The sequence below is a fragment of the Lactococcus sp. bn62 genome, from assembly GCF_029492705.2.
GTDB classification, from domain to species: Bacteria; Bacillota; Bacilli; order Lactobacillales; family Streptococcaceae; genus Lactococcus; species Lactococcus petauri.
The window spans coordinates 630924-688594 of sequence record NZ_CP120417.1 but is presented as its reverse complement, the minus strand read 5'-3'; the positions used below and the strand labels follow the sequence as shown (position 1 = coordinate 688594).

Sequence of the window (57671 nt, the reverse complement as noted above, 5' to 3'; positions counted from 1 at the left end):
GTGGATTACAACTTTTATCTCTCGGTATCATTGGAAAATATCTTTCTAAGGTCTTCCTCGAAACCAAACAACGTCCAAATTACTTTGTGAAAGAGGATAATATTGATAAATAAAAAAAACAGAAAGTTCCCACTTTCTGTTTTTTGTACTTTCTCGATGAAAAATGGATTTAGGGTTGCTGATGAAGGATAGGAGTTTGCTCTCAAATTTTACTAAGTCTTTGTGAGTATTGTAAGCCATTTATGGCCTATTTTAGTTGGTTTTCGTGTGATATAATAATGAAAGCAGAAGTTTATGGACGGTAGCCCAACTGGGAGGTGATACTTATGAAAAATTGTAGGTGATAACCTCACAATGCAGAAAGGCGACAATTTTTCTTGTCAACTTATGAAACCTTGACACTCATGATTGCATTTGCATTATTAGTGCTCAAAGTTTATGATAAAGACAATAAAAAATAACGTCCAACTTTAGCCCGTTGACGTTATTTATAACAAAAAATCGGCTACCGTTCTTAATACGGCTACTTGGGACTTGTTAGCGCAAGTCCTTTTTATTTACTCTTATTATAACATCGCACCAAGGTAATAGCAAGAGCCTTAAAACTGCGAGACATGTATTCCCTAGCAGTCAACATAACCTTACAAGGATAGAAAAACTTGATGATTTACTCATCAAGTTACTTCATGCTTTTATTTTTCCAAATACTCCGGCAAAAATGTATTGGCTAAAAAGCTAGTATCATAATCCCCGGCAATAACATTATCATCTGAAATTAATTCCAGCTGGAAGTCAATATTGGTTGTTAAACCTTCCACATCGAATTCCATCAAAGCACGCTGCATTTTCATCAAGGCTTCAAAACGATTTTCGCCATGAACGATGACTTTTGCAATCATTGAATCATAATAAGGTGGAATAGTATATCCCGTATACATAGCGGAATCCACACGTAGGCCTACACCACCACTTGGTAGAAACAGATTGGTGATTTTACCTGGGCTTGGGGCAAAGTTAAATTTTGGATTTTCTGCATTGATACGGCACTCAATAGCATGTCCTTTGAACGCAATATCTTCTTGTTTCACAGACAGTTCTTGACCATCTGCAATTCGAATTTGTTCCTTAACAATATCCACACCTGAAACAAACTCGGTTACGGGATGTTCAACTTGTACACGTGTATTCATTTCCATGAAGAAGAAATCGCCTGAAGCTTCGTCCAAGAGAAACTCAATTGTTCCTGCGTTTTCATAGTTCACATGCGCTGCTGCTTTGACAGCTGCTTGGCAGATACGTTCGCGTAAAGTATGTCCAATCGCGACAGATGGGCTTTCTTCAAGAACTTTCTGGTTATTACGTTGGAGGGAACAATCACGTTCTCCTAAGTGAATAACATTACCATGTTGGTCTGCTAAGATTTGGACCTCAATATGACGTGCAGGGAAAATCATTCGTTCGATAAACATTGCACCATTGCCAAAAGCTGCTTTGGCTTCAGCGGTAGCTGCTTCGAAAGCGGGGACGAGTTCTTCAGCATTGCTGACTTTACGGATACCTTTTCCGCCACCACCGGCTGATGCTTTCAGCATGACAGGATAACCAATCTTATTGGCTAAATCCAGTGCTTCTTCACTCGTATACACTTCACCTTCAGAACCTGGCGTAACAGGAACGCCTGCTTTGACCATTTCTGCACGCGCGTTAATTTTATCTCCCATCATATCCATGACCTGAGCTGAGGGACCGATAAATTTGATATTCATTTCTTCACAAAGACGTGCAAACTTTGAATTTTCACTCAAAAAACCAAAACCTGGATGAATGGCTTGGGCTCCAGTAGCAACAGCGGCTTCTAGAATATTATTCATATTCAGATAAGACTCTGTTGCACGGGCTGGGCCAATACAAATAGCTTCATCTGCCAGTGCTACATGTAATGCATCACGGTCAGCTTCTGAATATACGGCAACAGTAGCGACACCGAGTTCGCGTGCCGCACGAATAATACGTACAGCAATTTCACCACGATTGGCGATTAAAATTTTATTAAACATAGATTGATAACTCCTACCAATTTCTCTTTTATCCTCTGTTTCTGGTATAAAAGAGTGTCACCAGGCCTTGAGCTCGGTGCATTATTTGGGATTATAGTGGCAAAAGCCACGATCAGTAAACTCAAAGCTTTTAAACTTCAAAGTATACTTACTTTTAAAAGTTGCCACAGACTAACTGTGGCATTGATTATTTTTTTATTTTCCTAAAGCAAAAGTTAGTGTGCCTTTTGCAGCTAATTTACCATCAACCTTAGCTTCCGCTTCAACAACAGCAATTGGACCACGACGCTTGATAAACTTTGCATGCAAGATCAATTGATCGCCAGGTACAACTTGTTTTTTATACTTTACATTGTCCATTCCTGCATAAAATACGAGTTTTCCTTTGTTTTCAGGTTTTGAAAGTTCCAAAACACCTGCAGCTTGCGCCAAGGCTTCCATAATCAAAACACCCGGCATTACTGGATATTGGGGAAAATGCCCTTGGAAAAATTCCTCGTTAATCGTCACATTCTTAATGGCGGTAATTTCATCATCCGCGATATCAATAACACGATCCACTAAAAGGAAAGGATAACGGTGAGGCAATGCCTCCATAATTTTTGTGACGTCAATATTTACTTCTGCCATTTTTACCGCTCCTTTACTTAATGCGTACTAATTCTTGACCGAATTCAACTACATCTTCAGCATTAACCATGATTTCAGTGATAACACCGTCTTTAGGTGCTGGAATTTCGTTCATAACTTTCATTGCTTCAATGATGAGTAAGGTTTGACCTTTTTTAACTGAATCTCCTACACTAACGAACTCAGGTTTACCTGGAGCTGGTTGCAAGTAAGCTACACCAACTAAAGGACTTGTTACTGCTTCACCTTCTACTGTAGCAACTTCTTCTACAAGTTCTGTTTCTACTGCAAGTTCTGTAGAGCTTTCGCTTACAGGCATTGGTGCACTTACTTTTGTTTCTGGAAGTGCTGTTCCTGTGGGCGCTGCAAGAATTTTATTTTCGTTTTTTGAGAAAGACAGTTCTCCTTCTGCTGTGCGCCAAGAAAATTCACGCAAGCTCGAACCGTCAAACTGTGTCATCAAATCTTTTACTTCATTAATATTCATTTTTATATCCCGCTCGCTTTCTTTTCCACAATCTAAGTTAAAGTGCACTTAGATTGTGGAAAAGAAAGCAGAGTGCTTATCTTTCTTTTAAACTAATCTGTGAATTTTTTAAAGGCCAATACGGCATTGTGTCCACCAAACCCAAAGTCTTGTGACAATGCATAATTGATTTCAGCATCTTGACCTTGGCCAAGAACGACATTAATTGTCATGCCTTCGTCCAATTCTTTTGTTCCAGCGTTAACTGGTGCAAACTGATTTAAAATGGCTTGTACAGTTGCTACTGCTTCGATAGCTCCTGTCGCTCCGAGAGCATGCCCGTGCAAAGCTTTTGTTGATGAAACCAGAGCTTTATCCCCAATAACATTGTGGATAGCTTTTGCTTCCGTCTCTTCATTAGCATGTGTTGATGTACCATGTGCATTGATATAATCAACATCTGCTCCAGAAATCCCTGCTTCTTCTAAAGCAAGCTTCATCGCATTTTCAGCACCAACACCTGATGGAGTTGTCATATGGTAAGCATCGTTTGTGTTACCATAACCAACAATTTCAGCTAAGATATTTGCACCACGTGCTTGAGCATGTTCAAGACTTTCCAAAATCAAGACACCTGCACCTTCACCCATCACAAAGCCCGAACGGTCTTTATCGAATGGACGACAAGCAATTGAAGGATCTGCCTCTTTTGTCAAAGCAGTCAAGTTGGCAAACCCAGCAATACCAAGTTCACAAATTGCAGCTTCAGCACCACCAGCGATAATAGCATCTGCATAACCGTGTTTGATTTCACGGAAAGCTGAACCAATAGAATTTGCACCTGCTGCACATGCTGTTACTTCAGCACGCGATACACCACGAGCACCTGTGCGCAAGGCAACATTACCTGTCGCCATGTTGGCAATTGCCAGTGGTACATAAAGTGGTGTTACTTTACGTGGACCTTTAAGAAGTGCTTGTGAGTTCTTTTGTGTTTGCTCCAAGCCACCGATACCTGAAGCCATGATACAACCTAAGCGATCGTAATTTGTGTTCTCTGGAGTTATGCCTGACATTTCCATAGCTTCAAGAGCCGCATAAACAGCATAAAGTGAGAAAGTATCCATACGACGGGCATCTTTTTTCTCGAAATGCTTCTCAAATGGAAAATCTTTAACTTCAGCTGCTACACTGATTCCTGTCGCTTCAGCATCAAAGCGCGTAATTGGACCGATACCTGTTTGACCAGATTTTAGGCCATTCCAAAATTCTTCTGGTGTATTACCGATAGCACTGGTTACACCGTAACCTGTAATGACTACACGATTCATATTTTTTCTCCTTTGGAGTTTGTTACAAACTTCTTTTTAGTCTAATCTGATATAAGGCTACATTGCCATACCACCGTCAATAGACAACACTTGCCCTGTCATGTATTCTTGCTCTGCAAGGAATTTCACAACTGTGGCAACTTCTTCTGGTTGACCAAATCGTTTCATTGGGATTTGACCCTTCATTGTATCCTTGACTTTATCCGAAAGAACTTCAGTCATGTCAGAATCAATAAAGCCGGGAGCAACAGCGTTGACGCGGACATTGCGCCCAGCAACTTCACGTGCAATTGATTTTGTCAAACCAATCAATCCCGCTTTGGAAGCTGCATAATTAGCTTGGCCGGCATTCCCAATTAAACCGACAACAGAAGTAATATTAATAATTGCCCCTTCTCTCGCACGCGTCATTGGTTTTAGAACTGCCTGTGTCATATTGAAGGCACCTGTGAGATTTATTTTTAAAACAGCTTCGAAATCTTCTTCGCTCATTTTCAATGATAAACCATCACGAGTTATTCCCGCATTATTAACCAAAACATCAACCGACCCCAAAGCATCTACTGCCTCAGCAACCATACGTTTAGCATCTTCCGACTGGGAAATATCACCAGATACGCCAACAGCCTTAACACCAAAAGAAGTGAACTCTGACAAAAGTTCTTCAGAAATGGCAGAACGTCCATTGATAACTACGTTTGCCCCAGCTTGAGCAAACTGTAAAGCAATCGCCTTACCAATACCACGTGTTGAGCCCGTCACAAAGACATTTTTATTTTTAATTTCCATTATTTTTTCCTGTTCTTATGATTTTTAATTGCTCTCAAACCAAGTTCTACAGTGACAACTTTTACTCATTGAATAAGTTTAAGCTTCTTCTGTCACCAAAGCCTTGAATGAAGTAAGATCTTCAACATTCGTAAAGCTTGCTTCTTTGTCGATTTTTTTTATAAAACCAGAAAGAACTTTACCAGGTCCAACTTCAATAAAGCGCTGTACACCAAGTGCTTTCATTGTTTCAATGGATTCGTAGAAACGTACTGGCTCCATAACTTGACGCGTGAGGAGTTCTTTTACTTCTGAGTCTTTCATAACTTTCGCTGTCGTATTTGAAATCAGCTCCAACTTAAAGCTATTAAAATTAACCTGTTCAAGTTCTTTGGCTAACTTTTCGCTCGCGGGTTTTAAGATGGCTGTATGGAAAGGACCAGATACTTTCAGCTCAATCAGACGTTTTACGCCAGCTTCTTTTAGAAGTTCAACGGCGTAATCAACGGCTTCAGCTTGACCACCAATAACAATTTGAGCCGGAGTATTATAGTTTGCTGGGCTTACAATTCCACGTTCCGCTGCTTGTTCACAAATTTCTTCGATCAAAGCAGCTTCTGTATTCATCACAGCAACCATTTTACCTGATCCTGTTGGTGCAGCTTCAGTCATGTATTGACCACGTTTTGCTACTAAAGCAACAGCTTCCGCAAAATCAAGTGCACCACTGGCTACCAATGCAGAGTACTCGCCTAAAGAAAGTCCAGCCACAAGATCTGGCTTAATACCTTGTTCTGAAAGCAAACGAAGGATTGCTACAGATGTTGTTAAAATAGCTGGTTGTGTATATTGTGTCTCGTTGAGTTTTGTTTCATCATTATCGATTAACTCCCGAAGATTATAACCCAAGACTTGACTTGCTTGATCAAAAGTTTCTCTGACAATGTCAAATTCATCATAAAGGTCTTTAGCCATACCCAATTTTTGAGCGCCTTGACCAGAAAAAAGAAATGCTGTTTTCATATTTTTAAGATTTCACAAAATTTAGATTTTTGTGACACTTTCCTAATTTTCAAAATTTATTATAAGTGAAAAACGGGGCTTTCACCCCATTAATTCTCTTATTGTTGAGCTTCAACATATTTAACGAGATCAGAAACAGTTTTCATGTCCGCTTCTGTATCTACTTCAACATCGAATTCGTCTTCGATATCGTTAATGATTTGGAAAAGGTCAAGTGAGTCAGCATCGAGTTCTTCAAATGAAGTTTCGAGTGTTACTTCTTCTTTTTCTTTGCCGAGTTCGTCAGCGATGATGTCTTGTACTTTTTCAAATACTGCCATGTTATTTCTCCTTTAATGTGTAGAAAGTATATATATTATAGCGTGATAAATCACTCATATAACCAAATTTAAATGTTATCAATCTTATCAAAGATTAATAATGAGCGTACCCCATGTGAGGCCGCCACCGAAACCTGTCTGGACAATTTTATAATTTTCGTCCAAAGAAAGTTTACCATTTTTTATCGATTCTGACAAGAGAATAGGTATCGAAGCTGCACTTGTATTGCCATATTCTTGCATATTTTGCAGGAATTTACTGCGTACAGCACCTAATTTCTTGGCCATTTTATCAAGTATTCGAGAATTTGCTTGATGCAATAAAAAATAGTCAATATCTTCAGGTTTCAGATTTGCTTTTTCCAAGGTTTCTTGGATATTTTTTGGAACGTCACGTGTCGCAAAGTCAAAGACCGCCCGTCCGTCCATTTTTATGAACTCTGTAACATGGTTAACTTGACCACTAAGTTCAGGATTAAGTGCCAAATAATTTGAGGTAAGGGAATCGCCTCGAGAGCCATCTGTTCTTAGATTTTCTGCGATAATCAAAGGTTGTGTACCTGTGTCTTCCAAAAGAACACCACCTGCACCATCTCCAAAAAGAACAGCGGTAGAACGATCCGACCAATCCAAAGATTTAGACAAAACTTCTGCACCAATAACCATACCACGTTTGTAGCCACCGGCAATCAGCTTCTCAGCCGTTGATAAAGCGAAAACAAAACCAGAACAAGCAGCTGTTAAATCATAAGCAAAGGCACGATGTGCGCCAATTTTTGCTTGGACCAAGGCTGCCGTACTTGGCATACTGCTATCAGGTGAGATAGTCGCCACGATAATAAAATCAATCTGGTCTGCTGACAAATCAGCTTGAGCTAAGAGTTGTTCACCAACCTTAGCAGCCAGATCACTGGTATTTTCGTCAACTGTAATGTGTCGCTGCTTAATACCCGTCCGTGAATAAATCCACTCGTCACTCGTATCCATGATTTTTGCCAAATCATCGTTTGACACAATATTTTCGGGCACATAGTGTGCCACCTGGGTAATTTTAGCGAAAGGCATTATTTCATATTCTCCAATGACTTATGTAATTCTTCAAGTTCGCCTGCAAGTTTGTTTTCGGTAGTCCCGTAAACACTTAACATAAGTTTTTCTGAAATGCTACGGAAAAATTCGCTGTGCGATGCACAGAGAGCCATACCTTTTTCAGTCAATACGATATAAGCCACACGACGGTCACGATCTGATCGTTCGCGCTTGATATATCCCTTAGTTTCCAAGCGATTGAGTGTAATGGTGATTGTTGAAAGGGCTAATTTTTGATTCCTTGCAATGTCTGTAGCGCGGCAAGTTCCCAAAGTATGGATAAGTGTCATTTGTTGAAGTTCTTTCACAGTTACATCTGGGTAATCAGAATCCTTCAAGAACTGTTCTTCTAAGTTCATGCAGTCGTGGAAAAGTTGAATCAACCATTCATTAATTTTGTCAAAATCTGTTTTCATTTGTACTTCCTGATATTTTGATGATACAAACCATTTACAATACAAAATTGTACCATAATAAAAATAATTTGCAAGTGCTAAGTAGATTTGAAAAATGCCTCTGATGGCTTGGATAACCTCTTTATCCTGCTTCATAAAGAAAATTTCCAAATGTAGTCGACAGCAAAAAGATGAAATCATGGTATTTCATCTTTTTTTTATGAAAAAATTCCTTTTTAAAAAGGATCGCAAAATCCTTTTTATTTTTAACATTTGAGACTTTAACACATCTACTATATGCTTATTTTCATTATAGCAAAATAAAAGTCTAAAATTTTCTGTTTTTCTTGTTTTCTTGTGAATTTGGCTCAAAAAAGGAGTTTTAAATAACACTATCCCCCTTTTTGTCTAAAAAAACTCTCGAAAAAGCTTCCAAGAGTTTATGTATCCAAATTTTTATTTCGTTTGTTTTAATAGTGCATCTGTATAATCAGTCAACTGCGCCATTGAAGCTGTGGGACCGCCAAAGAAATAGACCTTCTCATAATCCATTGTGATGACATGCCCTTCTTTAACTGCCTTGAAATTTTTCCACACAGGATTTTTTTGAAGTGCTTCATATTGTGCTTTATCTGCATTTTTAAAATCGATAAAAATATAGTCTGCATCAAAATCTTTGAGGCTTTCAGCGTTGACTTCTGCATATCCTGTTCCTTTGGATAATTCCGACATTTTTGGCGATTCTTGGAATCCGAGACCACGCGTAAGTGCTTGACCACCGCGCGCAAAGTTATCGCCATAAGCGTAAATTTTATCGCCTTGGAGCTCTAGCAAGGAAATGCTTGATTGTGCAGTATCTATGCCTTGAGCTTTTAGCTTTGTTTTTTGCTCTTCAGCTTTTTTGTCAAAAGTTTTGAGAAACTCTTTCTTTTCATCTTCACGATTCAACAATTTGGCAAAGAAATCCAAAGATTTATCCATATCATTCAAATCTTGATAGTTAACAAGTACAGTAGGTGCTACTTTTTCATAATCAGAAACTTGAGTTTTATCCACTGTCACAATCAAATCAGGCTTTTGACCAATAAGTTTTTCAATATTAAAGCTTGGCGAACCAAGATCAACCATATTTTCCTTTTGTTTATCTGACAAATAAGGATTAGGAAAAGCCCAAGAATCCGTCCCAATTACATTTCCACCTAAGGTTGCAACATCATCCGGATAATTCTGTACTGCAATACGTTCCGGATGCGCAGGAACTTCTACTTCACCATTTAAGGCAGTGAAGGTTACTTTTTCCTCTTTTTGGGATTGTGATACATCTGAGTTTGAACATGCAGAAAGACCCAAAAGGCCAACTGCTGCTAAAGCTATAGAATATAATTTAAGGTGTTTCATGAAATCCTCTTTCAAATTTTTTGTATTAAGTATATATAGTAAGGCGCACCTATAAGAGCAACCATAAAACCAAGCGGTAAGCTTGACGGTGCAATAATAATTTGCGATAAACTATCTGCTAAAAGTAAAATAATCATTGAGACCAAAGCAGTCATCAAAGCTCGTTTTTTACTTTCAAATCCCACCAGTTCGCGGGCTATGTGTGGTGCAATCAAGCCAATAAAGGCAAGACCGCCAACTAATAAAACGCCAATTGATGCAAAAAGTAGTGCCAATATATAAAATTGCATTTTACTCTGTTTCACATTTAATCCAAGGCTTGTTGCCATTTCTTGACCCAAACTTAGTAAGTCTAACTCTTTTCGGAAAAAAATGAAAATAACCAGACCAATTATCAACAGGACCAGATTCACACTAATAAAGGTTTTATCTGTTTGCCAGATGTCTCCGGATAACCAAACCGCTACTTGCTGAAAATCAAACCGATTAATGGAAAGTTGAGCTAAGGTAATCAAGGCCTGAAATAGAGCGGTAATTCCTAACCCAATCAGAAGGACTTGGATATTACTTACATTTTTCTTTAGCGCAAGATGATAGAGCAAGGTAAAGGAAAAAAGTCCTCCCAACAAGGCAAATAAAGGATACATAAAGATCCAAGAGCCCGAAAGTTTCAACCACTGACTAAGAAAAAGGAACAGTACCGCACCTGCACTGGCCCCACTTGTAATTCCAAGTGTACCCGCATCTGCTAAAGGATTATCCACTACAGTCTGAATAATATAGCCGGCCATAGCCAAAGCAGTTCCTGCAATAAGTACCACAAGTGTCCTTGGCATTCTAAACTGAGGAATCAATATGGATAGTAAATCCCAATCTGTCGAAAAGTGTGTCAAGTCGATAATAATAAAGGCAACCAAGAGGAATATTAAAAATAAAAATTTCTTTTTCATTTTTCCTCCTTACTCATCATATAAATGAAGAAAATTGCGCCAAATAAAAGAGTTAAGCTGCCTGCTGGGAATTCATAAGGCTTGAACAAATTACGGGCCAACACATCTGCTACAAGTAATAGCATCACGCCTAATAAATTGCTCATAAAGAACCTTTTTAAAAAATGTCCTCCTACCAGTCGCCTTGCCAAATGTGGCGCCATGAGTCCGACAAAACTAATCACACCGACACTCGAAACTGTCACCCCACTTGCCAGAGCCACCATAGCCATAATCAACAATCTGAGACGATTTACAGAAATACCTAGACTGGTTGCCATCTCTTCACCAAAGGACAAAACTTTTATCTGATTTGCAAATAAGAGAACCATTGATACAAACAGTACAGTCACAACCATTAAAATTTCCAATTTTAGTGGAGTGATTCCGGAAAAGGAACCCACAATCCATAAAAAATAAGACTGCATATTTTTACTATAAAAGGTCAAAATACTTGCAAGACTTGTTGCAAAAAGGCCAACAGAAGTTCCCACAAGAACAACTTTCATCGGTTGAAATTTACTTTTCACGGTAAGGACAGCTACAGTAACGAGAGCAATAAATGCTCCTAAGCTTGCTACAGCAGTGCCCAACCATCCACCTGTGGAAAGATTGAACACTAAAAGCAAAGCAAGTGCAAAACTTGCACCACCTGATATCCCCAATGTGGATATCTCGGCAATAGGATTACCTGTCATACTTTGAACCAGAAGTCCGCTACTGGAGAGGAGAATTCCTACAAACATTAAGGCCAATAAGCGCGGTAAACGCAAGTGCAAGACGACACTCTCGTGCCAAATCTGGCTGAAACTATAGTTTTGATCACCGAGCATGAGATATAGGAAAGACAAGACCATAATCGTCACCAAAGCCAGTGCAACTTGATAAGAAAACTTCCTAATCTTCATTTTTAACCCCTGTAATCATAAGAGTTTGGCAGAAAAGATCACGACCTAATCGAACATGTAATCCAAAGCTCTCATGAATAATTTCCTCTGTAAATAATTCTTCCACCGGGCCTGAAGCAAAGATTTCACCCTCTTTTACAATAACTAAATTATCCGCAAAACGCGCAGCATGGTTTAAATCGTGGATGACATAAACTACTGTTTTGTTCATCTTTTTCGCAAAAGTTTTTAACAGTTTTAAAATATCAAGTTGGTGCAAAAGATCGAGATACGTTGTCGGCTCATCCAAAAGAATAATTTCACTGTCTTGCGCTAAAATCATCGTGATAAAAGCACGCTGACGCTGTCCACCAGAAAGTTGGGCAACTCTTTGGTTACGTAGCTCCCAAATCTCAGTTTCCTTCATGACTTGCTCCACAAAGTGCTTGTCTGCTTCAGATAAGTTCTGTTGAGTAAGCTTTTGATGTGGAAAGCGGCCAAGACTGACCAGCTCATACACAGTTATATCACTCGGGGCTTGCATGGCTTGTGGGAGCAAGGTCAATATTTTAGCGATTTCTAGATTTTTACGATTAGAAAGACGTTCATCTTTATAGATAACTTCCCCTTCATACTTGATTAAACGTCCCAGGGCTTTGAGTAATGTCGACTTCCCTGAGCCATTTATTCCGATAATCGCTGTCGTTTTGCCCTGCTCAATTTCCAAAGATACATCTCTTAGAACCTGCTTTTTACCGTAATATACATTTAAATTTTTTGCCCCAAAATACATGAGTTCTTCCTTTTTAGCTCTAGTCACTCGAAGATGCCAATAATGTCAAATACTTTTTACATATTTAATTAAAGCATACTTTATAAAAGTTAACAAGTACTTTCTAAATTATTTTAAGTCAGATATTTTCCCTATCTTAACCTTTTATCATTTTACTTATAATGTAAGAATTACAAGAGTAAAACCCCCAAGCCCAATGACTTGAAGGTTGTCCTGTTTACTTATTTTAATTATGGATTTATTTAAATCTGTCTTGGAAATTCATCCTCACCTATGATTATAACAAATTTTTCAAGATTTCTTCTTTTTGTCCTCAGGTGTCTCGTAATTTCTTCGCAGGGAAAACTTATCAGGTACCAAGTCATAACCTGGTTTACAAAATGGATGACATCGTAAAAGCCTTGAGGTTCCCATTGCAATTCCCTTGGTCGCTCCATGCTTCTCAATAGCTTGAATCATATAATTCGAACAAGTTGGATAATAACGACAAGCCGGCGGTAACAGAGGGGAAATAAATCTCTGATAACCATGTACAGTTTTGACTAAAACTTTTTTCATTTTTTCCTTTTATTTTAGGGCTTCTAGAATATCTGCAATCATCAGTTCTGGCGTCAAATGATAACGATCATAAAGTTCATCCACAGCAACAGAGTCATTAAACTCCTTATCTGCACCATAATTCAATATTTTCACACCAAATTGTCCAAGATAACCAGCAACTTTTTGACCAAAACCGCCATCTAGAATACCATCCTCGATGGTCACAAAGACTTTATGGTCCCCAGTCAATTCTTTCAAGGTTTTCTTATCAAGTTCTGCAACGAACATTGGATTAACTAGTGTAGCATTGATCTGTAATTTCTCCAGTTCTTCTGCTACTTTTTGACCGTGACTAAAAAGACCGCCCAAGGCCAGAATGGCAACTTCTTCACCTTTACGCACAATTCCATACTGTGCTTTACTGAAATCAGTCAACACGGTTGAACGATTTTCCACACCATGCTCAGGAATTTGTAGTACCACTGGATGGTCTTTTTGTGTCAGTGCCCAATCCAACATTGCTACAAGCTCTTCTTCACTCGTTGGCGCCAAGTAGACCAAATCAGGAATGTTAGAGAGCATACCTATTGCAAAGCTCCCTTGGTGAGTTTTATCCGAACCAGAGATGGAGGCTGATTTTACAATAACGACCGCTGGTTCCTTGTTGATTGCCAAGTCATGTAAAAATTGATCATAAGCACGTTGCATGAAGGTCGAATTGTGAAAAATCATTGCACGTGCCCCACCTGCTGCAACCGCTCCGCCAAAGGTCGTCACATATTGTTCAGCAATCCCAGCATCAACATAGTTTTCTGGGTGCTTTTCAGCAAATTCCTTTAGGTTATTCACCATTGGAATTCCACCATTGACTGCGACTAAAGGCATACCCTCAGCAACTTTTTCTTCCATATAATCAAGAATAATACGGGTATAATTTTTCGCTGAACTTATATTTTTCAAAGAACCGTCTGCTAAATTGAAGGGAGAGCGCCAGTGGAAGGCTTCCTTCATGTCAACAGCAGGTTGATAACCATGTCCTTTTTCGGTATTGACATGTAAAACAATCGGATGGTCAATATCCTTTACTTCTTCAAAAAAAGAAATGAGCGCCTCGAGATTATTACCATCTGCTAAATACTTATAATCTAATCCAAATGCTTTAAACAGATTATTTGGTGATTGACCATCTGTTGCGCGTAATTCAGCTAATCCTTTATAAATCCCACCATGATTTTCAGCGATTGACATTTGGTTATCATTGAGAATCAGGATGAAATTTTTATCATAAGCACCAGCATTGCTGATTGCCTCCAATGCTAAGCCACCAGAAAGTGAACCATCACCTAAAATAGCAATAATATTACCTTTTTGCGCTGTTAAATCACGTGCTTTAGCCAGTCCCATCGCATTTACAACAGACGTTGAGGTGTGTCCAACAGTGAAAAAATCATGTTCTGATTCATGTTGACTTGTATAACCCGTGATGTCATGAAAATGCCCATCTTGAAAACCGTGTTTACGTCCTGTTAGAATTTTATGTGGATAAGTTTGGTGGCTAACATCCCAAACGAATTTATCCACAGGCGATTGAAAGACTTTGTGCAAGGCAATGGTTAATTCTACGACACCCAGATTTGGTCCTGTATGTCCCCCAATCTGACTGACTTTATTGAGCACTGCTCCTCGAACATCTTGAGCAAGTTCGGTTAATTCAGCAGCGCTTAGCTTTTTTAAATCTGCTGGCGCATTTACTTTATCTAAAATAGTCATCTTTGCCTCTTTCCACTCATTTTTCACTTTTATTCATAGTGCATAAGTTTACAATCTATTCTATTACTTTTTGTTCACTTTTGCTGATTTGGGAGATGGACTTGTCCGTAAACGGACAGTAAATTTTGTACCACGCGGTTGATTATCTTCAACCGTGATTCGGCCATTATGTGCCTCAGCTATTTGCTGTGCAAGGGATAAGCCAAGACCTAAGCCACCTTTTTGTCGTGTTCTTGCTTTATCCACACGGTAAAATCGGTCAAATATTTTTTTCTTATCAGCTGCTGTAATTCCTTCTCCATTATCAGACACACTCAGTAGAAGGGTTGCTCCATTTTTTTGAACATCAACTTGAATTTCACCATCTTCGCCTGTATATTTCATGGCATTATCAAACAAAATCGTTAAAAGTTGCTTCACTAAGCTTTGATCTAAACTTAAAGCTCCTTCAAATTTTAAGGTAGTTTTTAAAGACTTATCAGAACTTTCTGCCAAGAGCTGGTAATTGCTAAAGATGGCTTCAAAGAATTCCTTATCTGTTGGCTCAGGATTTGTTTTAATGTTATTGTCCTGTCGCGCCATGTTCAACAGATTAGTCGTCAAAAGTCGCATATTACGTACTTCCGAAAGACTCTCTGAGATATTTTCAGATTCTTCAATTATTGTTGCATTCGGATTTTGGAAAAGTAATTCTAAGCGATTTTGTAAAATAGCGAGAGGCGTTCTTAGCTCATGGCTTGCATTTTCAACAAAAGCTTTCTGCTTTTCATAGGCAACCATAACAGGACGCAGCGTCCAGTTGGCAAGATACAAGCTAATAATCACGGAAATAAACCAGAACATAACCATTGTTGTAATGATAATAAAATTACTCCGACTCAAGCTATCTTGAAGTTGATCCACGTTACTAAAAACTTGAATATAAGCAATGTTGCTTGCACCATAGGTTGTGTCCAGGTTTGATTGTGGCATCGCCAAGGTAACATATCGATAATGCCAATCAGGACCATAAGGATTCCGAATAGAAATCGACTTGATTTGTCCAAGGGCGTCCTTGTCTAACTTGGCTGTCTTCTCAAGTTGATAACGTACGAGGTCGACACGTATGATTTGTTGCTGACTGCTGCTTCCTGGTTTCGTTGTTGCATCAACACTGCCTGTTGGTCCTAAGACATTGCCCTTTTCATCGTACATGACGATACTGTTTGTTGGACTGTAATTGCCTTGATTAATTTCAAATGTCCCTTGATTGACTCCCGCCTGATCAAGTGCCAGCGCTCTTAAAATATCTGGATTAGCTGCTAAATCTCGTAAATTTTGGTCAGTAGACTTATAGACCCCGCTTGTGAGCACTTGCAAAATAATTACTGTGAGTGCAAAGAAGATGATCGTGAAATCTAGAAAAAAATGAAGGAAATTTTTCCCATCATTTTTCACAATTGGCATCGATTTTATTTTTTCAATTATCTTTTTCATAAAACTTACCGTAAAATATAGCCGACATTACGCAATGTAGCTAGATTTTGGGCAAAGTCTGTATCTTTAAGTTTTTTACGGATTTTACTCATATAAACTTCAACTACAGTTACTGTCGTGTCACTGTCAAAGCCCCAAATGCGGTCAAAGATTTGTTCTTTAGGCAAGATGACATTTTGGTTTTGCATCAAATAAACTACAAGATCAAACTCTTTACCGATTAATTCCACTGGTGTGTCATTCACAAATGCTGACTTATTGGTCAAATTCAAGCGCACATTGCCATAAGAAAGACCGTTAGCATCTTCCAGTTTTCCTGTACGTTTTAAGAGCGCCTGAATACGCGCTTTCAACTCATCAAGATAGAAAGGTTTCGTCAAATAATCATCTGCTCCAACATCAAAACCGTGCATCTTATCATCTAAAGACTCTTTTGCAGTCATAATTAAAACTGGTGTATCAATATTCTGATCACGTAATTCTTTGAGTACTTCGAATCCGTTTTTCTCAGGCAACATTAAGTCTAAGAGGATTAAATCATAAATCCCCATTTCTGCTTCATAAAGTCCTTCTTCACCATCAAAAACTTGCTTTACCTCAGCAAAAGATTTCAAGAAATCGTAAACTGATTTTGACAAAGAGAGGTCATCTTCAACTAATAATATTTTAATCATCGCATCCATCTTTCTTACACTAACGGGAAAATTTACACGAGAAATTTACCCATCCTTCCCTTTATTTTACACTATTATGACCTTTTTTTCTTATTTAAAGCTAAAAGAAGGTGAAAGCTAATCTTTTTTGAAATTTACTCATTACAAAACAGTGAAGGGATTTCTTCACTGTTTTTCTTTACTCTTTTTCTTTACTCTTTTTCTTTACTCTTTTTCTTTAGGCGCTGTCGTTTCTCTTAGGATAAGCTCAAAAGGAATAATTGTTTTATCATGGAAGGCTTCCTTATTTTGCGTCAGCCCAAGAAACTTCTCGACTGTTGCTGCTCCAAGACGTACGATATTGATGTCAAAGGTTGTCAGATAAGGGTGAACAAGTGTTGAAAAGGCAGAGTTGTTGTAAGTAATCACGCTAACATCTTCTGGTACTTTCACACCTTGCTCTGACAAGCGAGAGATTACTTTCAAAGCTAAGACTTCATCCATAACAACAAGGCCTGTTTCATCTTTCAAGGTCATATTTTCTTCAAAAACGAGTAAATTCGGCTTACCTTGTTTTTTCAGCATTTCATCTTGATAGCCTTGATAGCGTTCCTCAAAGACTTCACCATCTTTCGTATCGGTCACAAAAGAAATCTCCGAATGCCCCAAATCCATCAAATATCTGGTCGCCTCATGCCCCATCAAGACATTGTCATTATCCACATGTGTAATTTCATTTTGCTTTTCTGTTGGCGTGCCTAAAAGGACGAAAGGAATCTTGTTATCAAAAAGGTAATTGCGTACACTGTCTGCTTTCCCAGCATAAAGGATAATAAAACCGTCCACGCGCTTCTCGGAATACATCAACTCAACTTGTTGTTTCAGCTCGCTCTCTTGATAACCAGTCACAACAGCAATTGAAACATCGTATTTGCGTGCTGTTTCATTAATCGAAGTCAAAACTTTCATATAAAAAGGTTGGTTTGATTTGTCTTCGACAGGAGGAAAGACGACTCCAATCGTATTAGATTTCCCTGATGCTAGAATCTGAGCCGCCACATTGCGCGTGTAGCCGAGTTCTTGCATTGCTTTTCTTACTTTAACTTTTGTCTTCTCACTGATTTCCGAACTGTCTTTGAGAACACGGCTAACTGTTGAAGCATTCACACCCGCTTTTTTTGCTACATCTTTTATCGTAACGGCCATATACTATCTCCTGATTCTACTCTCTTCTACTTATTTTCCCAAACTTTTGTTAATAATTCAAGAGACAAACTGTTTGTATTTGAAACTAAAGCAATATCCGTTCCTAAGTCTTCAGCAGAACCCACACCTATAGGTAATGCGCCTGCTGCTTTTATCGCTGCAATACCAGCCTGGGCGTCTTCAATTCCTATACATGAAGTAATAGGAACATCAACACCGGCTGCAGCAGCCAAAAAGATATCTGGTGCAGGTTTTGAAGCTGCAACTTTTGCCGGATCAGCAATGGCATCAAAATACGTACTCAACTTCATCGCTTCAAGAAGGAATGGACCGTTTTTTGAGGCAGAAGCCAAAGCAATCTTGATATTTTGGGCGCGTAAATCTTTCAGCAAATCTAATATGCCAGGATAAATATCCTCTGTTCCTACCTTTTGAATCATTTGGACATAGTTATCATTTTTTTGCTTAGCAAGCTGAGCAAAACTTTCGGCATCATATGTTTCACTCTTTCCACCAAGCTCCAATATTTTTTTCAAAGAATCTTCGCGGGATACACCTTTGAGCTGTTCATTAAAAGTTCTATCTACTCCAGCTATTCCTAATTCTTCAGCCAAAGCTTTCCAGGCTTGAAAATGATACTCTGCGGTATCGGTAATTACTCCGTCAAGATCAAATAATACTGCTTTAAACATGCTTCACCTCTGCTTCATAAGTACCTTCCAATTGGACTGATTCACCATAAACTTCTAAGGCAATCGGTTCACCTTTGAGCAATTTTATCTGAAGCTTTTCTCCTACACTGACTTTGAGCAGACGCCCACGATAATTAATACGGAAGCTATAAGCATCCCAAGCATTTGGAATGAAAGGCGCAAAACTTAACTGACCGTTCCACGTTTTCATTTGTGCAAAACCTTGCACAATCGCCAACCAAGAACCTGTCATTGAGGTAATATGTAAACCGTCTTCTGTATCATTATTGTAGTTGTCAAGGTCCAAACGTGCAGTCCGTTCATACATTTCAACTGCTTTATCTTCCATTCCAAGTTCGGCAGCTAAAATTGCGTGAATGGATGGAGAAAGTGAACTTTCATGAACAGTTAATGGCTCATAAAAGTTAAAGTTACGACGTTTTTCTTCCAAGCTATATTGGTTGCCAAAGAAATAAATCCCTTGCAAAACATCTGCCTGCTTAATATATGGTGAGCGCAAAATACGATCCCATGACCAGTTTTGATTCAAAGGCAAGTGCTTGGGATCTAAATCCGCAACTGGCGTCAAATCCTTGTCTAAAAAGCCATCATGCTGGACAAAAATCCCTAACTCTTCATCTGTCGGATAATACATATGGGTAGTGATATCAGTCCACTGCGATAATTCTTCTGTCGAAACCTGTAAATCTGGCCGAGGGTATTTTTTCAAACCTTCCATTGTATAATTCAAAACCCAAGTTGCCAATGTGTTGGTATACCAGTTATTATTGATATTATTTTCATATTCATTTGGTCCTGTAACCCCATGAATCATGTAAGCTTTTTGTCTCTCCGAATAGTGAACACGGTCTGCCCAGAAGCGTGAAATTTCTACAAGTACTTCAAGACCTTCCTGAGCCAAATGGGTTTCATCGCCAGTATAATTGCTGTAATTATAAATAGCATAAGCTATAGCACCGTTACGATGAATTTCCTCAAAAGTGATTTCCCATTCATTATGGCACTCAATACCTGTAAAAGTCACCATTGGATAAAGTGCTCCAGCCAAACCTTGCTGTCTTGCATTGTGTTGTGCTTGGGGCAATTGTTTATGACGGTAGCGTAATAAGTTTTGCGTCACTTGCTGATCTGCTAAAGAAAGATAAAGCGGAACTGCATAGGCTTCAGTATCCCAATAAGTTGCTCCGCCATATTTCTCCCCTGTAAAGCCTTTAGGACCAATATTGAGGCGCTCGTCTTCACCATAATAAGTTGCAAAAAGTTGGAAGAGATTGAAACGAATACCTTGTTGTGCTTGATCAGAACCTTTAATTTCCACATCCGCAAGTTCCCAACGTTCGCCCCAAGCTTCTGCATGCTCTTGTAAAAGTTGTGTATAAGATTTCACTTGAATTACTTCTTCTAGGCTTGCTAAGGCTTCATGCATTGCAGCTAAATTACTATAATCACGACTCGTCAGAACAATCACACGTTTTTCAAAATGTAGTGTTTCCTGTTCCACAGTTGCTTCATGGTAATTAATAACTTTTTCTTCTTGAGTTTCTTGCCCTTGAGCTTGAAAATCTCCCTTAAAACTTTGCCCTGCCAGTACGGTAAATTGCTCTACGCCAAAGGGGTTAGCAATCGTTTGATTGGCAATGTAAGTTCCTTCTTTGTCGCCTCCTTTATCTAAAACAGTCCAGAATTTTTCTTCATAATTGGAATCTTCATTGTGCACATCAGCATCAATAAATGAAGCAGTACGTACTTTGTGCGATTGACCATCCACACTAGAGAATTTGAAGGAGAAGACAGCTAATTCTGGATGAACGATCGACATAAAACGCTCAACGGAAACAGCAACGCCAGCTTTTTCATAAGAATAAGAGAGAACTGCTTTTTGCATATCTAAGGAAAGGTGGAAATTAGTGATACTATCAGTATAAAGGTCAACTTCTTCATCATCGATAAAAAGTGAAACTCCTGAGAAGTTCAAAGCATTGATTGCCTTACCAAAATATTCTGGGTAACCATTTTTCCACCACCCCACACGCGTTTTATCTGGAAACCAGACACCTGCAATATATGTACCTTGATGGTGATCGCCTGAGTATTTTTCTGAAAAATTACCGCGCATTCCCATGTAACCATTCCCGATTGAGGTTAAAGATTCCTGAAGACGGCGTTCTTCCTTTTCTAATTTACTGGATTGGATATGCCAAGGATCAATTTCCATAATTCTGCTGATTTTTTTCATCTTTTTTCCTATCTTTTTCTTTTCTTACTTTTTCTTAAACACTTGATATTCCCAAGGAAAGAAAGTCATCTTCTTTTCCAACTTTCTTGGGCGGCTTCCTAAAATATGCTGGTAATCTTCTATTTCTACTTGGTTAAAGTCCAGATGTGCTTTTTTAGTACCTAAATTCGTAATAATCAAAAATGAGTCACGTTCGTAAACAAAGGCTGTCAGATGTTGCTCAAACCAAAACTTTATTGACCCACGCGCAATGTCTTCTTCCTCATGGCGAAGATGAATTAAGACTTTATAAAGATCGATAAGCTCCTGTGATTTTTCTGTGTTTACTTCCTTATAATCTGGATGAATAGGCATCCAAGGTTTGCCACTGGTAAATCCTGCGTTTGGGCTCGTGTCCCATTGCATCGGTGTACGAGAGTGATCTCTGCTGTTTGCCATCACTGTATCCAAAGCTTCACTTTTAGTCATCCCCTGAAAAATTAACGCTTCATAAACCTGCTTGATTTCAGTTGCATCTGTCTGGGTGATATCTGTAAAAGGAAAATTACTCATTCCAATTTCTTGTCCCTGATAGATAAATGGAGTCCCTCGAAGAAGCATATAAGATACGGCTAAAGCTTTAGCCGACGCGATGCTGCCATCACCAAAACAACTGATTGCTCGTGGTTGGTCATGATTTTCTAAATAAAGTGCATTCCAACCTCGTGCAAGCATATCCTTTTGCCAACGAATAATTGTCTTTTTGTAACCATACATCCAGCCACGTCCTGCGTAATTCTTCTGACGTACATTGTGTTCCAATTCAAAAATCATCTTAAGGTAGCCAGACCTTGCATCCGTCCAATCAGGCGCCTCAGTTGAAGTCACACCTGAAGCTTCCCCAACTGTTAAAGCATCAGATTGGTCAAATATTTCTTTTAAATCAGCCATATAATTTTCAATACCTGACACATTCATAAAAGGCTGCCAAGGGTCATTTCCTCTTAGAGACTTGATATTAAAAGACCAGTCTTCCTTTTGAATATGAGAAATCGCATCCAAACGAAAACCATCTATACCTAATTCCAACCACCATTTAATCATCGTATAGATTTCCTGACGCACTTGGGGATTCTTCCAGTTCAAGTCAGGTTGTTCTTTCGCAAAGACATGAAAATAAGCTTGTTGCGTCTGCTCATCATAAGTCCAAGTAGAGCCGCCAAAGAAAGATTGCCAATCATTCGGCATTTTTTCGGGTGTTGCATCTGCCCAGTGATAGTAATCTCGATAGGGATTATCCTTTGATTTTTGACTTTCAATAAACCAAGGATGCTGATCGGAAGTATGATTCACAACCAAATCCATAATCACTTTCAAGCCGTTATCATGCGCTTTTTGCAGAAGTTCTTTTAAATCTTCCAAGCTACCAAAGCGAGCATCAATACTATAAAAATCAGCTATATCGTAGCCGCCATCGACTTGTGGACTTGTGTAAATGGGGTTAAGCCAAATAAAATCTATCCCCAAATCTTTCAAGTAAGGCAGCTTTTCGATAATTCCCTGTAAATCCCCCATACCATCACCATTACTGTCTTTAAAAGACTTAGGATAAATCTGGTAACCTGTCCAATTCGCAAAATCGTCTTTTTTCATTTTTTTCCTTTTGATTATATCTCTTGAAATTAAAGCTAGTCCTTCGCAAACAATAAATAGAGTCAGAAAGACATTTGTCTATAATTCTGCTTAAATATTTTACTCTAGGTGTTTCCCTGCACCCACTCACTCAAAACCGAGGGGCTTTTTCTCTATTATGTCAAAATTTTTCCATATAAGAAGCAATATCTGGGCAGAGTTATCTTTTAGAAGAATGAGCTAACGTTTCATCTCTATCTCTTGTTTAATTTCTACTATTTATAGATTATAAATCCGTTTTTCTGAACATAATTGTCTTCAGCCAAATGGGCCAAGACTATTTCTCCCTCTTCAACACTAACTGGCTGTTCACCTTTGTTAAAGACTGCCTTAAGTGCGCCACGTTCCAGTTTCACCACTCCTTGAGTATCATCAACACACTGCCAGTCTAAATCTGTTTGGCTTAGTGTCTCCGCGTATTCTCTACGGAAAGCTACTAAGTCTTTGAAGAAAGCAAACATTTCTAAATCTTGATGTTCTTCGGTCCAAGGCATACATTTACGGCAATCTGGATCAGCGCCACCATCTAGCCCATATTCGTCACCATAATAGATACAAGGGACACCTGGTTGGAGATACATGAAAGCTTGGACTTGTTTGACCAAGTCCTTACTTCCTTTAGCTTGTGTTAAAAGACGAGGTGTGTCGTGGGAATCTAAGATGTTAAACATAACTTGATTCGTCTGTTTACGATAAAGCATAAGTTGAGCATTAATCGCTGAAACCATTTGTTCTAAGCTTAACTCTTCTTTCACAAAAGTATCAATAATCGCATTTGTATAAGCATAGTTCATCACTGCCGAAAATTCATCACCAACAAGCCAAGGTTGTGCTGAATGCCAAACTTCTCCTAATATGTAGAAATCATCCTTCGCTGCATCACATGTAGTACGGAATTTTTTCCAGAAAGCATGATCGACTTCGTCTGCCACATCTAAACGCCATGCATCAATATCGCACTCCTTGATCCAGTATTCTGCAATATTAAGCAAATACTCTTGAACTTCTGGATTGGCAGTATTTAATTTTGGCATATGCGGTGTAAAGGCAAATGTATCGTAAGTTGCTGCTTCAGAAACCTCAAAATCTTCGGTTGGCGTGTAAGTTGCGGGCCATTGATTAACATGGAACCAATCCGCATATTTTGAATTTTCTTGATGCTTGAGAACGTCTTGCCACTGCGGGCTTGTATCCCCAATATGATTAAAGACCGCATCAAGCATTACTTTAATCCCTCGTTGGTGTGCCTCTTTCACTAATGTTTTGAAAACTTCTAAATCACCAAAATACTGATCAATTTTCAAATAATCTTCCGTATCATACTTATGGTTAGAATAGGCTTGGAAAACAGGAGTAAAGTAAATGCCATTTACGCCTAAGTCTGTCAGATGATCTAAATGATCAATTACTCCTTGGAGATCGCCGCCATACAAGTCTTGACGATTGGGAGATTCAGTTGGATCCCATTCTTTCACTCCAACTGGATTAATGGCTGGATTTCCATTAGCAAAGCGTTCTGGGAATATTTGATACCAAACTGTATTTTTAACCCATTCAGGAGCCTTAAAACGATCAACCTCATGGAAGAATGGCATACGAAATGCTGCATATTTTTTTGTGAGTAATTTTACTTGGTAAGGAAGAATACCAGAGTCGCTATAGACAACCTTTTCCCCATCGTAATCCGTAATCACGAACAAGTAGTCCATACGCTTATGCGGAACGCCGACCTCTGTCACATAGAAATCACTTTCTGCTGTGGATAAACCATGTTTCATTTCTACTTCTTGATAATCCCAAACCATTTCTGATTCATCATCGCGTTTTACAAACATATAAGGGTCACCATAGATCAATGCAACACTTTGAATGTCGTCACGTGCAACACGTAAACGGATATGAATTGTTTCCTCTGTATAGAGATAAGCAAATTCTGATTCTGGACGGTGATAAATGGCTGCTTTATTCATGAATAAATACCTCTTTTTTTCTTGTTTTTTTCATTTTAGCATAAGCTCATCTTTTGCGCAACCGTTTGCAGTATATTTTTTTATCGAAAATAAAAACTATTGTAAAACTTTCTATTATATGCAGCCATAACATGTATATACCAACATATACAGTAATCAAATTGTAATAAGTTTGCACTTGACAAAACGGAAGCGTTTGCATAAAATAGAATTACAAATTAGAATAATTATTTTCATTAGGAGGAAATATTTTATGAACACATGGAAAAAAATCGCTCTGAGTAGCGTTTCTCTGATTGCTCTTGCTAGCCTCGCTGCTTGTGGGAATAGTAAGGGTAGTGAAAGCACAACTTCTTCATCTTCAGATGCTAAAGACCATAAAGGAGCCGTTACTCTCTGGGTCGATCCAGCAAATGTTGCTTCTTATAAAGATTTAATTAAAAACTTCAACAAAGAATATCCAAACATTAAAGTTACAGTCACACAGTCTCCAAATGGTTCTGCAAATGCAAAACAAGATGTGAGTAAAGACCCCGGACAAGCCGCAGATGTCTTTAAAGTACCCAACGACCAGTTGGGGGCCATGGCTGAAGCGGGCTACATCAATCCTCTTTCACCATCAGCAACAGATTGGGTGAAATCAAATGATATTTCTATCGCTGTTGATGCTGTCTCTTGGAAAGGTAAACTCTACGCTTATCCACAAGATGAACAGTCAAATATTGTTTACTACAACAAGGCAAAATTTAGTGAAGCTCCAAAAGATTGGGCAGATTTTACAGCAGAAACACCAATTGGAACAGATTTTACAAACTCCTACAACTGGTATCCTGTATTCCTAGCTAATGGAACACAGCTCTTCGGTAAAGATGGCGAAACGGTTGATGGTACAGATGCAAATACTAAAGCTGGCGTTCAAGCTATGACTTGGTTTGCGCAACAAAAAGCAAATCCTGGTGTTAAACAGTCGGGTACAGCCCTTCTGGCCGACCTCAAATCTGGTAAAACACAAGCAATCCTCGATGGCCCATGGGACGGTAGCACAGTGAAGGAAATCCTTGGCGACAACTTTGGTGCAACAACCTTACCAACTGCTGATTTTGGATCAGGATCTAAACAAATGCAAGCCTTCTCCGGTGTCGGTACACTGGCTGTGAATTCACAATCAGAAGATCCTGTTGCTGCTTCTGCTTTAGCTCAGTATCTATCAAATACTGAATCACAATTAGCACTCTATAAAGCTAATAATGCAATTCCAGTTTCAAAAGAAGCCCAAAAAGATTCTGAAGTTGCAAAAGATCCCGTAGCTCTTGCAGTTATCAAACAAGTAGAAAACGATACATTGATGCCTAAGATGCCACAAATGGCAACATTCTGGAACTTGGCTGCCCCACTTATCGAGAATGCCTACACAGGTAAGACTCCGGCTACACAATACCAAGTACAACTTGATAATTTCGTAAAATCAATCTCATCAGCTACTGAATAATTTTTGATTAACTTAAGGGGATTGGGCTCATCCTAATCCTCTTATTTTTTATATACAAAAGGGTAAAATATATGTTTAAAAAGAAAATTAAACCATCTCCTGAAGCAACATACAAAGAGGTGTGGCATGAAGGTGATATTTTCACAAAACTCAGCTTCTTTATCATGGGTTTAGCGCAACTAAAAAATAAACAATGGCTCAAGGGCTTTAGCTTCCTCATCATCGAAATTGTCTTCCTTTTCTGGCTCATCTTCAATGGCATTAGCTCAATCAGTCTTCTGAGTAGCCTTGGACATGTCAAGACTAAGCAAGTCGTTTTTGATGAAGCACGACAAATTTATGTCACTCAACAACCTGACAACTCCATGCTCATCCTCCTTTTTGGTGTCATGTCCTTAGTGCTCATTGCAATGGTTGCGGTCATCTATATCACAAGCCTTCGTTCCACACGTCATCTCTATGTCTTGAATCGTGACGGAGAACATATCCCTACGACTATGGAGGATTTGGCTACACTTTTAGACAGTCGCCTCCATTACACACTAATGGCGATTCCCTTACTCGGCATTTTAGTTTTCACGATTGCTCCTTTGCTTTTCATGATTACCATTGCTTTTACCAATTTTAATCAAGATCATCCTATTGGATTTTCTTGGACGGGGTTCGCTTCATTTGGTGAGATTCTGACCGGTAACATCGCTGGAACTTTCTTCCCTGTCTTAGGCTGGACTCTCGTTTGGGCTGTGGCTGCAACAGCGACAACTTTCTTCTTTGGTGTTTTACTTGCTCTTTTGATTGAATCATCTGGAATTAAATTTAAAGCTTTCTGGCGGACACTCTTTGTTATCGTTATGGCTGTTCCTTCTTTTGTTTCACTCTTAATGATGAATATGTTCCTAGACAACAATGGGCCGCTCAACAGTTGGCTCCAAAGTATCGGTCTTATTGATCATCCTATTCCATTTTTAATGGATCCTTTGTTAGCGAAGTTTTCTGTTATCGGCGTTAATATGTGGATTGGTATTCCTGTCTCTATGTTAATTTCAACAGCGATTATCCAAAACTTGCCATCAGATCAGATTGAAGCAGCAAAAATTGATGGTGCCAACAGTTTTGATATTTTCCGCTCTATTACTTTCCCTCAAATTTTGTTTGTTATGACACCTGCTTTAATCCAACAATTTATCGGAAACATCAATAACTTCAATGTTATTTTCCTCTTGACTGGTGGTGGACCACTGAACGCCGAATACTTCCAAGCGGGTTCCACTGACTTATTAATTACCTGGCTTTACAGCTTAACCATGAAGTCGATTCCAAGTTATAACATAGCTTCAGCTATTGGTATCGTTATCTTTATCATCTCAGCTACAGCTTCATTGTTTGCTTACCGCCGTACAAATGCTTTTAAGGAGGGCTAAAATGAAATCATATAAACGCCAACGTCAAGCTTCATTAGTACTCAGATACTTGCTCTTGACCTTACTTGCAATCATCTGGATTTTCCCAATTGTATGGATTATCCTTACCAGCTTTTCTAAAAATAACACTGGTTTTGTTTCGACATTCATTCCCCAGCAGTGGACCCTGGATAATTTTACTGGTATTTTCAATAACCCGGTTTATCCTTACGGACATTGGCTCCTTAATACTTTTGTCATCGCTGTTATCTGTGCAGTTGTTAACACGCTGATTACTACTGTTATGTCTTATGTATTGTCACGTTTACGCTTCAAATTGCGCAAACCATTCTTACAGTTAGCACTTATCATTGGAATGTTCCCAGGTATCATGGCGATGATTGCTCTTTATTACATCCTCAAATCATTCAATATGACCAACTTAGTGGGACTGACTTTGATTTATATAGGTGGCTCTGGTTTAGGCTTCTATATCTTTAAAGGTTTCCTTGATACAATCCCTGCATCAATTGATGAAGCCGCTGTGATTGACGGTGCAACCAAATGGCAAATTTTCACCAAAATTACCTTGCCTTTGTCAAAACCAATGATTGTTTACACATCACTCACTGCTTTTATTGCACCTTGGCTTGATTTCCTCTTTGCGAGTGTCATCTTAGGTGGTGGCGATCCTAAATCAAGGACCATTGCCTATGGCTTGCAAAACATGATGACCAACTCCAGAGGTTCCTCTGCAACAAACTTTACCCAATTTGTTGCAGGATGTGTGATTATCGCCATTCCTATCACTATTCTCTTCATTGTTATGCAAAAATTCTATGTTAAAGGAATCACTGCTGGTGCAGATAAAGGATAACAAACTAAAAAAGCACTCAACTTATAGTTGAATGCTTTTTTTATTGTCCTAAAAGTTCTTGTGCTTTTGCACTATACTTGTCCATATCAATGAGGATACCTGAACCTCCGTACATATCATAGGCAGATTGCCAATCATTGTCGGATGGGATGGTTGTGTTTTCTATACCGCCAAACATTGCCGGTAAAGCTTTTGTGATCAGGAATGTGTTAGAAAGATTAGTCATTGTAACAGCTCGAGCTGTACCCAAGGCACTTGCACCAGTAAAGAGTGTCAACGGATTTTTAACTTTCGATGTGAGAGTTTGCATCACTTGTTGTTGACGTTGCACACGTCCAAAGTCTCCTTGATCATCGTGGCGGAAACGTGCATAGTTCAAAAGTGTACGTCCATCCATTCGTTGTGGGCCTTGCTTGATCATCATAAAGATTCCACCACCATCAGGATAGCCCAAGGCCGCGGCTTCTTCTGCACTCAGTTCCTTATCGTTTTTAGCCATCCCTTCAGTTTCTGCTAAATCATCCGGTACAGGGACTTCATCAAACTTTTGACCATTAATTGTGGCGAATTTGGCATCAATCTTTACTCCACCAGGGAACATTGAGTCAATCACTGTTGCAAAACTTGAGAAATCAACCACAGCGTAATATTTAGCATTTATACCAAAATTTTGTTGCAAGGTTTGACGCACAAGTTCAACACCTTGATTCTCATTTTGCTCACCAATCGTGAAGGCTGCATTAAGCTTCATGTTAGGTCCTTGGCTTGCATCACCAACTCCTGGAATGTTGACCAAAGTATCACGCATAAAGCTCACGAATTGTATTTTGCCGCTTTTGCCAATATTCAAAACCATAATACTGTCTGAATGGGCCACTCCTGAGCTTTGTCCTGGTCGTTGATCAGCACCTAAGAGAAGGATATTGACTGAGCCATCCGCATTGGCAGCACCATTGAATTGTTCGGCTTTGATCGCGCCACCTTCTCGACTAATCCCACGCTGATAACCATAAATGAAGAAACCAATCATAATCAAAATCAAGGCGATTAAGATAAAGAAAATCCGTTTTATCCAACTTTTCTTTTTCTTTGGCTTTTTACTTGCTGCTTCCTCAGGCCTTTCATCATCAATGCTCTCTTCCGCACGACGGTTATCTTTCTTTTTCCCACGTTTGGATAAAAAGGGCGCTGGTGCTGAATCTAAAGAACGGCTGGATCTACTCCGTCTCTCAGAAGAAGAACTTTCAGACTGTGCGCGCTCTTCTTCTATGTCAGCCGCATATTCTTCTTCAAGGGCCTGCCACCCTTCTATTTCTTCTACTAGTTCATAATATTCTTGCTTTTCGCGTTCACTTAAGTAAGCTTTATTTGCTCTTAAGTATTCAAAACGTTTTTGTTTATTATCTTTCATTATCTGTCTATTATATCATGATTTTTTATTTTTGATAAAAGCCTTTCATAATTCTCAGCAAAATACAGATCCTTTTCTTAAGCTTTTTTGCCAAAAAATTTATTTCTGAAGCGTTTAACTTTCAGAAACTGTTCACGTGCCTTGTGCATCTGTTTATATCTTTTAGGGTTCTTTTTATAAAAATCTTGGTGATAATCTTCAGCTGGCCAAAATGTTTGCGCATTTTCTATAGGGACTATGATTGGTTTATCCCAAAGCCCCGACTCCGACAATTCCTGCTTGCTTTTCTCAGCAGTTTGACGTTGCTCATCATTCTCAACGTAGATAACTGGTCTATAATTACTGCCTCGATCGTAAAATTGACCTTCTCCATCCGTCGGATCAATAAGATTCCAGTAAATTCCCAGTAAGGTCTCGTAAGAAATAACGGTATTTTCAAAAATTATCTCCACAGCTTCAGTGTGTCCCGTATATTTACCCGATACTTCATCATATGTCGGGTCATCGACATGCCCCCCAGTATAACCGCTAGTAACAGACAGTATACCTGGACGAGTTTCAAAAGGTTCAACCATGCACCAAAAACATCCACCAGCAAAAACTGCAATTTCTTTACTCATAGCTCTTCCTCCAAGCACATTATAGCACAACGAAAAGGCTTGCATGCTATAATTTAACTATGAAAAAACCGTTAAATCAGACTGAAATATTGAACGAAATGTATAATTTAATCTTGAGTAAACATATTCGTGAGTGGGAACGTACTTTAATATTGGAAACTAAAAATCACATTGAAAGTCAGGGCAATCTTGAAGAAGCCTTAACCCAATTAGAGGCTCAATTACGTCCACTAGCTCTTCGCTATAATTTAACGCCTATGACAACCGAATTTTATAACAAAATATCCACTTCGGGTTTATTTGGCCGCGGTGTCGGGCATCGTTTATAAATAATCATCTTTTTAGTAAAAAAAACGTTAGACCTACTAACGTTTTTTTATTTCAAATTTCTTTTGCACTTAACTCTGTTTGACTCAAGCGTTCATACCACAACTTTCGTGTACGGGAAAGTGTGGCAAAGAGAATATCTAATAGAGGTAACAGAAGAAGAATGAAAGAAAGGACTACCATTAAGAAATTTTGTCCCAGTTCTTTTTGTGGAATATAGGCTGAACGTTGTAAGAAATAAGACAAGAGACCAATCATCCCAAAATTAACGAAAGATAAGAGTTGTCGACTTAAAATCTTCCAACGACTTCCTTCTATCCTTATCTTAAGAAGTTTTTGGCCAAAAGTGACACCAAAAATGACTGGAATCCCCACAAATGTAATAAGCATTGCTATATAGAAATGAGGTACAATGTTTGCAATAATATTTGCTAAAACAAAATCTACGCCAAAGGCAATACTACGACGTATCATCCCAATCTGAGCAGGAATGGCTTGTTTGGCATCCAAATCTGGTAAAACCTTAACAAGTAGGCAAGCAATCCCAAAACCAAGCAAACTTCCTAGCGTATTAATCATTAAATCATCAACATCAAAAAGACGATAAGGACGAGGATAAAGACCAAAAAGAGCCGAACGCTGTAAAAGTTCAAACGATAAGGTGAGCATGAAACTCCACATTAAGGTTTGCGAAAAATTACGCTTAAAGAGGTAACGCAAATATATCCCAAATGGCAACGTCAAAAGAAGATTAAAAAAAGGTTGGATGAAACTTGGTGCTTTCAAGGCCATTAGCCATGTAGAAGGCTCGTTAAGTACCAGCGGGTTGTAAGCGATGAACTGACGTACAAATTCAAAGGGAACAAGATTTTGCTTAGGACCTGTCATCTGTGCAACCTGTGCCACATCAGGCAAAGGAAAAATAGTCATCGCATAAGCACAAACTATATAAAGGACAAAAGAAAAATTGACAATAAACCGCCAAGGGTTAACACGTCCATATTTACGATATTGAACAATCATATAAGGAATAAGGCTCAGCAAGAAAAAAACAAAGAAGAGCAATACACCTATTTGAATAGCATGGAGATAAGTAAGCATAGAAATCCTTTTTTAAAATTTTATCTTTATTATAACAAAATTTATAAATGGAGATTGTGAGCCAGTTTAAAGAAATAGCTTAAATCAAGTGGAAGTTGATATTATTACTGCTGCTCACACCCTGTTTATACATCAAAGGCTTGCGCATATTTGATACACCCCGAAATATTTTTTAGTGCATTGGGTTGTAAAGGACGAATCATAAAAGCTTCTGCTGGAACGTCAAATGGTGCCGTAACCTTATATTTTTCAGCAGATACATAGCCAAAACGAGAATAATATTGGGGATGCCCCAGAATACTTATAAAAGGGAAATCTTGTTGAACGGCACGCTTTTCCAACTCTTTCAGCAAATTTTCTCCCACTTTTTTACCTTGCCAAGAAGGTAAAACAGCTAATGGCGCAAGAACCAGCCCTGTAAAACTTTCTTTATCGTTGATAATCTCGACTTCACTTAGTAAACCATAACCAATAATTTTTTCTCCTTCAGCGGCGACAACTTCTAAACCATCGACATAGCTACAATCTGTCCGAATCTTTTCCACGAGCTCTGCTTCATTACCATAACCATGTTCGGACCTGCTAAATGATTGACGAATTAACTGCTCAACTTCTCTATAGTCTTTTCGCCCAATACTTCTTATTTCCAAAGTTGACCTCCTTTATTTATAGAAAAACAAACGGAATACCTTTACTCCGTTTGTTCCTTTAAAAATTGATTGATTACAAGAGTTCTCGTGCTTTTTCTTCGATGAAACCTGCCACTTGATCAATCGTTTTTCCTGTACTGTCTAGTAAAATTGCATCCTCTGCTTGTTTTAGAGGGGAAACTGCTCGTGTACTATCCTTACGATCACGTTCGGCGATTTCCACTTTGAGTTTTTCCAAATCAGTAGGAATATTTTTTTGTAAATTTTCTTTATAACGACGCTCTGCTCGTTCATCCACAGAAGCCACGAGGAAAATCTTCAAATCTGCATGAGGTAGGACAACCGTACCAATATCACGTCCATCCATGATAATGCCACCTTCGTCAGCAATGCGCTGTTGCTCAGCAACTAAAAATTCCCGTACTGGAGCTAAAGCAGAGATTTTTGAAACATTCTGTGTTACTTCGTTTGTACGAATAATCTTAGTAATATCCTCTGTTCCTAAAAATACAAGTTGTCCATCAGCCGTATTTTTAAAGAAAATTGGTTTTTTCTTGATCACATCAATAATTTTTTGAGGATCCTCCGTTTTGTTTTGGAGGGCAACCAAAGTTGCAGCACGGTACATCGCACCTGTATCTAAATAGATAATCCCAAGATTTTGTGCAACGATTTTAGCGACAGTTGATTTTCCGCTTGAGGCGGGTCCATCAACAGCAATTTGTAACTTTATCATGTTTCTTTCCTATATATGAATACTTTTTATTATTTTAATTTTAATACTTGCCCAGGTGATATTGGTGAACCATCGGCATTGTATCCTGTTGCTGAGATATTATTAAGGCTGGCAATTACAGACCATGCAACACCTGTCTTCGCTGATATCTTACTTGGATCGTCTCCAGCTACAATAACATAAGTTCCACCCTCTTCAGTGGAAGATTCTTCAGTGGTTGGCGGTGGAGCTACAGTACTTTCTTCTGGTTTCACTTCTTCAGTAGTCTGTTCTGTTTGTTGCTCCGTGGTTTGCTCTACAGTTTTTTCTGGATTTTCCTGAGCAAATCCACCGCTATGTTGCGTTTGATTATTCCAAAGAATAAAGGCAATCATGAAACCAACCAGTAAAAACATCGTCACGACAGTAAAGGTTAAAGCACGTGAAGTTAATGACTTGTTATTGTGTTTTTTTCTTGGCTTGCTGCCCGAACGACTTTTTTCGGAATCTGCTTTCATGGCCTTATAGATTTCTTTATCCCACGGTTCTTTTTCTGCCACATCTTTTTCCTTTCCTTTTTTATTTTTTTATATTATCATCATTGTATGAAAGTAAACATAATACCAGAAAATTGTATTGCATGTGGCCTTTGTTATTTACATGCTCCAGATGTCTTCGATTACCATGATAACGGTATCGTTAAATTTAATAATTCCGATAAACTGGAAAAAGAATATTTTTCTGATGATAAAATAATAAGTGCAGCCAAGGCTTGCCCAACAGCTGCGATAAAGATTACCAAATCTTAAAACCTTAAACTCTGATATTTATTTTACCATAAAATTACTTCTTTATCTAACTATTTCGTGATTTTTAATTAGGTATTTTCATTATATATACAGCTTGTTTTTGATTGACAAGTTGTTTTTATTTTCGTCAGTTAAATTAAAAAATCAGATTTATGAAACCAGTTTCACAAATTTTTGCAAATGTTTTCAATTTGTAGTATACTAGGACAGTAATAATTATATTATATAAAAATTTATAAGGAGGTTACTCAATTGAGTATCGGAATTGTTATTGCGAGCCACGGTGAATTCGCTGCGGGCATCAAGCAATCTGGTTCAATGATCTTCGGTGAGCAAGAGAAAGTACAAGCTGTTACTTTCATGCCTAACGAAGGACCAGACGACTTACGCGCCAAAATCGAAGCCGCTATCGCAACATTTGATGCTGAAGATGAAGTCCTTGTCCTTGCTGACTTGTGGAGCGGTTCTCCATTTAACCAAGCAAGTGCTGTTATGGGTGCCAATCCAGAACGCAAGGTAGCTATCATCACAGGCCTCAACTTGCCAATGCTTATTCAAGCCTACACAGAACGTATGATGGATGCTTCTGCTGGTGTTGAACAAGTTGCTGCAAACATTATTAAGGAAGCTAAAGCTGGTATCAAAGCATTGCCAGAAGAGCTTAATCCTGCTGAAGAAAGCGCTACACCAGCTGAAGCTGGCGTAAACGCTGCCGCTATCCCAGAAGGTACTGTTGTTGGTGATGGTAAGATTAAAATTAATCTTGCACGTATCGACTCACGTCTTCTCCACGGTCAAGTTGCTACTGCTTGGACTCCAGATTCAAAAGCAAACCGTATCATCGTTGTTTCTGACGCTGTTGCCAAAGATGAGATGCGTAAAACACTTATCACACAAGCTGCACCTCCAGGTGTTAAAGCCAACGTTGTCCCTATCAAGAAAATGATTGAAGTTGCTAAAGATCCACGTTTTGGTGAAACTAAAGCTCTTCTCTTGTTTGAAACTCCTCAAGACGCACTTGCTGCTATTGAAGGTGGCGTACCTGTAGAAACACTTAACGTGGGTTCTATGGCACACAGTACAGGTAAAACAATGCTTAACTCAGTATTGTCTGTAAACAAAGATGATGTTGCCGCTTTTGAAAAGTTACGTGATCTCGGCGTTAAATTTGACGTTCGTAAAGTCCCTAACGATTCTAAATCTGACTTGTTTGCTTTGATTAACAAAGCAGACGTTAAGTAAAATTAAATATTATTAGGAGAAATTTATAAAATGAGTATTATTTCAATCATTTTAGTTCTTATCTTCGCGTTCTTAGCTGGACTTGAAGGTATCTTGGACCAATGGCAATTTCACCAACCAATTATCGCCTGCTCATTGATCGGTATCGCTACTGGTCACATGGCTGCAGGGATCATCTTGGGTGGTTCATTGCAAATGATCGCCCTTGGTTGGGCTAACGTTGGTGCCGCTGTCGCACCTGACGCTGCACTTGCTTCTGTCGCTTCTGCTATCTTGATGGTTCAAGGTGGTAACTTTGACTTGACACACATCACTGGTGTTATCGTACCTGCCGCTATCTTGTTGGCAACTGCTGGTCTCGTACTTACTACATTGGTTCGTTTCCTTTCAGTTGGTATCGTTCACTTAGCTGATGCTGCTGCTGAAAAAGGTTCTTACTCAGGTGTTGCTGGTTGGCACATGTTCGCACTCCTTCTTCAAGGTTTGCGTATTGCTATCCCTGCTGCAATCATCCTTGCTATCCCTGCTGAAACAGTAACTGCTGCCTTGAACTCAATTCCTGATTGGGTTTCTAAAGGTCTTGCTGTTGGTGGTGGTATGGTTGTTGTTGTTGGTTACGCAATGGTTATCAACCTCATGGCAACTAAAGAGCTATGGCCATTCTTCTTCCTCGGATTTGTACTCGCACCACTTTCTTCAATCACTTTGATTGGTATGGGTATCCTTGGTGTTGTTATCGCTCTTATCTACCTCAATCTTTCTAATACTGCTGGTAACGGTGGAACTGCTTCTTCAAGTGGTGACCCAATCGGCGATATTCTCAACGATTATTAATTAGGAAGGAGATTTTATAAAAATGGAAAATACAAATAAAAAGTTTAGCCTTTCTAAAAACACACGCTTGAGCGTTATGTTCCGTTCAATGTTCCTTCAAGGTTCTTGGAACTACGAACGTATGCAAAACCTTGGTTTCCTCTATTCAATCATCCCTGCATTGAAACAGTTCTACAAACCAGGTTCTGAAGAAGCTAAAGAAGCTTTGAAACGCCACATGGAGTTCTTCAATACTCACCCATACGTAGCCGCACCTATCGTCGGTGTTACATTGGCCCTTGAAGAAGAAATCGCTAACGGTGTTGAAATCGATGAAGCAGCTATCCAAGGTGTGAAAGTCGGTATGATGGGACCTCTCGCTGGTATCGGTGACCCAGTCTTCTGGTTCACAGTACGTCCTATCGTTGGTGCCATCGCTGCCTCACTTGCAACTGGTGGTTCTATTATCGCTCCAATCTTCTTCTTCGTTGTTTGGAATGCAATCCGTATCGCTTTCTTGTGGTATACACAAGAGTTTGGTTACAAACAAGGTACTGCAATTACAAGCGACCTCGGTGGAGGAATGCTTCAACAAATTACTAAAGGTGCATCTATCCTTGGTATGTTCATCCTTGGTGTATTGATCCAACGTTGGGTTAACATCAGCTTCACTGGTCCTAACGCTATGCTCCCATCTAAACCTTTGGCAGATGGTGCTTACGTTGGTGAATGGATCGACAAAGCAGGTAAAGTCGTTGTTCAAGGTGCCCAAACAGGTACTACAGGCGACGGTGTTGCTAAGTTTGATTGGTTAGACCAAGCAGGTAACGTTGTTGGTAACGGTGTTGCTGGTCAAGACGGTTTCGCACATTACGTAACTGTTGATCAACTTAACACAGTTGACGGTTCTACATTGCACAACATCTTAGGTCAAGTATCATCTGGTCTTGGCTTGAGCCCAGAACAAACACAATCACTTCAAGACGTGTTCAATTCATTAATTCCTGGATTTATCGCATTGCTCTTGACTTTCCTTGTGCTTTGGATCTTGCGCAAATGGAAAAACAAAAACGCACCATTGTTCATCATCATTGGTATGTTCGTTCTTGGTATCGTACTTCACGTTGCAGGTCTTGCTTAATAAGATTTTAAAACAAGAACAAAATCGTCGTGTACTCGCGGCGATTTTTTATTAAGATTATTTTTGCTATAATAAATATATTATAATATCGTTAGGAGCACTAAATTGGCACAATCACTGAATACTAAAGTCGACTTTACCACTGCTGGTATTGCTTATCTTGGCTTTGCTGAATATGGTAAAATTATGATTGGAGACCGAGCTTTCGAGTTTTTCAATGATACTAATGTTGAAAAGAACATGCAATTCCCTTGGGCCTCTATTAAACGTGTGGAAGGTGATGTTTCTGTTTCCAAAAACGGAAAAGTAAAAATTGGACGTCAGTTTATCATCGTCTTTCGTAATGAGCAAAAAGTTCGTTTTGCTGCCAAAGAGTCTGGAACTGTCTTAAAATACATCCGACAATATATTGGAAATGAAAAAGTCGTCCGTCAAAAAGGATTCTTTGATAAATTCTTTAGCCTCTTCCGCCGTAAAAAGAAATAAGAAATAGCCTCCATCGGGGGCTATTTTTTTATAAAAAAAAAACACACTGCACATGCACCATGATTTTCTAGATTAAGTATCTGTTCCGTTTCGTTCACGTCTAAATAAATTAAAATATAGGCGATCTAAAATCTTGTCACGGTAGTCCTTTCGTCCAATAAAGCGTGTGACTTTGCTGAAAATATAACATGACAAGAGAGTGACAGTAAAGTTTGGAAAGGCTAGATAAGTCGCTAAAGATAGTCCCATAACGACGATATCAATCCCAAACAAGACACGGTCAATCGTAAATTGCCAGCGATCTTCCATAATTCGACTCAAGAGGATTGAACCGCCAAAAGTCCCGTTGGATACTACAACAAGTCCTGCACCTATTCCTGATAAAATACCGTCAGAAATACCAGCGAAAATAATTTGATTAAATTGAAAACCGTTAATTCCCATCGCCTCATAAGCCAGCATCCATAAACTCATCGCAGCTGCACCAGGAACACTCAGCAAAAGCTCTTTTCGGCTCAACAATTTCCACCCAAAGAGAAACAAGGGAATATTTACTACAAAGAAAGTCAGTGCTGGGTTGATTCCAAAAACAAAATCAACAAATACTGAAAAACCTGCAATCCCATTACTTGCTAAGTAATTAGGAATAACAAAAAGTCTTACCGATAAAATATAAAAACCCACTCCTACAATAAGAACAATTAAATCTTTTATAAACTGCTTATCTATCTTTACTCCAATGATCGACATAGGCCCCCCTTTATTCTATAATACCATTTAGGAATTTAAAGAACTAATGATTTATGAGGCGCTTGCAAAGTTTTAAATTTTCTGATAGAATGACATTAGAAGTCAGTTTTGAGACTATCTTTTTCAAGAGAGCTTGTGGGTGGTGAAAACAAGTAAAGATTCTTTAAACATTCTGCTTCTTGTTTGATTTTATCCTATGAAAATAGGAACGTGTTTCTCGCGATAAGGGAACTAAAGTCCTATCCTTATGATAGGAAATTTAGGTGGAACCGTGCTTATAGCGCCCTAATTCTTCTTTCAGGAGAATTAGGGCTTTTTATTTTATATTAAAAGGAGATTTTATGCTTGATATCAAAAAAATCCGTGCAGACTTTGACGGAGTAGCCGCAAAATTGGAAACACGTGGTGTTAAAAAAGAAACACTGCAAGAACTCCATGAACTTGATGTACGCCGTCGTGAACTGATCGTACAATCTGAGAACTTAAAAAAAGAACGTAATGCCGTATCTGATGAAATCGCGTTAGTTAAACGTGAAAAAGGCGATGCATCTGAAAAAATCACTGCCATGAAACAAGTTTCTGCTGATATTAAAGTTATTGATGCTGAACTTGCTGATATCGAAGAAAAGTTGACCACTTACACAACAACGCTTCCCAACTTGCCACATGATGATGTGCCTGTAGGTGCTGATGAAGATGATAATGTTGAAATTCGTCGTCATGGTCAAACGCCTGAATTCAGCTTTGAACCTAAACCTCATTGGGACTTAGGAGAGTCTCTTGGTATCCTTGATTGGGAACGTGGCGGTAAAGTTACCGGTTCTCGTTTCCTCTTTTATAAAGGCGCTGGTGCGCGTTTAGAGCGCGCCTTGTATAACTTTATGTTGGACGAACATGCTAAAGAAGGTTATACTGAAATGATTACGCCTTATATGGTCAATCAAGATTCTATGTTCGGTACAGGTCAATATCCAAAATTCAAAGAAGATACTTTTGAAGTAAATGATGATCGTGGTTTTGTGCTCATTCCTACTGCTGAAGTACCTTTGACTAACTACTACCGTGGTGAAATCTTGGATAATGCTGAACTCCCAATCTACTTCACAGCAATGTCTCCTTCATTCCGTTCTGAAGCTGGTTCAGCTGGCCGTGATACACGTGGCTTGATTCGTTTGCATCAATTCCATAAAGTTGAGATGGTCAAATTTGCACGCCCTGAGGAATCTTACAATGAACTAGAAAAAATGGTTCTCAATGCCGAAAACATTCTCCAAAAACTCGGTTTAGCTTATCGTGTAATCGCACTTTCTACAGGCGATATGGGCTTCTCTGCCGCTAAAACTTATGACTTGGAAGTTTGGATCCCTGCCCAAAATACTTACCGTGAAATTTCAAGTTGTTCAAACTGTGAAGATTTCCAAGCACGTCGCGCCCAAATCCGCTATCGTGATGAAGATGACAAAGTTAACCTGCTTCACACTTTAAATGGTTCTGGACTTGCTGTTGGCCGTACAGTTGCTGCAATCCTTGAAAACTATCAAAACGAAGACGGCTCAGTAACTGTCCCTGAAGTTCTTCGTCCATACATGGGTGGTTTAGAAGTTATTAAATAAAACAAAAAAACTTGCAAATGCAAGTTTTTTATTTTACAACTCAACGATATTCCCAGATTTCAAGTAAACGATCCATTCACAAAGGTTAACCGCATAGCCGGTAATGCGTTCCAAGAATACAAGAGTCATCAAGTAATCTTTACCTGTCGTGATTGTTTCTGTATTTTCTTTCATTGCTTCCAAGATTTTTTCTTGGATTTCACCGCTCATATTTTTAACCGTTTGGTATTGGTCTGCGATTTCACGCGCACGTTTATCATTGCCTTGAATATAAGCATTCAAGGAAGCATCAACCACTGATTTCACTTTTTCACCTAACAGGGAAATGTCTTCTTCGACTTCATGGATGCGCTCTTCACCTTTAAGGTTGATTGCCGCCTTAGCGATTGAAGTTACATGATCGCCCATACGTTCCAAGTCACTTGAGGCTTTAAGCACTGTGATAATCGTACGTAAGTCTCCTGACACTGGTTGTTGTAAAGCAATCATTTCCAGTGATTTTGTTTCTAATTTTGTTTCCAATTGGTTAATCATTTCATCACTTGTAATGACATCTTCTGCCAACTCACGATCATGACTCACAAAGGCACGAACTGCTTTATTCAATTGTGCAGATACTTGTGTTCCCATTGAATAAAATTGGTTGTGAAGTTTATTGAGTTCTTCTTCGAATTGTGTACGTAACATTTTTTCTCCTCTTAACTAAGCTCAGAGCAATAGGTGCTCCTTACATCATACCATATTATCCAAACTTACCAGCAATATAATCTTCTGTTTCCTGTTTTTCAGGGTTAAGGAAGATTTTTTTCGTATTGTCCATTTCAACCAAGTCACCATTAAGCATGAAGGCAGTACGATCAGAGATACGTGAAGCCTGTTGCATGCTGTGCGTAACAATAGCCAAAGTATAATCTTCTTTAAGTTCTAAAAGTGTCTCTTCTACATGCCCTGCCGAAATCGGATCTAGAGCTGACGTTGGTTCATCAAGCAAGATGATTTTAGGATTGACAGCAAGCACACGTGCGATACACACACGTTGTTGTTGTCCGCCAGATAACCCAAGCGCTGAAGTATGAAGGATATCTTTTACTTCATCCCAAATATTTGCAGCCTTAAGTGAATTTTCAACGACTTCATCCAGCAAAGCTTTGTCTTTTACACCTTTGAGACGCAAACCATAAACAACATTTTCATAAATCGAAAATGGAAAAGGATTTGGTTGTTGAAAAACCATGCCGATTTCTTTACGAAGATCTACGGTATCCACTTTTGGACTGTAGATGTTATGTCCTTTATACATAATTGCGCCCGTAATTGTTACTGTTGGAATTAAATCGTTCATGCGGTTAATTGAACGCAAAAGCGTTGATTTTCCACATCCAGAAGGGCCAATAAGTGCTGTAATCTCATTAGGATAGAATTCCATATTGATTTGATTGAGCGCTTTTTTCTTACTATAATACAGCGAAAGGTCGCTGACTGTTAAAATTGCTTCTTTTGTCATATTGTCCTCTCGATTATCCAAAGTGTCCTGAAACATAATCTTCTGTCGCTTTAAGATTTGGCTGTGTGAAGATTTTGCTTGTCTCATCGTATTCAATTAAGTCGCCTGAATAGAAGAATGCTGTATAGTCAGAAACACGACTGGCTTGTTGCATGTTGTGCGTAACGATAATGATCGTATAGTCTTTCTTAAGTTCGGTCATTGTTTCTTCAATTTGCATTGTAGAGATAGGATCCAAAGCTGAAGCTGGCTCATCCATTAAGATAATTTCCGGTTTAACCGAAAGGGCACGTGCAATACATAAACGCTGTGCTTGACCACCAGAAAGGGCTAAGGCTGACTTGTTCAAGTTGTCCTTGACTTGCTCCCATAAAGCTGCTTGCTTAAGCGATGTTTCCACGATTTCATCTAATTTTTTCTTATCTTTTATGCCTTCACGACGATGGATAAAAGCGATATTTTCATAGATTGATTTTGGGAAAGGATTTGGTCTTTGGAAAACCATACCGATTTGCTTACGGACTTCGTAAACATTGACTTTAGGGTCACTGATATTGACACCTTCATACATGATTTCACCTGTAACTCGTGCACCATCAATCGTATCATTCATACGGTTAAGCGCGCGGAGATAAGTTGATTTACCAGAACCTGAAGGGCCAATTAAAGCCGTCACTTGATTTTTAGGAAATTGCATAGAGACACCATGAATTGCTTCTTTTGTGCCATTATAGAAAACCCGCAAATCGTTTGTTGAAAGAGCGATATTTTTGTCGAAAGTCAAAATCTGATGTTCGTTCCAATCATAAGTTGCCATATTTTTCTATATTCCTTACTAATTTCCAGATGTGAGTTTCTTGTGGAGGCGATTTCCGAGGAAGCGTGCCCCAAGGTTGAACAGCAATACAAAGATAATCAGTACTGCAGAAGCTCCTGCAGAAATCTGAGTTGCTGTTGCGATTGTTCCTTCAGTGTTCAAAGCCCAAATATGTACGGCCAATGTTTCAGCAGGACGGAAGAGTGACAATGGGCTTGTCAATGACATAGGATTCCAGTTGGCCCAGTTGATTGGCAAGTTGGTTTGACCCGCAGTATAAATCAAAGCTGCCGCTTCACCGAATACACGTCCTGAAGATAAGATAACCCCTGTTAAAATCCCCGGTACTGCTGCTGGTAAAATGACTTTAGTGGCTGTTTCCCATTTTGATAAACCGAGAGCCAAGCCACCTTCACGTTGCATTGTCGGAATGGCACGGAGTGATTCCTCAACATTACGTGTCATCAAAGGTAGGTTGAATACTGTGAGAGCGAGGGCACCGGACAAGACAGAGAAACCAAGGCCAAACTGAATAACGAAGAGCAACATACCGAAGAGACCCACAACGATTGAAGGAAGTGATGATAATACCTCAATCGCTGAGCGAACTGCACCAGTCAACCAATGTTTTTGATTGGCGTATTCTGAAAGGTAAATTCCCGCACCCAATGAAAGTGGAATTGAGATAATTAAAGTCACAACTAATAAGTAAACTGAGTTAAAAAGTTGAATAGCAATACCGCCGCCAGTCAATGGATTTGACGGTGTTGTTAAGAATTCCCAAGATACAAAAGGTAAACCTTTAACTAAAATATAAATCAAGAGAAAAGCGAGTATTGCAACAATGATACCTGAAAGTGCATAGAGCACGCCAGTGGCAATTTTATCTGTGCGTTTTGCATTCATTATTTAAGGCTCCCTTTCTTAGCGATAGCACGCATCGCAATATTAAATACCAATGACATAAGGAGAAGGAGGAGGCCAAGTGACCAAAGGGCATTCAATTGAATACCTGGTGTCGCATTTGGAATACCTGATGTCAAAATTGAAGTTAGAGTTGAAGCCGGAGAAACCAAATCTTGTGGCATTGTTACGGCATTACCAACAACCATTTGGATGGCCAAGGCTTCACCAAAGGCACGCGCCATACCAAAGATTACTGCAGTTAAAATCCCAGGTGCTGCGGCACGCAGTAAGACACGCCAAATGGTTTGCCAACGTGTTGCCCCTAAACCAAGGGAAGCTTCACGATAATGAGGTGGGATGGCTTTAAGCGCATCGACAGTCATTGAAGTAACTGTTGGTAAAATCATAACAAAGAGTACGAACACACCCGCAAGCAAGCCAAGGCCTGTTCCACCAAATGTATTACGGATAATAGGTACAACAACAGTCAAACCGATAAATCCATAAACAACTGAAGGGATACCTACCAAAAGTTCAATAACCGGTTGCAAAATTTTCGCACCATATTTTGGCGAAATTTCTGTCATATAGATTCCTGCTCCGATGGCAAAAGGAGTTGCCACCAAAGCTGAAAGCACAGTAACGATTAAAGAGCCCGCAAACATTGGTAAAGCACCAACTGCAGGTTTCCCGTCAGGGCCGATTGCTCCAGGCTCCCAATGTGTTCCAAAGAGGAAACGGAACGGATTCACACCATCCACAAAGAAAGTTGAAAGACCTTTTTGAGCGACAAAGACCAGAATAAGTCCAACGACAAAAACGATAATTGCGATACACAAGAATGTCAATGTCCTACCAAATTTTTCCAAGCGTGAATCTTTTGAACTTGAAAGTAATTTTTCTTTAATTTTTGAGTTTTCCATAACTACCTTACTAATTATTTAATTGGTGTAACTTTACCTTTATAATCACGATCAATTTTCATCTCCGTTACTGGGATATAGCCGAGTTTTCTCAGCGTTACTTTGTCATTTTTGACATAGCTGATAAAGCGATTTTCTACAAAGTTCTCATTTTTATTGTTGGTATACATATGTTCGTAAGACCAAATTTTCCACTTGTTGGTTGTTACATTTTTATCTGTAGGTTCAACCCCGTCTAAGTTCAATGGTTTAATCCCTGGTTTATGGATATAAGGGAACGAAACGTAAGAGATTGCACCTGGTGTTTGACCAACCAATTGTACAACCGAACCTGAAGCATCTTGTGTAGGGCCATCAATTTCACGCGCACCATTCAAGGCAAGGTTATCAAAATTAACACGTGTTCCAGAACCTGCTGTCCGTCCGATAACCGTAATTTCTTGATCTGGACCGCCAACTTCTTTCCAATTTTTTACTTTTCCAGTGAAAATATCAATAAGTTGGTCTTGAGTGACATTGGATAGGTCCAGATTTCGGTTTACGATTGGTGCAAAGCCAACGACTGCAACCTTATTTCCTGTAATTTTAGAAGCATCAATTCCTGATTTTTCTTCCGCAAAGATATCTGAGTTACCAATTTGGAAAGAACCTGCGACCACTTGTGCAAGTCCAACACCTGAGCCTCCACCTTGAACCATAATAATATCTTCTGGATATTTCTTCATATAGTCCAAGGAAACTTGTTCAACCAGTGGTTTCATTGCCGTTGAGCCACCTACTGTGACTTGATTTGAGTTGGGCGCACATGCCGCTAAAGTCACAAGACTCATTGCTGCAAATAAAGCCATTAAAATTTTCTTTTTCATATCCTTATTTTAGCATAAATCAACCATAAATAAGCAAAAGCTTACCGCTTACAATGTAAACAGTTTGTAAATGGAACGGCAAAGAGAGCACCTGAGACACGGCCCAAGTACTCTTGCTCTTTGCATCATCATTAAGAACAAGGATTTTCTAAAAGAATAAGGTTTTGTAAAGTAAAACCAAAGGTATGAAAAGAAAATTTTAATGCTTTACTCTGCTCACTCTTATTTCTTATTTATTTGTGATTTTTCCTTGAGCGTCACGTTCAACTTTCATATCAGAAACCGGGATATAGCCAAGTTCCTTGATTGTTTTTGTATCTTCAGTCACGTATTTGATAAAATCTGTTTCGGCTGCTGTTTCTTTTTCTTTATTAGTATACATGTGTTCGTATGACCAAACTTTGTAGCTATTGTCTGCAACATTTTCATCTGTTGGTTTTACATTATCAATACTGACTGCTTTGATATCTTTACTCTTATCAAGGTAAGAAAAGGCAACATAGGAGATTGCACCAGGTGTTTGAGAGACCATAGTTACTGCCGTACCTGAGGCATCTTGCGTCGGACCTTCTACTTCTTTTTCGCCCCCAAGAGCTAAATTATCAAAGTTCACACGTGTACCTGAACCTGCTGCACGCCCAATTACTGTGATTTTTTCATCCGGACCTCCAACTTCCTTCCAGTTCTTCACTTTTCCTGTGAAGACATCTTTAAGTTGTTGTGTTGAGAGATTATCAATGTTAATATCTTTATTTACAATTGGAGCAAAACCAACGACAGCTACTTTATGGTCGTTCAATTTAGAAGCATCAATTCCTGATTTTTCTTCTGCAAAGATGTCAGAGTTGCCGATTTGGAAGGTTCCTGTTGAGACCTGAGTCAAACCTACACCGGATCCACCACCTTGTACAGTGATTTGAACTTCTGGTTTTTTAGCTGTGTACTCAGTTGAAGCTTGTTGTGCCATAGGTTGCAAGGCTGTTGAACCTCCAGCGATGATTTTACCTGAAGCTGGCGTTGAGCTTCCTGAGCTGCTATTAGACGATGAATTGCCATTTCCACAAGCTGCAAGCGTCAACAGAGCTGCACCAGCGATAATTCCAGAAAGTAACTTTTTATTCATGAGATTTTCTCCAATAATTTTCTATGTTCTCCGTAAGCTCTTTCGCTTACAATACTATCTTAACACTGTTGGCAACCTCTAATTGTAAATGCTTCGTAAATACTAGGTAAACGCTAAGTAAACGGTTTTACTTTTTATTATTGCTACAAAAAAAAGCAAGAAACAATTGTCTCTTACTTTTTAGCGATTGTAGGCCTTGATTTGACGAGCAATATCACGATTTTGCTCTTTACGTTTGAGTGTTTCACGCTTGTCGTACTGTTTTTTTCCTCGTGCGAGTCCCATTAAAACCTTGGCAAAACCATTCTTCAGATAAACTTTTAAAGGAATAAAAGTAATTCCGGTTCCTGTCAACTCCTTCTCAATCTTCACGATTTCTTTTTTCTTAAGTAAAAGTTTACGCGTGCGCAGTTCATCCACATTAAAGATGTTTCCTTGCTCGAAAGGTGCAATATGAACATTTGAAAGCCAAACTTCACCATCTCGTACCCGAGCAAAACCATCTTTAAGTTGAATTTTTGCCTGACGAACCGATTTGATTTCTGTTCCTGTTAGAACAATCCCTGCCTCAAACGTTTCAAAAATTTCATAATCATGCCGGGCCTTTTTATTTTGGGCCAGGGGCTTATCTACTGTATTTTTTACCATAATTTTATTATAGCAAAAAAGTAGGGATGTTGCTTTTCTTTCAAAAGTTTAGCTTCAAATTTTTCGATTAGTTATTGCTTAAATCTTGCCCATTTGAAGCAATCACTTTTTTATACCAGTCAAATGATTTCTTCGGTGTACGTTTTAGGGTTCCATTTCCCTGGTCATCACGATCAACATAGATAAAACCATAACGTTTAGACATCTCGCCTGTTCCAGCAGATACCAAGTCAATACAGCCCCATGAAGTATAGCCCAGAAGCTCGATTCCGTCCAACTCGACTGCTTTAATCATTTCTGAAATATGTTCAGCCATATAAGCGATACGATAATCATCTGCTACATAACCTGTTTCATCTGGTTTATCTATAGCTCCTAAACCATTTTCAACAATGAAAAGTGGTTTTTGGTAGCGATCGTAAAGTGTATTCATGGTTGTGCGTAGCCCCACAGGATCAATCTGCCAGCCCCATTCAGATGCTTTGAGATAAGGGTTTTTAACTGAGGCGAAGATATTACCTGATGTTTCTTCATCCCCTTCTTCCTGAACTTTCGCAACGCGGCTTGAATAGTAAGAGAAGGATACAAAATCAACAGTATTCTGAGCAAGAAGTTCCTCATCACCTTCAAGAATAGGCAAAGTAAGGCCCTCACGTTCCAGCTGTTTCAAGAAATAATTTGGATATTTGCCACGTGCTTGTACATCAATCAAGAAAAGATTCTCACGGTTTTTATCGAGCGCTTCACGAACATTTTCTGGTTTTGAATCCCAAGGATAGTAATCTCCAGCAGCTACCATACAGCCAATCTTATTTTCCGGATCTATTTGGTGGCCAATTTTTGTCGCCAAGGCTGAGGCAACAAGTTCATGGTGTGCTGCAGTAAAGAGGACTTGGTCACGATTCTCTCCTTCTTCAATATAAACACCTGCACCCATAAACGGAGCGTGCAAGAGCACATTGATTTCATTAAAGGTAAGCCAATATTTGACCAGACCTTTGTAGCGTGTAAAGAGGACAGTGACTAAGTTTTCATAAAAACCAACCAACTTACGATTACGCCAGCCCCCATATTCTGTTACCAAGTGCATTGGAATGTCAAAATGCGTAATGGTCACTAAAGGCTCGATATCATACTTACGTAGCTCTTTAAAGACCTTTTCATAAAACATTAAGCCTTCTTCGTTAGGTTGAGTTTCATCACCTTTTGGGAAAATCCGCGACCAAGCAATAGACATACGGAAAGTTTTAAATCCCATTTGAGCAAACAAGGCAATATCTTCTTGCCAGTGATTGTAAAAATCAATAGCTTCATGTCCAGGATAGAAAAGTCCTTCTTCTGGCTGCAAATGCTTTTCAAGTCCTAAAATAATAGCTTCACGGCGTGAGCCATGTGGGGCCAAATCCACATTGGCAAGTCCGCGACCACCTTGATCCCAGCCGCCTTCATATTGGTTGGCAGCTGTTGCACCGCCCCAGAGAAAATCTTTAGATAATGGCATTATATGCTCCTTTGTATAATTTAGATTATTGTAGATACATCATCGGAATGTATGCGTTATCAATATTTTCATTATAGCAAAAATTATCAGAGCAATCTGTCGGAAATATGGAAAGTCTGTTCCTATTTCTCGAAACAAAAGGCTAAAAAACAACCCATATTATTTTGTTAACTTCTCTTAAATATACATATCACGCTGTTCCAACCAATTCCTTAATAATACGAAAGAGTACCTGAGAGCGTTTGTTTCCATTTTTTGAAAAAGGTATAATAAATGCACAAATAAAAAACTGGAGAGCTCTTAATGAAAGAATTGTATTTAATGCGCCACGCTCAAACTCTATTTAATATGCAAGGGCGCACGCAAGGTTGGAGTGATTCGCCACTGACACCAAAAGGAATCGATGATACGCTTAAGGCAGGAGAACGACTTCGAGCAAAACGACTTTGCTTTGATGCCTTCTACTCTTCCACACAAGAGCGGGCTTCTGACACTCTAGAATTGTTATTTCCCAATCAAGAATATAGCCGCCTGAAAGGTCTTAAAGAAATGAATTTTGGAGCCTATGAGGGGCATAGTGATTACTTGGAACCTATAGATAAAACGACATACTTCAAAAATTTTGGTGGTGAAAGCAGTCATCAGGTCTCTGAGCGGATGTACCAAAGTTTATCAGAATGTTTAAACAAGCACGATAAGGTTTTCGCCCTTTCTCACGGTGCAGCAATGCATTTTTTTACTCAGGAGAAGGTTTTTAACTTTGAGAGTCAACCTCCTGTGCCACTCGGTAACTTGGCTTGCCTTCATTTTACTTATGATGAAGGAATCTTTACCTTTATCGAATCAATCTCACTGTTATAAAAAGGCATCTTTCTCATCGAGCATAGCCGATGCCTTTTGAACTTTCTAGAAAATTTTAAGGATATAAAAATGATAGGGGACAGCACTTCTTGTTCTGGCTGTATTAGCTGTGGGACAAAGCGAACTTCCTTCAGGAGTAAGTACTGGTTTTATCGCCGTTATTATCATGTCTTTAGGCTTATCTTTAGGTTCAACAACAGGCTTTGCCGTTAATCCTGCACGAGATTTAGGTCCTCGTCTTGTGCATATACTCTTACCACTTAAACATAAGGGGACTTCTGATTGGGCATATGCTTGGATTCCGGCAATTGCACCTCTTGTTGGCGCTGTTCTGGCCGCTTTATTATTCAAGCAACTGATTTATTAAACAAATAAAAAGCAACTTTAAACAAAGTTGCTTTTAAATGTGTCATCAATCAGTTTATTTTTCTTATTTTGGCGTATTTCCTGTGTCTTATGCGCTAATTGTTCTAAAATAGCCATCACAGGAAGTTGTGTCGTTAAATTCCCCAATGCGTGTACCTTTGAACCCTCATGTGCCACATTATAGGGGATAGAAATATCGGCCATATTAGCCATTGTGTTATTTACTTCATTAGTGATTGCAATAACCTTAACGCCATCTCTTTTATAGGCAACAATCTGAGCAATAATAAAGTTGGTCTTCCCAGAAATAGAGAGTGCTACAACTGTCATTGTTTTGGCATTATTTGTCATTAGTGGTTGATAAGGATCAATGACTTCAAAAGCAGGTAATCCGGCATTATTAAAATATTTTGTGCCATAATCCGCTAAGGCACCTGAAGTTCCAACACCCATAAAAACCGTATACTCGGTTTCTTCTAGGAGCTTTGCAGCCTCATCAATAAGGGCAGTATATTCAGGACTCAATAAACGTTTAGTAAAGAGCTCGAAGGCAAGAAGATTATCATACTTTGGATCTTCTGTTTTCAGCGAAATTTGGTGTTTTTGTTTTTGCAAATAAGTCTTGAGTTCATTCCAGCCTGAAAAACCTAACTTATGTGTCATACGTACAATTGTCGTAGGCGAAGCATGGACAGTCGAAGCAAATTCACGAATGGTCATGTTCATGATAATTTCTGGTGCTTTAACAACTTCCTCAAAAATTTTACTTTCCAAATCATTGAGCGCATTAAGCTTATTATCTTCAAGCATCTTTTTCTCTCCCTCTACCGTATTCCTTACTCTTGCATCCAGTATAGCACATTTTTTATTACAAAATACAGGAGCAAATAAAAACTATCAACTATAAATACAGCTCGTTTCTCCTTATAATCAGGCATTTAGACGGGATGTTTAAAACATCTCATTCATGTAATAGAACATGATGATAATGAAAAATGGAAACTAAATTTATCAAAAAGTTCCTATACAGATCACTTTTTCACATTACATTTTTTTATTTCTTCGAAATAGTAATATTGAGATGTACCTCTATATAAAAAAACTTCCAGTTAGACTTAATCAGCTACTAAAAGTTTTTTTATTTTATTATTAAGAAAGTTTGGAACCTACATTTTCGATAAGTTCTGGAATTCCAGCGGCTTTCGATCCACCAGCCATAGCCATATCAGGTTTACCCCCTCCACGGCCGTCAATGTAAGGTGCAAGCTCTTTAATCAAGTTTCCAGCTTTAACATCAGCTGTTTTACTTGCCACTAACAGGCTCACTTTTTCACCAATCTTCGCAACAAGGACAAGAACATCGGACAACTCTTTTTGTTTCCAGATGTCTGCAAGATTACGTAGACCATTTACATCTGGTACTGCAACTTCACTAGCAATATAACTTGTACCTGCTGCTTTGAGAACATTTTTAAAGACTTCATCAGATTGACTTGCAGCTAATTTACCTGCTAATGCGTCATTTTCTTTTTGAGCCGCTTTAAGTTCTTCTTGCATAGCTGTTACTTTTGACACGACTTGAGCAGCTTGTGGTGCTTTCACAACTGCTGCGACTTCATTGAGCGTATTTTCAGCATCTTTAAATACTTCATAAGCTTTTTGGCCTGTTACGGCAACAATACGGCGAACGCCTGATCCGATACCTTCTTCTTTGATAATCTTGAAGAGACCAATTTCACTTGTTGTTGCTGTATGTGTACCACCACAAAGTTCGACAGAGTAATCACCAATTTTAACGACACGAACATTTTTACCATATTTTTCGCCAAAGAGAGCCATTGCGCCCATTTCTTTAGCAGTTTCAATATCAGTTTCTACCGTTTCCACAGCTAATGATTGCCAAATCACTTCGTTAACTTGACGTTCGATATCAGCCAATTCTTCCTTGCTTACAGGAGCAAAGTGTGTAAAGTCAAAGCGAAGGAACTCTACTTCGTTAAGTGATCCTGCTTGAAGTGCATGTTCACCTACAATATTGTGCAATGCTGCATGGAGCAAGTGAGTTGCTGTGTGATTTTTAATGATACCATGACGGCGTTCTGCATCAATTTCAAGTGTGTAAGTTTCACCGACTACAAGAGTAGAGAGAATGTCAACCATATGGAGATTTTGACCATTTGGTGCATGTTGAACATCTTTAACTTCTGCAACAACTTTGCCTGCAGCATTTTTAATCACACCGTGGTCAGAAACTTGTCCACCCATTTCTGCGTAGAATGGTGTTTTATCGAAAATAAGTTGCGCTTCACCGCTTACAGTATCCACTTTTTCATCATCTTTAACTGCCACAAGAAGTTTGCCATCATATTTTTCAACATCATAAAGGAATTCAGATTCTTCTTTAATAGATTGAAGTGTTTCGTTTTGTGCGCCCATTGAACCACCTTTAACGACAGCAGCACGTGCACGATCTTGTTGCTCTTTCATCGCTGCTTTAAAACCTTCATGGTCAATCTTGAAACCAGCATCTTCAGCTAATTCTTCAGTTAACTCTACTGGGAAACCATAAGTATCGTAAAGGCGGAAGATATCTTGCCCTTCAAGCATTGTCTTGCCTTCTTCTTTAAGTTTGGCAAGCAATTCATCTAAGAGTTTGCTTCCACCATCAATTGTACGGCCAAAAGCTTCTTCTTCACGGTCAATAATTTGCATGATAAAATCTTGTTTTTCAAGAACTTCTGGGTAGTATGACTCCATGATTTTACCAACAACGGGAACAAATTGAGCCAAGAATTTACCTTCAATGCCTAATTTTTTACCGTGCATAACAGCACGACGAAGAAGACGGCGAAGAACATAGCCACGTCCTTCATTTCCTGGCAAAGCACCGTCACCGATAGCAAAGCTAAGTGCACGGATATGATCCGCAATAACTTTAAAACTCATGTTGTCGCTATCTGGATCGTAAGTTTTACCAGAAATACGTTCAATTTCACGAATGATAGGGAGGAAAAGATCCGTATCAAAGTTTGTTTTACCACCTTGGATGATACAAACCATACGTTCAAGTCCCATTCCCGTATCAATATTTTTCTGTGGCAACTCTTTATATTCGCTACGTGGAATAGCTGGATCAGCATTAAATTGTGACAAAACGATATTGTAGATCTCGATGTAACGGTCGTTCTCGATATCTTCAGCCAAGAGTTTCAAACCAATGTTTTCAGGATCGTAAGCTTCACCACGATCAAAGAAAATTTCTGTATCTGGTCCTGAAGGTCCTGCACCAATTTCCCAGAAGTTGTCTTCGATTGGAACTAAATGACTTGCATCAACACCGAGCTCCACCCAACGGTTAAATGTATCTTTATCATCAGGGTAGTAAGTAATGTAAAGTTTTTCTGCTGGAAAATCAAAATATTCACTACTTGTAAGCATCTCCCAAGCATAAGCTAGAGCTTCTTCACGGAAATAATCACCAATTGAGAAATTCCCCAGCATTTCAAACATTGTATGGTGACGCGCTGTTTTACCTACGTTCTCAATATCATTTGTACGAATCGATTTTTGCGCATTTGTAATACGTGGATTTTCTGGCACAACTGAACCGTCAAAATATTGTTTCAATGTCGCAACACCAGAGTTGATCCAGAGTAAAGTTGGGTCGTTCACTGGTACTAAAGATTGTGAAGGTTCAATAGAATGCCCTTTTGATTTGAAGAAATCAAGGAACATTTGACGTACTTCTGTTGAAGTCATTTTTTTCATAGCTATTCTCCTAATAAAATAATTTTCATTTACTTTCGATTTGTGAATAAAAACACAATATAAAAACAAAAAATTCATCGTAAACGAGGGGCGTCACTCACGCGGTACCACCCTCATTCACGATGAATCCATCGTCTCTTTTTGCTTGGTAAAGCAGTTTCCCTGCTATTTGAAAACCTTGAGGTTTTCAGCACGTTGACTTATCGACTTTCACCACATGTCGACTCTCTGTAAAGTCATTTCATTCATTTATTTTGATGATGAACTTGATGTAAATTGTGAGAAGATTGTTGAGAAGGCTTCTTCTTTCACAGTGACATTATGTGCTTTAAGGTATTCACCAATCACACCAGCAACATAAGTTGTATCTGCCATTTTTTCTGCCTTGATTACATCTTTAAGTTTATCTTTATACTTGTTCATATCTGAACCTTTATCTGAAGTTTTAATCATTTTCACAACATAGTAGCTTGTTGCACCAGTTGAGGCATTTGCTGATTCGATAACATCAGAAACTTCACCATTTTTCAATTTGAAGGCTGCAGTTTGAACTTCTTTTGGAATTGTAGTACTTGTTGAATCAAATTTTTGCTTGTTGCTTGCATTGTCTTTCTCAAACTTAGCTGCATCTGATTTCGCAGATTTTACTGCCTTAGTTGCTGCATCTTTAGTTGTTTCTGGAACAACAATCGCTTCAACTTCTGGATGGAAATCTGCCCAAGCTGCCTTCAAGTTAGCATCTGTAAATTGTGTGTCTGAGATTTTTTTCTCAATGGCATATTCTTGCAAGAGTTGAAGACGAACGTAAGATTTATAACTTTTTTCAGTAAATCCTTGTTGTTGCAAAGCTGCAGCAAACTGTTCGCCCATTTGTTTTTTAGTATCGTCAAACTTCGCTTGAACATCTTTATCTGAAACCTTATCGCCAAAATCTTTTTCAAACATTTTCGACATTGTCAAATTTTGTAAAAGAGATGTGGCAGGCATATTTGGAAAAGTTTTAGCTTCACTGTAGAAATCTTCTACATTGATTGTGTCACCCTTCATTGTGATAATATTAGCTCCAGTAGAGTTATTATTTCCACAAGCTGAAAGTGTGACAAGTCCTAAAGCCGCAACAGCTGTTGCGAGTAAGATGTTCAATTTTTTAAATTTCAAAGTTTTCTCCTTGTTGGGTATATTCCCTTGATACATTTGTTTCTTGTAACAATATTATAACACAAAACATTAAATAAACCTAAACTGATTTACAATGTCAAACTTTCTTAATCATTAATATTCCATCTCCTAAAGGAACCATACTTGCGCGGTATTTAGGGTTGTCTAAAACTTCATCAAAGAGACGACGAAGCCCACGTTCAAGTGCACGCTGCGTCCGTTTAATTTCCATAATTGGAATAAGTATTTCTCCGCCTTGGAAAATATCATCCATGATAATCACACCATTTTCCGAAAGCAACTCCATGGCACGAGGCAGAAATTCTACATATTTTGATTTCGCTGAATCCATGAAGATAAAATCAAATTCCCCTTGCAAATCTGCCAAAAGATCGGCAGCATCACCTTCTAAGAGAGTGATCTGTTTTCTTGAATCATAGGTAGCTAGATTTTCCTTAGCCAAGGCAATCATTTCTGGGTTACGATCGATAGTAATTATTTCAGCATCTGGTGCTGCTTCTGCCATCATAAGTGCAGAAAAACCAATAGCAGTTCCTATCTCCAAAACTCTTTGGGGCTTCATTAAATCCAAAAGCATTTGGAAATACACTACTGTTTCATGAGGTATAATCGGGATATTGTTCTCATGAGCAAAGGTCTCAACATTCTTTAGTGGACCAGTAATTTGCGTTTGACGCTCGCGCATGAAGTCAACAATTTCCTCCTTGACTACGGGACGATTCATCATCGGATTACTTGTTCTCTTGTATGTTAAAACCATTATAAATGGGCTCCTTTTTCGACTAATTTTTCTAGCTCAATTAAACGTTTTTCAAAAACAGCAAATGCTGATTCTAAATATGTTGTTTCTTCCATATCCACACCTGCTTGAGCAATCACAGCCAGTGGATAATCACTTGATCCTGCTTTGAGATAAGCGAGGTATTTTTCACGCGCATCTGGGCCACCATTAACGATAGCCTCAGCAAGATAAGTTGCTGCGGCAAAGCCTGTTGCGTATTGGAAGACATAAAAATTATAATAGAAGTGCGGAATGCGAGCCCACTCATATTGAATTTCAGGATTTTCCTGAGCAGCTAAACCGTAGTATTTTTCATTCAGCCCCGCATAAAGCTGGTTCATGAATTCGCTAGTCAGAACTTTTCCTTCTTGATCAGCTTTATGAATCTCATGTTCAAATTCAGCAAATTGGCTTTGACGGAAAACAGTGCCACGGAAACCATCAAGCCAGTGGTATAAAATAGCAAATCGCACTTTTTCATCTGTCGACTCCGCAAGTAAACTTTCAGTCAAGATATTCTCATTGGTTGTTGAAGCAATTTCTGCAAGAAAGATTGGATAGTCCCCATAAACATAAGGTTGATTTTCTCGTGTAAATGTGGAATGCATACTGTGGCCCATTTCATGTACTAAGGTGAACAAATCATCCAAAGTTTCTTGCCAGTTTAACAGCATAAAAGCATTTGTATCATAGCATCCCCCTGAATAAGCACCCGAACGTTTACCGCTATTTTCAGCTACATCAATCCACCGCTCTTCAAAGGCTTTTTTAACATGGTTCGCATATTCAGGTCCAAAAATTTGAAGAACTTCTTCCGCTTTCTCCACTGCCTCGGAGTAGTTAAACTTATAATCCAAGTCCGATAAGGGTGTATAGACATCATACATCTTTAAATCGTTCTCTAACCCTAAAATTTGCTCACGCAATTTAATATAACGATGTAAAAGATGCAAATATTTATTAACCGACTCCAAAAGCTTATCGTAAACTTCTTCCGGAATAAAATTACTTGATAAAGCTGCTTGACGGGCTGAATGGTAGCCACGCATCTTCGCCTTAAAATTATGGACTTTTACATTTGTTTGTAGCGTTTTAGCATAAGTGTGCTGATACTGTTCATAGTTGCTATAAAGGGCTTGATAAGCTGCCTTTCGCACCTGACGTTCCTTACTTTCCATGAGCGAGATATAATTACCGTGTGTCAGCTGTACTTCCTGCCCTTTTTCATCTTTAATCATCGGAAGCTCAATATCAGCATTGTCAAAAATTTCGAAAGTTTCGGCGGCTGCACCAAAAATCTCACTAGCACTGGCTAAGAGTTTTTCCTCTTTTGGACTTAAGATATGCTCCTTTTTAGCAAAAAGGCGGTCAAACATATGAGAATATTGCTCCAGTTTGGGTTCTTCTCTTCTAAAGCTTGCATAACGTTCTGGCGTTAAAGCTAAGAATTCCGGCTCGTAAAAAGCAAAGGTTTCTCCAAGCTTGGCATATAAATTTGTGGCTTTGGCTTCGTATTCTTGGTAACGACTCACTTGCGTATCTTGGTCATGTTTCATTGAGGCATAGACATAAACCTTCTCCACAGCACGCGAGATTTCCAGCTCAATTTCCGTGATTTCTAATAAGCTTTGAGCGCTATCTAGAAGATGTCCTTCGTAGTGCTTTACCGTCCCTAATCTTTCCGAAACTCTTTTAAGTTCTAGTTCCCAGGCGGCATCGTTTTCAAACACAGTTGACAAATCCCAAGTTAAGTTTTCAGCTATTTCATCACGTTTTTTTGCCATTCCATTCTCCGTTTTTCACTTTATTTTTATCTTTAATTATAGCATAGAAGCTTGGTGTATGCAGTTTTTCGTGTTCTTGTAACTGAAAACTTTCATAGAAGCTGTGATAATATTTTTCCAAGGGAGTATCTACTTGAAAAAAGCTTTCTGGCGTATCATCGGAAAAGTCAAAGGTCAATAAGTTTAAGCCTGGAGGACTCCAGTAGCTCTTATTCCAATTGAGGTCTAGCAAATTTTTTCCTTGTTCATAATATTTTTCTTGCATTTTAAGCCATTTTGGCACTTGATAATACAGTTGTTTCTGAACAAACAACTGTAACTCTTCCTGTTTTGGAGCATCTAAACTAAGATCTTCTCCTTCTCGAAAGGGTTGGCGTAAGAGCTCTAAGAGATTCTCTTGAAAGAAGTCAAACTCTTCAGTAAGATAAATCGGTCGTCCTTTCAAATCTTGATAAACCAATGATTTCAACCGTAGTTTTTTTCTGTTCCAGTCTAATTCCCAAAAATAAAAACCTCTCACTGCTGAATAATAGAGCAAATTTTTCTGCAAAGATGATAGGTTATTCTTAAGCCATAAGTCCCTTCCTTGAAGCCAAAGGACATAATATCCTTTTTCTTTGTAACTTACCGTTCTCTCTTCTAAACGTTGCAAAGAAAGCGGCGAACACTGTATTTCAATAGCAAGTTTATCATTTACTAACAAATCAGCCGTTTGCTTAATTTCTGGCACATACTTTTCCAACTCAACTTTCTCTTTTTTCTTAAACCATTGATACAAACTGATTTTTAAGCCCAAGTGTTGTGCAGATTCATTTTCGC

At 38.8% G+C, this 57671-nt stretch carries 56 protein-coding genes and 1 pseudogene (2 of these 57 cut by a window edge); 13 read left to right on the top strand and 44 right to left on the bottom strand.

Annotation, left to right across the window (positions count from 1 at the left end):
• Positions 1–113, top strand: the final stretch of a protein-coding gene (locus tag P3G65_RS03760) for a glycosyltransferase family 2 protein (RefSeq protein WP_019335676.1). It extends 823 nt beyond the left edge of the window; 113 of the gene's 936 nt are visible here — the last part of the coding sequence; its start codon lies off the left edge, out of view; it ends in the stop codon at positions 111–113.
• A gap of 579 nt (positions 114–692) precedes the next feature.
• On the opposite strand, the gene P3G65_RS03755 is transcribed toward P3G65_RS03760, so the two are convergent.
• From P3G65_RS03755 to P3G65_RS03650, 22 genes are all read right to left on the bottom strand, one after another.
• Positions 693–2057 (bottom strand): acetyl-CoA carboxylase biotin carboxylase subunit, encoded by a 1365-nt coding sequence (locus P3G65_RS03755; protein WP_284071333.1) that lies wholly within the window; start codon positions 2055–2057, stop codon positions 693–695.
• Positions 2058–2252: 195 nt separating this feature from the next.
• Positions 2253–2687: a 3-hydroxyacyl-ACP dehydratase FabZ gene (gene fabZ / locus P3G65_RS03750; protein ID WP_004258779.1), complete on the bottom strand. Its 435-nt coding sequence runs from the start codon at positions 2685–2687 to the stop codon at positions 2253–2255.
• A gap of 13 nt (positions 2688–2700) precedes the next feature.
• Positions 2701–3174 carry an acetyl-CoA carboxylase biotin carboxyl carrier protein gene (accB, locus tag P3G65_RS03745; protein ID WP_019293791.1) on the bottom strand — a complete coding sequence of 158 codons (474 nt, stop codon included), beginning with the start codon at positions 3172–3174 and terminating at the stop codon, positions 2701–2703.
• 92 nt (positions 3175–3266) lie between these two features.
• On the bottom strand, positions 3267–4484 hold the full coding sequence (gene fabF / locus P3G65_RS03740) for a beta-ketoacyl-ACP synthase II (RefSeq protein ID WP_019293792.1): 1218 nt from the start codon (positions 4482–4484) through the stop codon (positions 3267–3269).
• A 57-nt stretch (positions 4485–4541) separates the two neighbouring features.
• The gene (gene fabG / locus P3G65_RS03735) at positions 4542–5273 is read right to left on the bottom strand and encodes a 3-oxoacyl-[acyl-carrier-protein] reductase (protein ID WP_019335678.1); all 732 of its coding nucleotides are present in this window, start codon (positions 5271–5273) and stop codon (positions 4542–4544) included.
• A 78-nt stretch (positions 5274–5351) separates the two neighbouring features.
• Positions 5352–6275 (bottom strand): ACP S-malonyltransferase, encoded by a 924-nt coding sequence (gene fabD, locus P3G65_RS03730; protein WP_019335679.1) that lies wholly within the window; start codon positions 6273–6275, stop codon positions 5352–5354.
• Between the two features lie 98 nt (positions 6276–6373).
• On the bottom strand, positions 6374–6595 hold the full coding sequence (locus tag P3G65_RS03725) for an acyl carrier protein (protein ID WP_003135454.1): 222 nt from the start codon (positions 6593–6595) through the stop codon (positions 6374–6376).
• A gap of 87 nt (positions 6596–6682) precedes the next feature.
• Positions 6683–7660: a beta-ketoacyl-ACP synthase III gene (locus P3G65_RS03720; protein WP_019293795.1), complete on the bottom strand. Its 978-nt coding sequence runs from the start codon at positions 7658–7660 to the stop codon at positions 6683–6685.
• Positions 7660–8100, bottom strand: coding sequence for a MarR family winged helix-turn-helix transcriptional regulator (locus tag P3G65_RS03715; protein WP_004258807.1), 441 nt, complete (start codon positions 8098–8100; stop codon positions 7660–7662). The genes P3G65_RS03720 and P3G65_RS03715 overlap by 1 nt, the downstream gene beginning before the upstream one ends.
• 435 nt (positions 8101–8535) lie before the next feature.
• Positions 8536–9477, bottom strand: a complete 942-nt coding sequence (locus tag P3G65_RS03710; protein ID WP_040086540.1) for an iron-hydroxamate ABC transporter substrate-binding protein — start codon at positions 9475–9477, stop codon at positions 8536–8538.
• 11 nt (positions 9478–9488) lie between these two features.
• A complete protein-coding gene (locus P3G65_RS03705; RefSeq protein ID WP_019335683.1) occupies positions 9489–10427 on the bottom strand; it encodes an iron ABC transporter permease in 939 nt (312 codons plus the stop codon).
• Complete coding sequence (locus tag P3G65_RS03700; protein WP_019293799.1) at positions 10424–11374, bottom strand: iron ABC transporter permease; 951 nt, start codon at positions 11372–11374, stop codon at positions 10424–10426. The genes P3G65_RS03705 and P3G65_RS03700 overlap by 4 nt, the downstream gene beginning before the upstream one ends.
• Positions 11364–12146, bottom strand: a complete 783-nt coding sequence (locus tag P3G65_RS03695; protein ID WP_019335684.1) for an ABC transporter ATP-binding protein — start codon at positions 12144–12146, stop codon at positions 11364–11366. Before P3G65_RS03695 ends, P3G65_RS03700 begins: the two co-directional genes overlap by 11 nt.
• Positions 12147–12437: 291 nt before the next feature.
• On the bottom strand, positions 12438–12704 hold the full coding sequence (gene yidD, locus P3G65_RS03690; protein WP_019293801.1) for a membrane protein insertion efficiency factor YidD: 267 nt from the start codon (positions 12702–12704) through the stop codon (positions 12438–12440).
• A 9-nt stretch (positions 12705–12713) separates the two neighbouring features.
• A complete protein-coding gene (locus P3G65_RS03685) occupies positions 12714–14456 on the bottom strand; it encodes a 1-deoxy-D-xylulose-5-phosphate synthase (RefSeq protein ID WP_107106186.1) in 1743 nt (580 codons plus the stop codon).
• A gap of 63 nt (positions 14457–14519) precedes the next feature.
• Positions 14520–15932, bottom strand: coding sequence for a cell wall metabolism sensor histidine kinase WalK (locus tag P3G65_RS03680; protein ID WP_019293803.1), 1413 nt, complete (start codon positions 15930–15932; stop codon positions 14520–14522).
• Between the two features lie 5 nt (positions 15933–15937).
• On the bottom strand, positions 15938–16606 hold the full coding sequence (locus P3G65_RS03675) for a response regulator transcription factor (protein ID WP_213438991.1): 669 nt from the start codon (positions 16604–16606) through the stop codon (positions 15938–15940).
• Positions 16607–16810: 204 nt separating this feature from the next.
• Positions 16811–17791 (bottom strand): LacI family DNA-binding transcriptional regulator, encoded by a 981-nt coding sequence (locus P3G65_RS03670; protein ID WP_019335686.1) that lies wholly within the window; start codon positions 17789–17791, stop codon positions 16811–16813.
• A gap of 26 nt (positions 17792–17817) precedes the next feature.
• Positions 17818–18483: a beta-phosphoglucomutase gene (gene pgmB / locus P3G65_RS03665; RefSeq protein WP_019335687.1), complete on the bottom strand. Its 666-nt coding sequence runs from the start codon at positions 18481–18483 to the stop codon at positions 17818–17820.
• Positions 18476–20740 carry a glycoside hydrolase family 65 protein gene (locus tag P3G65_RS03660; RefSeq protein WP_019335688.1) on the bottom strand — a complete coding sequence of 755 codons (2265 nt, stop codon included), beginning with the start codon at positions 20738–20740 and terminating at the stop codon, positions 18476–18478. Before P3G65_RS03660 ends, pgmB begins: the two co-directional genes overlap by 8 nt.
• 24 nt (positions 20741–20764) lie before the next feature.
• Positions 20765–22372 (bottom strand): alpha-glucosidase, encoded by a 1608-nt coding sequence (locus tag P3G65_RS03655; RefSeq protein ID WP_040086543.1) that lies wholly within the window; start codon positions 22370–22372, stop codon positions 20765–20767.
• 254 nt (positions 22373–22626) lie between these two features.
• Entirely contained in the window at positions 22627–24381 is a 1755-nt protein-coding gene (locus P3G65_RS03650; RefSeq protein WP_019335690.1) for a glycoside hydrolase family 13 protein, read from the bottom strand.
• A 253-nt stretch (positions 24382–24634) separates the two neighbouring features.
• On the opposite strand from P3G65_RS03650, the gene P3G65_RS03645 reads away from it, so the two are divergent.
• The 3 genes from P3G65_RS03645 to P3G65_RS03635 all read left to right on the top strand — a co-directional run bounded on the left by P3G65_RS03645 (position 24635) and on the right by P3G65_RS03635 (position 28147).
• A complete protein-coding gene (locus tag P3G65_RS03645) occupies positions 24635–25870 on the top strand; it encodes an extracellular solute-binding protein (RefSeq protein ID WP_040086545.1) in 1236 nt (411 codons plus the stop codon).
• A gap of 71 nt (positions 25871–25941) precedes the next feature.
• A complete protein-coding gene (locus P3G65_RS03640) occupies positions 25942–27291 on the top strand; it encodes a carbohydrate ABC transporter permease (RefSeq protein WP_019335691.1) in 1350 nt (449 codons plus the stop codon).
• Between the two features lies 1 nt (position 27292).
• The gene (locus tag P3G65_RS03635; RefSeq protein WP_004258862.1) at positions 27293–28147 is read left to right on the top strand and encodes a sugar ABC transporter permease; all 855 of its coding nucleotides are present in this window, start codon (positions 27293–27295) and stop codon (positions 28145–28147) included.
• Between the two features lie 40 nt (positions 28148–28187).
• Here P3G65_RS03635 and P3G65_RS03630 read toward each other — a convergent pair whose 3' ends face one another.
• Positions 28188–29558, bottom strand: a complete 1371-nt coding sequence (locus P3G65_RS03630; protein ID WP_284071332.1) for an LCP family protein — start codon at positions 29556–29558, stop codon at positions 28188–28190.
• A 77-nt stretch (positions 29559–29635) separates the two neighbouring features.
• Entirely contained in the window at positions 29636–30178 is a 543-nt protein-coding gene (gene msrA / locus P3G65_RS03625; RefSeq protein ID WP_040086548.1) for a peptide-methionine (S)-S-oxide reductase MsrA, read from the bottom strand.
• 59 nt (positions 30179–30237) lie between these two features.
• On the opposite strand from msrA, the gene P3G65_RS03620 reads away from it, so the two are divergent.
• Positions 30238–30507 carry a bacteriocin immunity protein gene (locus P3G65_RS03620; protein WP_019335694.1) on the top strand — a complete coding sequence of 90 codons (270 nt, stop codon included), beginning with the start codon at positions 30238–30240 and terminating at the stop codon, positions 30505–30507.
• Positions 30508–30559: 52 nt separating this feature from the next.
• Here the strand turns inward: P3G65_RS03620 and P3G65_RS03615 are convergent, their stop codons facing one another.
• The 4 genes from P3G65_RS03615 to P3G65_RS03600 all read right to left on the bottom strand — a co-directional run bounded on the left by P3G65_RS03615 (position 30560) and on the right by P3G65_RS03600 (position 33531).
• Positions 30560–31606 (bottom strand): VanZ family protein, encoded by a 1047-nt coding sequence (locus tag P3G65_RS03615; RefSeq protein WP_019293074.1) that lies wholly within the window; start codon positions 31604–31606, stop codon positions 30560–30562.
• Between the two features lie 125 nt (positions 31607–31731).
• Positions 31732–32256 carry a GNAT family N-acetyltransferase gene (locus P3G65_RS03610; protein ID WP_040086551.1) on the bottom strand — a complete coding sequence of 175 codons (525 nt, stop codon included), beginning with the start codon at positions 32254–32256 and terminating at the stop codon, positions 31732–31734.
• A gap of 73 nt (positions 32257–32329) precedes the next feature.
• A complete protein-coding gene (gene cmk, locus P3G65_RS03605) occupies positions 32330–32992 on the bottom strand; it encodes a (d)CMP kinase (protein ID WP_019293076.1) in 663 nt (220 codons plus the stop codon).
• A gap of 29 nt (positions 32993–33021) precedes the next feature.
• Positions 33022–33531, bottom strand: a complete 510-nt coding sequence (locus P3G65_RS03600) for an SAG1386/EF1546 family surface-associated protein (protein ID WP_004258888.1) — start codon at positions 33529–33531, stop codon at positions 33022–33024.
• A 45-nt stretch (positions 33532–33576) separates the two neighbouring features.
• On the opposite strand from P3G65_RS03600, the gene P3G65_RS03595 reads away from it, so the two are divergent.
• From P3G65_RS03595 to P3G65_RS03575, 5 genes are all read left to right on the top strand, one after another.
• On the top strand, positions 33577–33780 hold the full coding sequence (locus P3G65_RS03595; RefSeq protein ID WP_019293077.1) for a ferredoxin: 204 nt from the start codon (positions 33577–33579) through the stop codon (positions 33778–33780).
• Positions 33781–34032: 252 nt separating this feature from the next.
• Positions 34033–35022: a mannose/fructose/sorbose PTS transporter subunit IIB gene (locus P3G65_RS03590; protein WP_017368923.1), complete on the top strand. Its 990-nt coding sequence runs from the start codon at positions 34033–34035 to the stop codon at positions 35020–35022.
• Between the two features lie 30 nt (positions 35023–35052).
• A complete protein-coding gene (locus P3G65_RS03585) occupies positions 35053–35856 on the top strand; it encodes a mannose/fructose/sorbose family PTS transporter subunit IIC (RefSeq protein WP_003134975.1) in 804 nt (267 codons plus the stop codon).
• 22 nt (positions 35857–35878) lie between these two features.
• A complete protein-coding gene (locus P3G65_RS03580) occupies positions 35879–36976 on the top strand; it encodes a PTS system mannose/fructose/sorbose family transporter subunit IID (RefSeq protein WP_017368922.1) in 1098 nt (365 codons plus the stop codon).
• A gap of 105 nt (positions 36977–37081) precedes the next feature.
• Positions 37082–37462 carry a DUF956 family protein gene (locus P3G65_RS03575; protein ID WP_004258908.1) on the top strand — a complete coding sequence of 127 codons (381 nt, stop codon included), beginning with the start codon at positions 37082–37084 and terminating at the stop codon, positions 37460–37462.
• A 72-nt stretch (positions 37463–37534) separates the two neighbouring features.
• Here the strand turns inward: P3G65_RS03575 and P3G65_RS03570 are convergent, their stop codons facing one another.
• The gene (locus P3G65_RS03570; RefSeq protein WP_284071331.1) at positions 37535–38212 is read right to left on the bottom strand and encodes a YitT family protein; all 678 of its coding nucleotides are present in this window, start codon (positions 38210–38212) and stop codon (positions 37535–37537) included.
• A gap of 341 nt (positions 38213–38553) precedes the next feature.
• Here P3G65_RS03570 and serS point away from each other — a divergent pair, with 341 nt between their 5' ends.
• Entirely contained in the window at positions 38554–39825 is a 1272-nt protein-coding gene (gene serS, locus P3G65_RS03565) for a serine--tRNA ligase (protein WP_019292033.1), read from the top strand.
• Between the two features lie 33 nt (positions 39826–39858).
• On the opposite strand, the gene phoU is transcribed toward serS, so the two are convergent.
• The 9 genes from phoU to P3G65_RS03520 form a co-directional block, all read right to left on the bottom strand.
• The gene (phoU, locus tag P3G65_RS03560; protein WP_003134981.1) at positions 39859–40512 is read right to left on the bottom strand and encodes a phosphate signaling complex protein PhoU; all 654 of its coding nucleotides are present in this window, start codon (positions 40510–40512) and stop codon (positions 39859–39861) included.
• Positions 40513–40567: 55 nt separating this feature from the next.
• The gene (pstB, locus tag P3G65_RS03555) at positions 40568–41329 is read right to left on the bottom strand and encodes a phosphate ABC transporter ATP-binding protein PstB (protein WP_004258923.1); all 762 of its coding nucleotides are present in this window, start codon (positions 41327–41329) and stop codon (positions 40568–40570) included.
• A gap of 13 nt (positions 41330–41342) precedes the next feature.
• On the bottom strand, positions 41343–42146 hold the full coding sequence (gene pstB, locus P3G65_RS03550) for a phosphate ABC transporter ATP-binding protein PstB (protein WP_284071330.1): 804 nt from the start codon (positions 42144–42146) through the stop codon (positions 41343–41345).
• An 18-nt stretch (positions 42147–42164) separates the two neighbouring features.
• The gene (gene pstA, locus P3G65_RS03545) at positions 42165–43052 is read right to left on the bottom strand and encodes a phosphate ABC transporter permease PstA (RefSeq protein WP_014024391.1); all 888 of its coding nucleotides are present in this window, start codon (positions 43050–43052) and stop codon (positions 42165–42167) included.
• Positions 43052–43975 (bottom strand): phosphate ABC transporter permease subunit PstC, encoded by a 924-nt coding sequence (gene pstC, locus P3G65_RS03540; protein ID WP_004258934.1) that lies wholly within the window; start codon positions 43973–43975, stop codon positions 43052–43054. The genes pstA and pstC overlap by 1 nt, the downstream gene beginning before the upstream one ends.
• A gap of 14 nt (positions 43976–43989) precedes the next feature.
• Positions 43990–44841 carry a phosphate ABC transporter substrate-binding protein gene (locus tag P3G65_RS03535; protein ID WP_019292035.1) on the bottom strand — a complete coding sequence of 284 codons (852 nt, stop codon included), beginning with the start codon at positions 44839–44841 and terminating at the stop codon, positions 43990–43992.
• A 229-nt stretch (positions 44842–45070) separates the two neighbouring features.
• The gene (locus tag P3G65_RS03530) at positions 45071–45964 is read right to left on the bottom strand and encodes a PstS family phosphate ABC transporter substrate-binding protein (protein ID WP_019292036.1); all 894 of its coding nucleotides are present in this window, start codon (positions 45962–45964) and stop codon (positions 45071–45073) included.
• A 180-nt stretch (positions 45965–46144) separates the two neighbouring features.
• A complete protein-coding gene (gene smpB, locus P3G65_RS03525) occupies positions 46145–46612 on the bottom strand; it encodes an SsrA-binding protein SmpB (RefSeq protein ID WP_019292037.1) in 468 nt (155 codons plus the stop codon).
• A gap of 67 nt (positions 46613–46679) precedes the next feature.
• Entirely contained in the window at positions 46680–48113 is a 1434-nt protein-coding gene (locus tag P3G65_RS03520; RefSeq protein WP_019292038.1) for a 6-phospho-beta-glucosidase, read from the bottom strand.
• A gap of 303 nt (positions 48114–48416) precedes the next feature.
• Here P3G65_RS03520 and P3G65_RS03515 point away from each other — a divergent pair, with 303 nt between their 5' ends.
• Together P3G65_RS03515 and P3G65_RS03510 are read left to right on the top strand one after the other, a co-directional pair.
• Positions 48417–48974: a histidine phosphatase family protein gene (locus P3G65_RS03515; RefSeq protein ID WP_019292039.1), complete on the top strand. Its 558-nt coding sequence runs from the start codon at positions 48417–48419 to the stop codon at positions 48972–48974.
• A gap of 91 nt (positions 48975–49065) precedes the next feature.
• A pseudogene (locus P3G65_RS03510) lies at positions 49066–49341 on the top strand (aquaporin); the annotation flags it as partial.
• A gap of 17 nt (positions 49342–49358) precedes the next feature.
• Here the strand turns inward: P3G65_RS03510 and P3G65_RS03505 are convergent.
• The 6 genes from P3G65_RS03505 to P3G65_RS03480 form a co-directional block, all read right to left on the bottom strand.
• Positions 49359–50150 carry a MurR/RpiR family transcriptional regulator gene (locus tag P3G65_RS03505; protein WP_019292041.1) on the bottom strand — a complete coding sequence of 264 codons (792 nt, stop codon included), beginning with the start codon at positions 50148–50150 and terminating at the stop codon, positions 49359–49361.
• A gap of 339 nt (positions 50151–50489) precedes the next feature.
• Entirely contained in the window at positions 50490–53108 is a 2619-nt protein-coding gene (gene alaS / locus P3G65_RS03500; protein ID WP_107106184.1) for an alanine--tRNA ligase, read from the bottom strand.
• 249 nt (positions 53109–53357) lie between these two features.
• Positions 53358–54266, bottom strand: a complete 909-nt coding sequence (locus tag P3G65_RS03495; protein WP_019292043.1) for a peptidyl-prolyl cis-trans isomerase — start codon at positions 54264–54266, stop codon at positions 53358–53360.
• A gap of 97 nt (positions 54267–54363) precedes the next feature.
• Entirely contained in the window at positions 54364–55047 is a 684-nt protein-coding gene (locus tag P3G65_RS03490; protein WP_019292044.1) for an O-methyltransferase, read from the bottom strand.
• Complete coding sequence (gene pepF / locus P3G65_RS03485) at positions 55047–56852, bottom strand: oligoendopeptidase F (RefSeq protein ID WP_019292045.1); 1806 nt, start codon at positions 56850–56852, stop codon at positions 55047–55049. Before pepF ends, P3G65_RS03490 begins: the two co-directional genes overlap by 1 nt.
• Positions 56836–57671, bottom strand: partial view of a competence protein CoiA gene (locus P3G65_RS03480; RefSeq protein ID WP_284071329.1) — the 3' portion only. The gene runs 169 nt beyond the window's last position; only the last 836 of its 1005 coding nucleotides appear in the window; its start codon lies off the right edge, out of view; the stop codon is at positions 56836–56838. The genes pepF and P3G65_RS03480 overlap by 17 nt, the downstream gene beginning before the upstream one ends.

What these genes read in the sequence shown, in the direction of transcription:
- P3G65_RS03755 (WP_284071333.1), bottom strand. Translation starts at nt 2,057, where the DNA reads ATGTTTAATAAAATTTTAATCGCCAATCGTGGTGAAATTGCTGTACGT.
- fabZ (WP_004258779.1), bottom strand. Translation starts at nt 2,687, where the DNA reads ATGGCAGAAGTAAATATTGACGTCACAAAAATTATGGAGGCATTGCCT.
- accB (WP_019293791.1), bottom strand. Translation starts at nt 3,174, where the DNA reads ATGAATATTAATGAAGTAAAAGATTTGATGACACAGTTTGACGGTTCG.
- fabF (WP_019293792.1), bottom strand. Translation starts at nt 4,484, where the DNA reads ATGAATCGTGTAGTCATTACAGGTTACGGTGTAACCAGTGCTATCGGT.
- fabG (WP_019335678.1), bottom strand. Translation starts at nt 5,273, where the DNA reads ATGGAAATTAAAAATAAAAATGTCTTTGTGACGGGCTCAACACGTGGT.
- fabD (WP_019335679.1), bottom strand. Translation starts at nt 6,275, where the DNA reads ATGAAAACAGCATTTCTTTTTTCTGGTCAAGGCGCTCAAAAATTGGGT.
- P3G65_RS03725 (WP_003135454.1), bottom strand. Translation starts at nt 6,595, where the DNA reads ATGGCAGTATTTGAAAAAGTACAAGACATCATCGCTGACGAACTCGGC.
- P3G65_RS03720 (WP_019293795.1), bottom strand. Translation starts at nt 7,660, where the DNA reads ATGCCTTTCGCTAAAATTACCCAGGTGGCACACTATGTGCCCGAAAAT.
- P3G65_RS03715 (WP_004258807.1), bottom strand. Translation starts at nt 8,100, where the DNA reads ATGAAAACAGATTTTGACAAAATTAATGAATGGTTGATTCAACTTTTC.
- P3G65_RS03710 (WP_040086540.1), bottom strand. Translation starts at nt 9,477, where the DNA reads ATGAAACACCTTAAATTATATTCTATAGCTTTAGCAGCAGTTGGCCTT.
- P3G65_RS03705 (WP_019335683.1), bottom strand. Translation starts at nt 10,427, where the DNA reads ATGAAAAAGAAATTTTTATTTTTAATATTCCTCTTGGTTGCCTTTATT.
- P3G65_RS03700 (WP_019293799.1), bottom strand. Translation starts at nt 11,374, where the DNA reads ATGAAGATTAGGAAGTTTTCTTATCAAGTTGCACTGGCTTTGGTGACG.
- P3G65_RS03695 (WP_019335684.1), bottom strand. Translation starts at nt 12,146, where the DNA reads ATGTATTTTGGGGCAAAAAATTTAAATGTATATTACGGTAAAAAGCAG.
- yidD (WP_019293801.1), bottom strand. Translation starts at nt 12,704, where the DNA reads ATGAAAAAAGTTTTAGTCAAAACTGTACATGGTTATCAGAGATTTATT.
- P3G65_RS03685 (WP_107106186.1), bottom strand. Translation starts at nt 14,456, where the DNA reads ATGACTATTTTAGATAAAGTAAATGCGCCAGCAGATTTAAAAAAGCTA.
- P3G65_RS03680 (WP_019293803.1), bottom strand. Translation starts at nt 15,932, where the DNA reads ATGAAAAAGATAATTGAAAAAATAAAATCGATGCCAATTGTGAAAAAT.
- P3G65_RS03675 (WP_213438991.1), bottom strand. Translation starts at nt 16,606, where the DNA reads ATGATTAAAATATTATTAGTTGAAGATGACCTCTCTTTGTCAAAATCA.
- P3G65_RS03670 (WP_019335686.1), bottom strand. Translation starts at nt 17,791, where the DNA reads ATGGCCGTTACGATAAAAGATGTAGCAAAAAAAGCGGGTGTGAATGCT.
- pgmB (WP_019335687.1), bottom strand. Translation starts at nt 18,483, where the DNA reads ATGTTTAAAGCAGTATTATTTGATCTTGACGGAGTAATTACCGATACC.
- P3G65_RS03660 (WP_019335688.1), bottom strand. Translation starts at nt 20,740, where the DNA reads ATGAAAAAAATCAGCAGAATTATGGAAATTGATCCTTGGCATATCCAA.
- P3G65_RS03655 (WP_040086543.1), bottom strand. Translation starts at nt 22,372, where the DNA reads ATGAAAAAAGACGATTTTGCGAATTGGACAGGTTACCAGATTTATCCT.
- P3G65_RS03650 (WP_019335690.1), bottom strand. Translation starts at nt 24,381, where the DNA reads ATGAATAAAGCAGCCATTTATCACCGTCCAGAATCAGAATTTGCTTAT.
- P3G65_RS03645 (WP_040086545.1), top strand. Translation starts at nt 24,635, where the DNA reads ATGAACACATGGAAAAAAATCGCTCTGAGTAGCGTTTCTCTGATTGCT.
- P3G65_RS03640 (WP_019335691.1), top strand. Translation starts at nt 25,942, where the DNA reads ATGTTTAAAAAGAAAATTAAACCATCTCCTGAAGCAACATACAAAGAG.
- P3G65_RS03635 (WP_004258862.1), top strand. Translation starts at nt 27,293, where the DNA reads ATGAAATCATATAAACGCCAACGTCAAGCTTCATTAGTACTCAGATAC.
- P3G65_RS03630 (WP_284071332.1), bottom strand. Translation starts at nt 29,558, where the DNA reads ATGAAAGATAATAAACAAAAACGTTTTGAATACTTAAGAGCAAATAAA.
- msrA (WP_040086548.1), bottom strand. Translation starts at nt 30,178, where the DNA reads ATGAGTAAAGAAATTGCAGTTTTTGCTGGTGGATGTTTTTGGTGCATG.
- P3G65_RS03620 (WP_019335694.1), top strand. Translation starts at nt 30,238, where the DNA reads ATGAAAAAACCGTTAAATCAGACTGAAATATTGAACGAAATGTATAAT.
- P3G65_RS03615 (WP_019293074.1), bottom strand. Translation starts at nt 31,606, where the DNA reads ATGCTTACTTATCTCCATGCTATTCAAATAGGTGTATTGCTCTTCTTT.
- cmk (WP_019293076.1), bottom strand. Translation starts at nt 32,992, where the DNA reads ATGATAAAGTTACAAATTGCTGTTGATGGACCCGCCTCAAGCGGAAAA.
- P3G65_RS03595 (WP_019293077.1), top strand. Translation starts at nt 33,577, where the DNA reads ATGAAAGTAAACATAATACCAGAAAATTGTATTGCATGTGGCCTTTGT.
- P3G65_RS03585 (WP_003134975.1), top strand. Translation starts at nt 35,053, where the DNA reads ATGAGTATTATTTCAATCATTTTAGTTCTTATCTTCGCGTTCTTAGCT.
- P3G65_RS03580 (WP_017368922.1), top strand. Translation starts at nt 35,879, where the DNA reads ATGGAAAATACAAATAAAAAGTTTAGCCTTTCTAAAAACACACGCTTG.
- P3G65_RS03570 (WP_284071331.1), bottom strand. Translation starts at nt 38,212, where the DNA reads ATGTCGATCATTGGAGTAAAGATAGATAAGCAGTTTATAAAAGATTTA.
- serS (WP_019292033.1), top strand. Translation starts at nt 38,554, where the DNA reads ATGCTTGATATCAAAAAAATCCGTGCAGACTTTGACGGAGTAGCCGCA.
- phoU (WP_003134981.1), bottom strand. Translation starts at nt 40,512, where the DNA reads ATGTTACGTACACAATTCGAAGAAGAACTCAATAAACTTCACAACCAA.
- pstB (WP_004258923.1), bottom strand. Translation starts at nt 41,329, where the DNA reads ATGACAAAAGAAGCAATTTTAACAGTCAGCGACCTTTCGCTGTATTAT.
- pstB (WP_284071330.1), bottom strand. Translation starts at nt 42,146, where the DNA reads ATGGCAACTTATGATTGGAACGAACATCAGATTTTGACTTTCGACAAA.
- pstA (WP_014024391.1), bottom strand. Translation starts at nt 43,052, where the DNA reads ATGAATGCAAAACGCACAGATAAAATTGCCACTGGCGTGCTCTATGCA.
- pstC (WP_004258934.1), bottom strand. Translation starts at nt 43,975, where the DNA reads ATGGAAAACTCAAAAATTAAAGAAAAATTACTTTCAAGTTCAAAAGAT.
- P3G65_RS03535 (WP_019292035.1), bottom strand. Translation starts at nt 44,841, where the DNA reads ATGAAAAAGAAAATTTTAATGGCTTTATTTGCAGCAATGAGTCTTGTG.
- P3G65_RS03530 (WP_019292036.1), bottom strand. Translation starts at nt 45,964, where the DNA reads ATGAATAAAAAGTTACTTTCTGGAATTATCGCTGGTGCAGCTCTGTTG.
- smpB (WP_019292037.1), bottom strand. Translation starts at nt 46,612, where the DNA reads ATGGTAAAAAATACAGTAGATAAGCCCCTGGCCCAAAATAAAAAGGCC.
- P3G65_RS03520 (WP_019292038.1), bottom strand. Translation starts at nt 48,113, where the DNA reads ATGCCATTATCTAAAGATTTTCTCTGGGGCGGTGCAACAGCTGCCAAC.
- P3G65_RS03515 (WP_019292039.1), top strand. Translation starts at nt 48,417, where the DNA reads ATGAAAGAATTGTATTTAATGCGCCACGCTCAAACTCTATTTAATATG.
- P3G65_RS03505 (WP_019292041.1), bottom strand. Translation starts at nt 50,150, where the DNA reads ATGCTTGAAGATAATAAGCTTAATGCGCTCAATGATTTGGAAAGTAAA.
- alaS (WP_107106184.1), bottom strand. Translation starts at nt 53,108, where the DNA reads ATGAAAAAAATGACTTCAACAGAAGTACGTCAAATGTTCCTTGATTTC.
- P3G65_RS03490 (WP_019292044.1), bottom strand. Translation starts at nt 55,047, where the DNA reads ATGGTTTTAACATACAAGAGAACAAGTAATCCGATGATGAATCGTCCC.
- pepF (WP_019292045.1), bottom strand. Translation starts at nt 56,852, where the DNA reads ATGGCAAAAAAACGTGATGAAATAGCTGAAAACTTAACTTGGGATTTG.